This is a genomic window from Hydrogenophaga sp. 2FB (genome assembly GCF_005503365.1).
Taxonomy (GTDB): Bacteria; Pseudomonadota; Gammaproteobacteria; order Burkholderiales; family Burkholderiaceae_C; genus Hydrogenophaga.
Map to the genome: position 1 here is coordinate 111,483 of NZ_SCML01000004.1, position 57,671 is coordinate 169,153.

The following is a 57,671-nucleotide window of genomic DNA, read 5'->3' on the forward strand; positions in this document are numbered from 1 at the left end:
CCTCCTTCAACCTGTGAGCTTTCTTCCTCATGGCCATGGCCATCGCTGTCGCCATGGCTCTCTCCGCCTCGCAGGATGAGGGCTCCTCCAGCTGCGCCCAACACCAGGATGATGGCGATGATGATGAGCTGCTTTTTGTCAGGTCTAGCATTCATAGATGATTTGGTCGTGGCCATGGCGGGTTCAATTTTGAGGAACGTTGTTTCCGAGGAGCCGAACGACATCTGCTGCCGCTCGATGAGATTCGCCCAAAGAGCGCAGGTACTGGGATCGCGCTTGTAGCAATGTCCGTTGAGCATCGAGAACGTCGAGGTATTCGAACTTTCCAAGCTCAAACCCTTGCGCGGCGGCATTGAAGGCGAGCTGCGCACTGGGAAGGATTTCCGCACTGACGGCGGCCACTTCTTGTGAGGCGATTTCCATTCGCTGTCTTGCAATTGCGAGATCGGCTCGCAAACGCAACTCAAGGGCTCGGGCATCGTCTTCCGACTTATCTCTCCGTCGTAGCGACTCGATGATGTTTCCGCGATTGGTGTCAAACACGGGCAGTGGAATCGAAACCCCGACGATGGCCATCGAGCGACCGTCCTGCTGAGAACGCCGCATGCCGAGGTTTACGGCAATGTCTGGCTTCCGCTTTGCCTGTTCCAGATCCGAGAGCGCTGACAGTCGGCTCGTCTCAAGTCGCGCTTGTCGCATCGTCGGTGAGTTCTCCACGCGAGCCTGCAGGACGTCGATTGGAGGGAGGGTTGGAAGAAGTAGAGCATTTCCATCCAAAGTGTCGAAGGGCACCCCGCCAGCCAGAAGCGCACGCAACTCTTGAAGCTGCGCTGCCAGCTCACCTTGCGCCTGGACAAGTTCGAGACGTACGTTAGCCTCTGCGACCTTCGAGCGTGTCTCCTCCAGGGGAGACACTTTCCCAGCCTGCACTCGCTTGGACGCAGCTTGGCTGCCGGAGCGAGCGATGTTCAGAGACTCTTGCGCCAACCTCACACGCTCCTGGGCTAAAAGCGCAGAGAAGAACGCAGATGTAACGTCGGCCTTCAATTGAGCTTCAGTCGCCTCGCTCTTGACGCGAATAGCTTCTAGTGAGCGCTCCGCCGCGGCAACGCTCGCTGAGCGTTTCCCGCCAAGCTCCAGAGGCTGGCTCCAGGTGACTGTTGTGCTACGCATACCCGATCGGAGGTCCTCCACCTCTAGATCAAGCGAGGGGTTTTGATAGACCCCTGCCTGCATGAGCGCGCCTTGAGCAGCTTCTATCTCGCGTCTGGCAGCGGACGACGTGGGGCTGTTGTCGAGGGCAGCCTGCAGTGCGGCACCCAACGTCAGTGGCTGCACCGATTGCTTTGAGGACGCCACTCCCACTGGTGGAGCGCTATTGGGAGCGACTTGCTGTGCGTTCGCTCCAACTCCGACGAGCATCGCAAGCCCTAAGGCGAGCGACATGGGTTTCCTGGTCATTTGGTTTCTCCCGTTGACCTACATATCAATGAACGCATCGAGGCTGCACGGCAAGGCTTTGTTTGGAGCACCAGCGGATGATGCAAAGTCGCGGCCGCCATCAGATAGCATGTATGTCTACGTGCTCAACTGGCTCAGAGCTTGTCAAGCAGTGAGGTGCTGCCTCTTGGGAGCAAGATCTTTTCGACGGATCAGCCTCTACGGAGGTCCGAGCACGTCGCTTGGACAAGAAGACCTGCTACCGGCGATAAAGCTGGTTTCTGGCCACGTAAACGCGGTAGTCGTTGGCAACGAAACCCGAAGGCGCAAACTGCTTCAAGTTCCAAGACCGACCATCAAGACCGTTGAAAGTCCAAGCAAACGTCTTTCCGCCTGCATCCTGAAACAAGATGGTTTCGCCATATGTGACGCTGGCGGACTTCGTGGACGTCACATCCACAACACGTACGTTCTTCGCTTCCACTGCAAGTTGCCCGTAAGGAGACTCGCCGCTACGAAGCGTGTCGGCCGAAGCAGCAGTTGTCAGAAGAAGGGAAGATGCAAGGGTGATCGCAGCAAGAGCGACTTGGAGTGTTTTCATCGGAGCCTTAGATTCAGTCAGAAAGGAAGCCAAATTTCTCTTTTTGGCACTGACGGAACTGTAGAACTGCCATCTCCACAGTTCGAAAACCGGTAAATGACAAATCAGTCATATTGGGTGCAATGGCTCAGGGCAGCATGAACAACTGATGGCATCAAAAGGGGTAAACCGTGGCGACAGACGGGCTCGTAGAACTCTTCAGGAAGCGCTGGGGGATTACTGTCCTGCGGTCTCGTCGAAGTGGAATTCCGCAGTGGCGCCTGTGAGCGGACCTTAGACCTTCCCATGACCAAGTTGCTAGCTGCTACTTGTTTGCTGGGTCTCCATGGTGCACCCCGTTAAGCGCATCGCTTCTGCACCCAGAATTGATACATCCCAACAAAGGTGTTGGGGTTTTCTGTTTCGAACTTGTGCCATAGATGTAGGTCATGGACCGAGTCATCTTCAGCAAAGCGCGTCCGGAATCTACGAAGCACGTCTGGCTCAACATGCAAGCCTACGAAGTCGAGCGACAGTCCATCCAACAGCGCAGCAATCGCCGGCAAAGTTGTGCGGTGCTCCTGCACGTGGAACAGCAGGTCGCGGCACGCACTCAAGCCGTAGAAGTCGCCGAACGCAGCGAGCTGGCCAAGTGCTTCCGGACAATCGGCCCCCATGATTACGGCGCGACACTCTCGGATACCTTGCGGGGTGGCGGGAAAGCCCTGATGGACGATGAATTGGCGCGCGGCAACCACCGGCGAGCGAGCGATCTCACTGTACAGCCCGACTAGCATGAATCCACCTGGACGCAGCAGTTGCAGCAAAGAGCGCCAACCCGCTTCGGGGTCTTCCAGGTGGTGCAGAACCCCTACGGACTCGATAAGGTCAAAGCGCCGGTTAAGGATGGACAGCCGCAGTATGTCGGCTTGGGCGTACTCAACATTCCGTAGTCCAATTTCATGAGACTTGCGCATCGCATAGGCAAGGCTGCTTGCACTCAAATCAATCGCGAGCACTCGCGCATTGCTGTATAGGCTTGCACTCTCAGTAGGATGACGCCCGCTTCCGCATCCGGCAATGAGAACGTCGACCGAACCGCTTGTTCTCATTGGCCGGAAGCGCGCGTGTGGAATTTGCGTGCGCAGCCGGTCTTCCAACGCGAGGGGAGCGGGGACCAGAGAGGGCTTTACCCAGCGGGGGTAGGGATTCTCTTCGTACTGTTGCTGGACCTTGCAAGACGTGTCCTGATCTACCTCCGTAAGCCTTGGCAAGGCAGCCCGCCAATCCACCTCCTGCCGCACTTCATCAATCTGCTGGCGTATCACACACCGGAATGAGTCAGGCCAAGCCATATCCCTTATGGCATCGGCAAATGGCATTGAAGTGGGCTTCCCCCAGTTTCCCGGACGGTTTGCTTAGCCCATTAAGCCTTGCTCAAAGTCGACTGGGCTGAGGAAGTCTAGCTTTGAGTGTTTGCGCACCGGGTTGTAGAAGCGCTCGATGTAATCGAACACGTCGGACCTGGCTTCTTCCCTTGTCCGGTAGATCTTGCGACTGAGCCGTTCGGTCTTCATGGACGAGAAGAAGCTCTCCATCGCGGCGTTGTCCCAGCATTCACCTCGACGACTCATGCTGCAGGTGATGCCTTGTGCCTTGAGCAACTGCTGGAAGTCGTCGCTGGTGTACTGGGTGGATTCAACTGGTCGTTGCAACACCTTCAACCAGGAGGTGTTTATGGGACGACCCGCAGGATGGATGACGCAGTTGACGGGGAGGGACGCAATGCGCTCTCCTGGTGCGCCGTCGCTTCGGCGTGAGACTGAGCGGCAGTTCTGGAAGCAGATCGCGACCGGAATCACGAGCGAGAAGGCGGCAGAAGCCGTGGGCGTGTCGCAGCCGGTGGGCACTCGCTGGTTCCGTCATCGTGGCGGCATGCCATTGTTTCTGTCCAAGCCCGTGTCTACGAGGTATCTGTCATTCTCGGAGCGAGAGGAGATCGCACTCTTGCGAGCTCAAGACGTTGGCGTGAGGGAGATCGCTCGTCGTCTGGGACGTAGTCCATCGACCGTCTCACGGGAGCTGACGCGCAACGCTGCCACGCGAGGCGGGAAGCTCGATTACCGGGCATCAGTCGCGCAGTGGAAGTCCGAGTTGGCGGCCAGACGGAACAAGCCGGCCAAGCTCGTGAAGAACCCGCGTCTGCGCCAATACGTCCAAGAACGGCTGGAAGGCAAGATCCACGATGCCAAGGGAAGAGAGATTGAAGGGCCTCGGCAGGCTGCGTTCATCGGGCGCAACAAGCCCCATCGCGGGGACCGCAAGTGGGTCAATGGCTGGTCGCCAGAGCAGATTTCAAACCGGCTGCTGCTCGACTTCCCGGATGATCTGTCTATGCGCATCTCGCACGAAGCCATCTACCAGGCCCTGTACATCCAGGGCCGAGGCGCCCTGAAGCGCGAGCTGGTGAGCTACCTGCGCACAGGGCGCGCTTTGCGCGTGCCCCGGGCCAGAGCCCAGGCCAAAGCGTGGGCACATGTCAGTGAGGAGGTCATGATCTCCAGCCGTCCTGCAGAGGTAGAAGACCGTGCAGTCCCTGGACACTGGGAGGGAGACTTGATCATCGGCTTGGACAGGTCGGCCATTGGTACGCTGGTGGAACGGGCGAGCCGCTTCACGATGCTCGTGCACCTGCCGCGTGAGTCGGGATATGGACTGAAGCCCCGCACGAAGAACGGTCCCGCGTTGGCAGGTTACGGTGCCATCACCATGGCCAATGCCCTCAAGAGAACGGTGACGAAGCTGCCTACCCAGCTCTGGCAATCATTGACCTGGGATCGCGGCAAAGAGCTGTCCGACCATGCACGGCTGACCATCGAGTCAGGGGTGAAGGTCTTCTTTGCCGACCCGCGCAGTCCATGGCAGCGCGGCACCAACGAGAACACGAACGGCCTGCTGCGCCAGTACTTCCCCAAGGGCACCGACCTGTCTCGGTGGAGCGAGCAAGAGATTGAAGCCGTGGCATTGACACTGAACAACAGGCCACGCAAGACGTTGGACTGGAAGACACCAGCGGAAGCACTGAATGACTACCTAAAATCCGTCGCTTAACCCGGTGTTGCGACGACCGGTTGAATCCACCCTGACTGCCCTGGTCCGAGTGATGCATCAGCGAGCTGGGTTTGCCGCGCCGCCAAAGAGCCATCAACAAAGCGTCGCTCACCATCTTGGCCTGCATGGTGTCGCTCATCGACCACCCCACGATGCGGCGTGAGTACAGGTCCATCACCGCTGCCGCATACAGCCATCCCTCGGCCGTCCAGATGTAGGTGAAGTCGGCAACCCACTTCTGGTTCGGACCACTGGCCTCGAAGTCGCGTTGCAGATGGTTGGGCGCGATGTGGTTCTCAAGCCTGCTGCCTGTATCGCCAGGTAGCCTGCGTCGCTTGTGGCGGGCTTGCAGCTTGGCCAGGTGCATCAGCCGGATGACCCGGTTCATCCCGCAACTCTCGCCCAGCGCTCGAAGGTCGTGCCAGACGCGGGACTGCCGTAGGTGCGGTCGCTGAGCTCGAAGCTCTCTCGGATGAGGCGGGTGAGCCTGGCGTCGTCCTGGCTGCGCTGGCTCGGCGCTCTGTCCATCCATTCGTAGAAGCCGCTGTGAGAGACCGCCAGAACCCGGCACATGGTGCGGGTGGGCCAGACACTACGATGCCGCGCGATGAAGCCGTACTTCACTGCGGGTCCTTTGCAAAGTAGCCGAGCGCTTTTTTTAGGATGTCGCGCTCCGTGGTCACGCGACGCAATTCGCGTTGCAACCGCTCCACCTCCGTGGCGGCCTCACTGCGCAGCGGCCGGTTCGGCCTGAGGTCCAACACCCCACCACGCTCCTGGGTGACCCAACGCCTGAGCACGCTGGTCTGAATACCCAGGTCCCGTGCAATGTGCGTAGCGGTGGCTCCAGGCTGCTTGCACAGCTTCACTGCCTCACGTTTGAATTCGTCCGTGAAGCTCCTTCGGGTTCTTGTCATGCCTATCTCCTGAACACATCATGTCATTGGATGTGTCCGGGAAACTGGGGGAAGCCCAAAGACAATGGCTTATAGCTAGCGAGCGCCAACAAAACTTGGGGCGCCGGTGCGTTACCAGAGTCGATGGCCAGGCTCGCGTGCTCTACAAGTCTGTTGACCTTCTCTGCCTCTTCTACGCTCAGGATCCAAGCGTACTCGTTGATAAAGCATTGTTGTGCCAACGCGGAACGTAAACTCAGCAACGCATCATCTATCGCTTCGAAATTGAGAGCGTCATCCAGAAGCGTCTCACGAACCATCGTCAGCCAACGCTCAAAGATGCGATCGCAAATTGTCGCACTCTCGAGTAACGTGAGAAAAAGCCTGTCTTCGTTCCAGTCGGCAAGGGATTGCACAACGCTGGCCGCTTTCGATACTTCTTCTCGTACACCTGGCTCGCACAGTAGAAACTCGATGGCGGCAGGGGCGAGTTCCTCAGGCCGGCGCCAGGCCTCCGCAATTGCACGCGTCAGCAGCGGGCGTAAGTGAGTTAGGCCTGGCGTGACGCGCAGGCGCTGCATGCATTCGGCAAGGCCAATCTTCACTTCTGTTGCCTCTCGAATGGCTAGCGCCTCTTGGTAGCTAGTCAGGGCCTGCAGTGGCTGCCCCAAGCGGTTAAGCACTAAGCCCAGGTTGCAATGGGCCTCGAGAAATCCTGGCGCAGACGAGATGGCTTGGCGGTAGTGAGAGGCGGCTTGTTCAAACTGGGCGTGCCGCATGTGAACGAGCCCCAGGTAATAGTGGGCTTCCGGGAACTGCGGGCGCGCCAGCGCGGCCCTCTTGAAGAGTTCCAGAGAATAGCGAACATCTCCGTTTTCACAAGCCAAGACGCCCAACAGATACAGCGCATCCGGCTGCGCCGCATCGAACCGAAGGATCGTTCGACACAGGCTCGCAGCTGCAGGCGCCTGTCCTGACTCGACAAAGCTCCATGCCTGATTCAATGCATCGACCGGGCTGGGCGCTTGTTCTGCGTCAATGGGAACGCAGTCAGCCAACATGCAGCAATGCTTGTACTTTTTCCCGCTGTAGCACGGACACGGCTCGTTACGCCCAGCTGCGCTCATGTTTCCCCTCTACATAGGACGACATGCTCCACGATTTCAGTCGTCCTCAGCCAATAGCGGAAAGACAACCTCACCCTTGAACCAACGCTCCTCGCAGGATGGGTCTGTCAGTGCGATGAGAAGTGCCTCACCGAGCTCGTGGATGGAAAGGGAGCTCTTGGCCTTCGCATACGCTTCTCGAACACCACTGATGAGCGCCAATGACTTAAGCGCCAACTCGCCATCTTCCAGCGCACTGATTCCTGGTCTCTTGCACTCCTCGACATCCAGGGATAAGTACTTCCTGCACGTTGACGGTCTGTCTTCGTAGACGGAGCAACGGTCGTCATTTAGCAAGGGGCAGTTCATCCAGTGCTCTGCCCTACGGACACCTTGTGACCTTTGAACATGAAGACGAAGTCGCTCAGTCACTAGGCTTAGCTGTTCGTCTGGTAGCGCCCGCAGCCTTCGAGCCAGAACAAAAACCTCAGGCGGGAAGACTTCAATACGGAAGTTGCAGCAGTACGAGCACCCGGGTTTGCAGTCGAAGCGCACATCTGGTCTCGCTTGAACTCTTGTTACCAGCTCGTCTATCTGCCCATGAAGCGTGTGAATCGCATGGATGGCGAAAGTCTTGTTCTTGTTTGCCGAAAGCATCTGGCGATAAGTCTTCTGCTGCCTTTCGGCGATGGCTCTGACTTCGGCTTGACGCTCCTGGGAAAGAAACTCCACGGATAGTTGTCCTGGGATTGAAGGCACGGTGTCAAACCGCACCCGAGAACAAAGCCATCGGCCCTGAGATCACAGTGGACGTGGACCGAGTGAACGTTTACAAACTTGGCGGTCCATCGGATCGCTTCACGGTTGCCAGCGGCAACTGTCATCTGTTGGACTTAATTTAGAGAACGCACCGGCACAAACCGACATCCGAACGATGACAAATGCGTCACCTTCTGCTTATGTGTCAGAAGAGCCAAGTCGCTTTCAACCTCGCTCTGACCGGTGGAAGCGGTCCGTGCCAGCAGTGGGCACCTAGGTCGAACGGAGAAACGGCCGAACATGCAATGGGGAGTTGCACGAGGGGAGTTGCTTTCAAGTTGTTGAATCGAGCTATTACCGACAAAGACGCTAGCGTTTTATCAAATTCAATGAAGTTTTCTCTTGGTGAAACGGTATGCCATAGGAAGCTGTCTACGTCGAGTCCCGTGCCCTAGTTGCTTGCAATCAAGGGTGGGGGTCAAAAGCTCCGACTCGGCTTTTATCTGTTCATCACCACTTGAAAGCTCACTCATGAAAACAATCATCTCCCCCAAGACTCTGGCCGTCCTTACCTTGGCTGCGCTCCCCATGCTCGCCAGCGCACAACTGAGCGCGAACGTCAGTCTCGTCACCAACTACAAGACACGCGGTCAAGACCAAGACGTGCGGGAAGGCAAGCTGCGGCCTGCGTTGCAAGGCGGCTTTGACTACGCCCACGCAAGTGGTTTCTATGCCGGAAACTGGAACTCGACCGTCAACTTCCAGACGAGTGCCACGGGCCCGACTGCGAACCTGGAAAGCGATCTCTACGCCGGCTACAAGTTTGCAACCGGCGGGCTCGGCTGGGACGCCGGTGTTCTGCGCTATCACTACACGGGCGCCAGCGCTGCGAACACCACTGAGGTGTACCTGGGCGTGGGTTGGGGCCCTCTGAGCGCCAAGTACTACCACACCGTTTCTGACGACTATTTCAATGCTGCGGGTGCCGCGCTCGGGTCGGGCTTGAAGGGCAAAGGCACTGGCTATCTGAACGTTGCTTACGCTCAAGAAATCGCGCCAAATTGGACCTTGAAAGCGTCGCTGGGCTACACCTCATACAGCAGCGACATCGCGCTGCCCAACTACGTTGACTACAGCGTTGGCGCCGCCTACGACCTGGGCGATGGCTTCTCCGTTTCGGGCGCCATGGTCGGCGCGACAAAGAAGAACTCGTTCCTCGGCAAGGTGGATGGCAAATCTGTGAACGCGAACACGATGGTCGTTATGTTTACCAAGTCCATGTGACCCTCTAGGGTGGACTTAGGTCGAAAGAAAGGCTGACACTGCCGCCCGAAAACGCACGATAAAAAAGGGCTCAAGAACCGTAAGGTTCTTGAGCCAATTCCACGGGGAGCATCTTATGCGCCGCAGTACAGACCCCACATCTGACACTGCGACTGTTTTTATCAGAACGAGTGACGAACGCCGACGGAGTAGCCGGTTGCAGTGTCACCAGCAGCGATGAGCGGCGATGCCAGGGAAGACGAGGAGACTGCGAAGCCGCGATTGGCGTTGCTGTCGTTGCTCACACGAGCGAGCAGACCGTAGAAAACAGTGCGCTTGGACAGCTTGTGGATGTAGCCAAGACCCAGTTTCGAGGAGTCGGCGTCGACTTGGTTGCGGGTGTTGAAGCGCGTGTAGCCGATACGGAACTCACCCGACTGGCCCACCGGGGCCGACGCACCCAAGGTGTATGCATTGACACCCCGCCCCGCGCCACGCTCGGTGGCAACCAACAGCATGGGCTTCACGAAGCCGAGGTCGTACGACGCGCCGAGGTTGAGCGCTTTGTAAGTCACCTCCTGGATAGCAGTGCCTCCCTTCAGCTGTGCATAACCCAATGCGATGTCGAGCGGGTTTGATTGATAGCCCACGCGAGCGGAGACAAAGTTGCCACGGCTGTTGTTCGGCTCGCTGCTGGCTCGTTCGCCCAATCCGTATTGCACCTGGCCGTGGAAGCCGCCCATCTTGGGAGTCAGGTAAGAAACGATATTGCTTGCGCGCTTGGAGTGACTACCCTCTTGCGTGCCAGCAGCTACCGTTGCGTTGCCGAGCATGTTGTTGGCACCGCTCCCAGCCACTCCGATGTCGCCGAACGGGTCGAAGGTCTCGACGTTCAGATAGGACGCGAGCTTATCCCGGCCAAGTCGAACCTCGCCAAAGTCGCCCATCAAGCCAATAGTGGAGCGTCGATCAAAGCGAAATGTTGTACCGCCGTTGTCAACGGCAACGCTGCCTTCAAGCCAAAAGCTAGCCTTGAGACCTCCGCCCAGGTCTTCCACACCTCGAAAGCCGAGCCGGCTGCTAGATTGTTCACCGCTGGAAAGCCCCGTGACGCTCGCAGTGTCGCTGGACAGTCGCGTCACGGATGCGTCGACAACACCGAAGAGCGTGGTGCTGCTTTGCGCAAACGCCCCTGCAGAGGTTGCGAGAATCGAAAGGGCGATGAGAGAGTGTTTCATTTCGTCTATTGCTGTGCAGTTGAGTTGGACCGTGTTCCGATGCGAACTACATCGCAAGGACTCGGTGGAACGACAACCCAAGTCGGGCTGACACAACTGATTAGACCGACGCAATGTGACAAAACGGGGACGAAAACACTCCTGGCGAGCTTTGCACCATGGATAAAAATCATATAACTTGAATGTGACGTGAACATGACTTTTGCGATATGTTTTCGGTGCACGTGTCCGCCGTTCAAGAATCAAGCATTCACGAAGTTCTTCGCATCCGCCATGCGATCAAAGTTCTGCTCTGTTCTCTTCAACTCAGTCGTATAGAGCGACCATCACGTTATGTCTGAAAAGCTTCGCCTCGACCTCCCTGTTCTTCTGCCGAGCATTCCTGGTGAAGCAGATGCCTGCGTTCAGCGGCTGCAACAGCTGCTGCGCAATCGGCCTGGCGTCGACGATGTACATGTCCGACTTGGCGTCGAAGAGAAACCGCCGCAGCTATGCATCCACTATGACCCGGACCAGCTGTCGTTAACGCGCATTCGGGAACTCGCGAAAGCCGCTGGCGCAGAAATCTCTAGCCGCTTTGGCCACCTGCAGTGGCAACTTGACGGGATGAACCATCAAAGAAAGGCCGGGTTCGTCGTCGACCGTCTGCAGAAGATGGAAGGCGTTCTTGAAGCTAACGCAAACGCCTCAGGGCTCCTGCACATCGAGTTTGATCGCGAAAAGACCTCGGAAGATGTGATGCGTGCCGAACTCTCAAGCCTTGGCGCGAGCCCGCGTGAGGGAGAGGAAGACCACAGCGCTCATAGCCACGACCACGGGGACCACAAACACGCATCCGGCGGCCACGAAGGGCACCAGCATGGCGGCGTGTTTGGCGCGAACAGCGAAATGATCTTCGCACTGATTTGTGGCGCGCTGCTTGGTGTGGGAGCGGTCACGGAAAAGCTAGTCACCGGCGCACCATCCTGGCTTCCTCTAGCCTGTTACGTCGCTGCGTACTTCTTCGGTGGTTTCTACACTTTGCGAGAAGCCATCGACAACTTGCGACGCAAGCGATTCGAGATTGACACCCTGATGCTGGTCGCAGCTGCCGGCGCAGCCGCTCTCGGCTCATGGGCTGAGGGCGCTCTTCTTCTGTTTCTGTTCAGTCTGGGCCACGCACTTGAAAGCTATGCCATGGGTCGGGCAAAGCGTGCCATTGAAGCATTGGCAGAACTGGCGCCTGACACGGCAACCGTTCGCCGCGATGGGCAGGTATCCGAAATTGCGGTGGAAGAACTCGTGGTCGGTGACGTCGTCCTGGTGCGACCCAACGAGCGCCTTCCCGCTGATGGATTTCTTCTGGTCGGTACAACGAGCATCAATCAGGCGCCCGTCACTGGCGAGAGCATGCCCGTTGACAAGCGACCGGTGGATGATGCTGCCGTCGCTCGCGCTAGGCCCGACTCCATCGAATCAGTCTCCCGCGTGTTCTCGGGCACCATCAACGGTGCGCATGCCATCGAAATTGAGGTGACTAGGCGCTCCACAGATTCGACACTGGCCCGAGTGGTCAAGATGGTCAGCGAAGCGGAGACGCGCAAGTCTCCGACACAGCGATTCACGGACCAGTTCGAACGCATCTTTGTACTTGCTGTTCTGTTGTTGGCGTTCCTACTGCTGTTTGCCTGGGTGGTCGTAGACGAGCCATTCCGCGATAGTTTTTATCGCGCCATGGCGGTTCTTGTGGCTGCGAGTCCATGTGCGTTGGCAATTGCGACGCCTAGCGCGGTGCTGTCAGGCATCGCCCGCGCAGCGCGAGGCGGCGTTCTGATAAAGGGGGGCGCTCCTCTTGAAGAGCTCGGCTCCCTCAATGCAATGGCATTTGACAAGACCGGCACACTGACGGAAGGCCGCCCGCGAATCACTGATGTGGTGACAGCTGAAGGTGTCACCGAGGCGGAACTGCTCGCTGTGGCGGTTGCAGTCGAGTCCCTGAGCGACCATCCGCTTGCTGCCGCGATAGCGAAAGATGGTCGTGAGCGCTTGGGGCAGCAACCCATCCCAACCGCCAGCAATCTCGAAAACTTGATTGGACGCGGGGTGACTGCCACCGTGGGCGGGCAGACAGTCTGGATTGGCAAGGCAGAACTCTTTGGAAGCGATGGCATCGCCCCCTTGGGTGCTTCGGCCGCATCCGCCATTGAACGTCTGCGTGAAGCAGGTCGCACATCCATGGTTGTGCGCAAGGGTGAGCGTGATCTCGGCGCCATAGGACTGCTTGATACCCCACGCGAAGGCGCACGTGATGCACTGAAGCAGCTTCGAGAGCTCGGCATCACCCGCATGATCATGATCTCCGGGGACCACAAGAAGGTGGCAGAAGCGGTCGCCCGCGAGGTAGGACTCGACGAGGCCTGGGGCGACCTAATGCCCGAGGACAAGGTGGAAGCGATTCGCAAGCTTCGCGAAGAAACCAAGGTGGCAATGGTTGGCGATGGCGTCAATGACGCGCCCGCTATGGCCAACGCGACCGTGGGCATCGCTATGGGAGCTGCGGGCTCAGATGTGGCACTTGAAACCGCCGACGTGGCTCTCATGGCCGACGACTTGAGGAACCTTCCTTTCGCCGTAGGCTTGAGCCGCCACACGCGTTCGGTAATTCGTCAGAACGTCTTTGTGAGTCTTGGCATCGTTGCGGTTCTAGTGCCTGCGACCATCATGGGTCTCGGCATTGGAGCAGCCGTTGCCGTTCATGAGGGTTCAACACTTCTGGTCGTTTTCAACGCACTGCGCCTTCTGGCCTACAAGGGCCGCGACAAGAAGTAGAACGGGCACACACCATCCGTGTGCAGACCGTCTACTCCAAGCGGCTGTCGTGGCATACCGTCCCGACAGCTTGGATTTGCTCATTTTGAGCGATGAACGCTCAACTGCGATACAGCGGATTGCGGCTCACAAAGACGCGGAACTCCTTGTCGGAGAAGCCAGCCGGGGCAATCTTGGCAAGGTCCCAGGAACGGCCGCCAACACCATTGAAGGTCCACGTGAACTGGTTGCCTCCATTGCCGCGAAAGACGACGGTCTCACCGTAGGAAACATTGGCGTAGCTGGACGTACTCAGGTCGATAACACGTGCCGATGTCGTAGCAGGAGCGGGTTGGCCAATCAGCGCCTGCTCCTTGCTAGAAAGGCCTGCAGCGGAGGCGCTGGCCAGCGTGGCTGCAATTGAGACTGCGAAGGCGGCTTGACGGAAGGAATGGAGTTTGGACATGCAGGACCTCATAAGTGATTTGGAACGCCTCTCGTGTGAGGCAACAGCTGCCGTTTCGGCACTGAGAAGCACTGTATGAGTTGGTCCGCAACAACATGAAGTCATCAAAATGACAAATCAGTCATATTTGAAAACCATGCTGAACAGTTAGCGCACAGCCGATAGGCTGAGCGACATAGGCCGCCCGTTGAACTGTCTTCACTAATGAGGCCGAGCGGTTGTCGACCTACTTGGCGAACCGCTTCAGAAGGATACCCACGCTGGTGATGCCATTGCTCGATGCAGCCATGGTTGCGCCACCATGCATACGCGCAATAGCCGCAACAATCGAGAGGCCGAGACCGTGGTTTTTGCTAGCGCCGCTGCGTGATACATCGGCTCGGAAGAATCGGTCAAACATCCTGGAGAGGGTCTGCTGGTCAATCGGAGCCCCACTATTTTCGACGAGAACTGTCACCTGCTCGAAAGCATCGGGCTCAATCCTCACCACTAGGCTTGAGCCCTTTGTGGCATAGCGGGTGGCATTGCTGACCAAGTTGGAGAACGCGCGCTGTAACAGCTGTAGGTCGAACTCTCCATCGACGTCCCCCTTCACCTCAAGGGTTAGTCCAGCATCATCGAGGGTAGCTTCGTGATACTCAGCAACACGTCGCACGACTGCCGCGAGGCTGGGGGTTGATGTGCGACGCGCAACTGCCCCCCTGTCCGCTTGCGAGAGAAACAGCATGTCGTGCACTATCCCAGCGATGCGCTGCAAATCCTCCAGATTCGAACCGAGCAACTCACGTATCTCGTCCGGACTCTTGGATGAATGCATCGCCAGTTCAGCACCGCTCATCAACGTCGTCAGTGGTGTCAACAACTCGTGGGCCACGTCAGCGTTGAAGCCCTCCATTTGTTCGTAAGACTGGTCGAGACGGGCCAACAAATCGTTGAATTGCGCAATCAGCGGAGCGAGCTCGTCAGGCTGTCGTGAACCATCCAGTCGGTGGTGCAGCGTTCCTGCCGTGAGCACTTGTACCTGGGCCGAAAGTTCACGCAAAGGCCGCAGACCTATCCATACCAGGAAAGAACCGCCGAAGGAAATCAGCAGTACGCCTCCCACCGCCGCCCCAAAGAGAATCAATGCGATGCGCCGCAACACCAGAGCGTCGCCACCTACATCCAGCGATAACTCTGTGCGAAGCATTTGCTGGCCAGGCTTCGGGGAGTCGAGGTTAAACTGAATCACTCGTCGCTCACGCCTCGATGAAGGCAGCAGTTTTTCGTGGAAGATTGCCCCATCTGCCTGCACCACAGAAAGCCCGAGCTGGGGATGGCCAACCACGAAATCGTCGAGCTCGTGCTTGAGCTTGACATCATTGCCAGTGCGGGCGGCCTCGGTGGCAAGATACGTGAGAAGGGCCTGCTTCTGACCCAACTCCTCCAGCTGGCGCGCCTTAAACGCGTAGTGTGTGGCCCCGTACACCGTCGCGCATACGATTAACAGCCCTCCCAAGCTCTGCCACGCAAGCCAGACCGACAGCCGCCGTCCTAGCGAATTTGCGCCCTTCTGATTCATTCTTGTCGGGGTTCCAGTATGTAGCCGACGCCGCGAACCGTGTGAATCAACGGGCTGTCAAATGGTACATCCACTTTGCTACGCAAGCGTCGGACTGCAGCGTCCACCACATTTGTGTTGCTGTCAAAGTTCATGTCCCACACTTGCGAGGCTATTTCGGTTCTCGAAAGTACTTGACCTTGCCGTCGAAGGAGCAAAGAAAGAAGGCTGAACTCTTGAGATGTCAGGAGAATCTTCTGCCCTCGGCGACACACCTTGCGACCGACTAGGTCAACTTCAAGGTCAGCCACGCTAAGTGACGTGAGTTGCTCCGCCCCTGGTCCCGTCTGCTCTCGTCTCAACAACGCCTGAACCCGGGCAACAAGTTCAGAAAATGCAAAAGGCTTGACCATATAGTCGTCTGCACCAGTGTTCAGACCGCGCACTCGGTCTTCCACTTTTACTCTGGCAGTCAGCATTAGCACCCGCGTGCGCTTACTCTGGCGCAATGCGGCCAACAAGCCAAGCCCGTCGATGCCGGGAAGCATCCCATCCAGAACGATGAGGTCGTAGTCGGACTCCATCGCGAGATGCAGGCCATCAATGCCGTTATGCGCAAGATCCACCACGAAGCCCGCCTCCTCGAGCCCTTTTCGAAGGTACTCCGCTAGCTTGACTTCATCCTCAATCACCAACAGTTTCATGTGCATCAAACCCCAAAAAATGGTCAACCCAGGTGGCGCACAGAGATGTGCTTAGCACGCCGCCTCTCAGGTGCGATGATTGGACACCTTTTTTCAATTGGCGTTCCCGCCAGGAGATGGCCAGACCACTCGCCGCCCAAGATGCTGCTGAACCACGAATCGCCGGTAGGTCTTTGCGTTCGGAAGCAAACCCGCCTTGCTTGTACAGGGGGTGGCCACCTTCCCATATGGAGCTCGTGGAAGTGTACGTATCGCAAAACCCTTGTCAGCGGTACGGCCAAGAGTGGCAAAGCGCAATCTTCCAGGAAAGCAGGACCATTCACTTTTGATACCGACGCGACAAGAGAAGGCTTTAGCCTGAAAGGCAAAAGGCCTCGCATCCCTGGAAGGAACTTGAGGCCTTTCTATTCCGCAGTTGACTCTCGGCCCGTCGGGCTGCCGAGAGTGAGCGAAGCTTAGAAGTTGTGGCGGATACCCACGGCAACCGAGCTGAAATCGGCACCGGCGACACCAGTCATGTATGTAGCGTTGCTGTTGTTGTTTACACGTGTGTAGTACCCGTAAACCTTCGTGCGCTTGCTCAGGTTGTAGTTGTAGCCCAGCGTGTATTGGGTAGCATCGCTGTCTACGATGTTCTCGTATTCGCCTGCGCGGCCCACGTTCACATGAAACTCCGAGGCGCCAACGCTGTAGGCAGCCGCCAAGCGAAGGTTGTTGCGCGTTCCAGCTCCGGTAGGCCGAATCTGATTTGCGTCATCGTTGCGCTGGTAGTAGCCACCAAGCGTAAATTGGCCAACGGAATACAGCGCGCGCAAAGAGAGCTGCTTGTTGCTGTCAATGACGCTGTACCCTGCGCCAAGGTCCAGCGCACCCATGGCGTAATTGGCAGCGAAGTCGTAGCCGTTCTTGCCACCGGTACCGGGCGCTTGCTCATGCAGAACGACCGAACCTTCTGCAGTGAAGCCACCGATGTTGGGGGTGCGGTAGGCAATCGTGTTGCCAGTGCCGGGGCCACCGAACCACACCGGGTCGTAGTACAGGGCGTCAGACGAGGAGCCCGTATCGTGGTTGTGCAGGCTGACGTAGTCGGCAGAAGCGTAGTACGAGGCGGGGAAGAAGTTGCCCAGGCGAACGGTACCAAATCCGCCCGACAGGTTCACTTCGCTGTGGCGACCGAAGAGCGCACCACTGCCAACACCGGTGTCCGACTGGAAACCGCTTTCCAGCTGGAAGCCAGCAGTCAGACCGCCACCGAGATCCTCAACGCCCTTGAAGCCAAAGCGCGAGCTGTTGTTGGCCACAACCGTGGTCTTCACACCACCCACATCTTGGCGTTCCACCGTGGTATTCACACGGCCGTACAGCGTCACGCTGCTTTGGGCAAAGGCGGCGGTGGTCCCGAGGAGGGCGAGCACGACCAGTGCCGAACGATTCGTCTTGTTCATGAGATTTCCTTTACGCTGATAGCTCTATTCAGAGACTAGTTGGGGGGATGAATCGCACCTCGTATGTTGGCCAAAAATGTCACCGAAGACGAACAACCAAAATTGATGGCTGTCTGACCAAGCGCATGACGACGGTGCGTACCCGTGACTATGTTCACGTCTACGCATGAACGCTCCCCCCGCGCCTAGTTGAGGAAAATTCGCTAGCGATTTGCCCGGAAACAAGCGCAATTCGTTGCCCCCTTCGCACGCACCAACCCACACCGCCCTTCCGACGTTGTGTTTTTCCGTCACAACATACGAGAAGCTCCAATCGTGAAAATAACAATTTGGTGACGATATCGTCATCAGAGCGAAAGCTCGTGGAAACCAGCATCTCGATAGATTCCTCGACAGGTTTCTATGGGAGTTCTGAAGAACATGCGACGTCAAGACGTTCAACTGCTGGCCCTTGCGAGACAAGGGGACTTGGATGCGCTATGCGAGGTTGGGCAACGCTACTTGCAAGGTATGCAGGGCTTTCCCCAATACACGGACCTAGGCCTTAAATACCTATCTCACCCAGCACTTTCTACTTCGGAGCGCTCCGCCAGGATAATTGCGGAAGGACTTTCGCTTGGCGACATCGTCCGGCGCGACCTGGCCCTCGTACTGGCCGCCGCAGCAAGCGCTGGTTCAGCAGCTGCTTGCCTCAAGCTGGGTGTATGGCGTGGGTTGACGCAGTGGGACGAGGAGCCTGCTCTTGAGCTATGGGAGCGAGCCCAATCCTTAGGGAGTGAGACGGCCTCGAGGGCTCTAAACGCGTACAAGAACTCCGATGACAACCGTCTCCTATCGGCACTGACAACGTTTGTTGAGGAGCCCGAAATTGCGACAGAAAGCACCGTCGCACACGCACTCTGTGAGGCCACCCGTGCAGTTGACTCTGCGCTCGTCATTCAACGTCTAAATTTCGCTATCGCGCTGCCGTTGGAGCGGGGCCCTGAGTTGTGCGATGCAATTTGTGATTCCCTGGTCTTCCTGCAACGCAACCAGGTGTCTCTACCCGAACTTGACAGTGCGACGCTTCATGCCGTCCTGGAGGACTGTGTGGCCCGAAGAAACGCCGAAGCGGCTTTGCTTTTGGGGCGCGCGTCTTGCGGCATAGACACTGCATTTGCGTTGTCCGAGAGTCTTGTGCCCAGACGGAATCTTCGAGGGGGTACCGCGCTACTACTTCGTGCAGCGGACGCCGGTTTGAGTGAGGCCTGGCTGCTCCTCCACAGAGTTCACTCGGACGGCCAAGGCTCCGTGGCCAACCCTCAGGCAGCTCTCTTTTTTCTTGAGAAAGCAGCAGCCAGTGGAAACGCCAATGCGCAACGCCAGCTTGGCGCCATGATTCTCAAATCAGCTACTGGAATCGCAGAGCAGGAGCTTGGGCTCCACTGGATGTCGCAAGCTGCAGGCCAAGACGACGCAATTGCGAAAAGTCTGCTGCAGTCGTTCGTTCTTCCCGTGCAAGGAACTGACGACGACGCTCTACATGTCATTGAGGAACTACAAAAGATCGACCCCTGGGTCGCGCATCGCTTGCGCGTCTCGAGGCATTTTGGGTTGACCAAAGCTGAAGCAACGTGTGTAGACGTGGTGTCCGGCGTCAGGTCTTGGGGTCTCGTTGTTTCAAGCGGAGCAGCAGACCGCAATCAGAGAACCAGATTTGGCCGAGCTATACCGGCGCTAAAGGGTCAATTTATCGACAGCTTACGAGAGTCCGCCGAGTTCTTCCGACTCGCAGGCGAGGGCCCAGTGCTGTCCAACGCCGAACAGCGACAGCGGTCGCAGAAGCTTCGATACCGACTTGACCGCAGCGGCGTCGACGAGTCCATGTTTTTCGCACAAGTCCCGACATCGACTCTCACTTCACTTCGACACGGATCCAGCTGGGCGCAGGGGGTACGACAAACCTTGCGAACCGCGATTGCCCATTGAACGCCCCTGTCCTGACAAAAAAGTAATGCTCAGGCAGCGCTTTCGTCACGGCTATCTGGGTAGCTTAGGGGGGTACGCATGTACTCCGAAGCAACCGTGCTGTTCGGAAAATCAAAGAAGGAACAGATATGAAAACGAAACTTGCCATCGTGGCTTTTGGCCTCGCCTCCACCTCCGTCTTCGCTGGGCACGCCGCCGTCGAAGCCGCCAAGGAAATCATCCCACTCAAGGACGGAGGCAGTCTCTACATCTTCCCTGATGGAAAGATGGGCAAGGAGAGCCGGGTAGGTACCGCCGTGTATCTGAAGAAGGGCAAAATTCTGGAGACCACAGATGGTCGATCAATCCCTGTCACGAGCAACGAAGTGGCCCGCATGGACTATCTTCTGAACAAAGACCACAGCAACAACTGAAGCAAGTTCACCTAGTGCGATGGGGACATCACCTTCTCAAATTCGAGAACAAAGGTGTTGACCCCAGCTAAGGACGTCAGTTTGACTTGACCGTGGTGGGCTCTCATGATGGCTTTGGTGATAGCAAGGCCTAGGCCCAGACCCCCGGCATCTTTCACCTTCGGCGACGAGAGTCGTACGAAGCGGTCAAAGAGCGACGCTTGAGAGGCAACGGGAATCTCTTCTCCCCTGTTGGCAATCGCCAGACTGGCCTTGCCTTCAGCTGTGCTGATGCTGATATCGATGGTGGATGCGGGCTGCGCATATTTGACTGCATTTGACAGCAGATTGCTGATTGCGCGACGAATCATCAGACGGTCACCTTGCACGCGCGCGGAGCCCTTGACTGCAAAGCTCAGCGCCTTTTCGCTTGCCGTAACGTCATAGAAATCAACCAACGATTGAGACTCCACATCGAGCTCGATTAGTTGGACAGATGGCAGAGCGTGCATGTTCTCCGTTCGTGCCAGGAAGAGCATGTCTGAGATAGTGCGAGCTTGGTCTTGCAGTTCTTCCGATATCGTCTCAATCGTGCTTCGGTACTCGTCACTGGTTCGTGATTGAGCCAGTGTGACTTGCGCGACAGTCAGAAGGTTGCTGACTGGCGTTCGCATCTCATGTGCCAGATTCGCCGAAAAGGCGCTCAGGCGGGCAAAGTCGCTTTGGAGGCGATCCAGCAAGCCGTTCAATGAGTTAGCAAGATCGCGCATCTCCTTTGGCCAACTCTGTGCCGAGATCCGCTCCGACAGCCTATTTGCATTTATTTGCTCGGCTCTTGCTCTCATCGTAGTAAGGGGCTTGAGGCCGCCTCGGCTTGCTAGCCAGCCGAGCATCGTGCCCACCATCACCGCGAAGCACACATACCCCAACGTCTTCATGGACAACACGTCCAGGAAGTCCGTGTGCTGGCGTGTGTCTACTGCGGCTATCACTGAGAGCTTCTTTGAGCCCTCTCCACCGAGGCTGACTTCGAAGCGTTTGGCATGAAAGCTGTGGGCTGTCCTTCGCCAGTCTTTGACCTCCCCAGCGTTGGCGAACTCTTCTGCTAGGCCCGCTGGCAACTGCAAATCTCGATGTTCAAATAGGTCACCAGTGTCGCTGAGCACTTTGATGTAGAGCCCAGCATGCCCGGGCATGCTTGTGGCAAGCCACCCCCTCAGCTCATCCTCTGTCCGGCTATTTCGCGCCGCCTCAGCGACGAGCTGGACCTTACCCTGCAGCAACAGCTCGTCCAGCTCGTGAAACCGGCTGCTTGTTTCCCGAAAGACCAGCCACGAGAATCCGGCTAAGACTACCGCCAGCACGCAGGCGAATAGAATCGTCAATCGAACGGTCAACGACATAGTTCTCAAACACTTTCAGGGCTCGGGTTCGTCAAGCACGTAGCCCATGCCACGCACCGTTCTAAGCAGCTTGGCGTCGAACGCGTCATCGATTTTTGATCGGAGCCGCCCCACTGCGACAACAATCACATTGCTCTCACTGTCAAAGTTGATGTCCCACATCAGCGAGGCTATCAAGGTGCGCGGGAGGACCTCTCCTCGGCGCCGCATGAAGAGCTCAAGTAGCCCGAACTCCTTCGCTGTCAGGTCCAAGCGGCGGCCCGCCCTGCTAGCCCGTCTACGCACGAGGTCCAACTGCAAGTCGGCCACTTGGAGCGTTGTGGCTTCCTGGGACTGGGTACCTCTGCGCAACACCGTCTTTATGCGTGCGAGAAGCTCGGAGAACGAAAACGGCTTGATCAGATAGTCGTCTGCTCCCAACTCAAGACCTTTGACGCGGTCTTCAATGCTGTCTCTCGCGGTGAGGTACAGAACCGGCAGATGAGGCTTCTTTCTCCGCAACGAGCGCAACACCGACCATCCGTCAATTCCAGGCAAATTCACATCCAACAGCACTAGGTCGTAGTCACCCTCCGTAGCCTCGTGCAAGCCGTCAACTCCATCCCGCATCAACTCGGTGTAGTACCCCGCTTCTCTCAGACCTTGCTTGAGGTATTCGCCCGTATGGGCTTCGTCCTCCACGATAAGAATTTTCATATGGCGACCGTCTCCAAGGCTCGGCAGTTTGGCACGTGAAGTTCTTCAATCCGGAATGTGACGAACATGTAATTCGGCTGACAGAGCGCTGTTGCACTGCAATCCCCAACAACGTCCTGGCCGAGGGAAGCCAGACCCCTGCGGTGCTATGGCAGTCGGCAATGGAGTTGCTTATCGGTAGGCCTTGCCTCCAGAGTGGAGGAAGTCGTGCAAAACCGGGGCTGGTCATCCTGCGATTGCCTAGTGGCTGGAGTACGCCCCTAGCGAGGGTCAGGCACAGCTTGCCTTCGACCCGCACATCTGCTCTCGCCTGCAGCCTGCGAGCGTCTTTTCGAACTATTCAAAGAACCGCTGGCAGCGAACAGATGGATCCGGTCGACGGGCGAGCTATTTAGCCGTGCAGGCGGAAGCTCAACGGCGATACAACTGATTTTTGGTCACGTAGACCCGATAGTCCTTGCTCGTGAAGCCGGCAGGCGCGAACTGGGCAAGATCCCAAGACCGACCATCCAGACCATTGAAGGTCCACGAAAACTTCTTGCCACCCGCGCCTACAAAAGAGACTGTTTCCCCGTACTTCACGTTGGCGAACTTGGTTGCTTCAACGTCCACGATTCTTGATCCAGCGTCTGCGCTGGCCGACTGGCCTTGGACAGACTGACCATTGCGGAACGTTTCAGCGGCAGACACTGCCCCCAAGGTGCTGGTAAATGCGACTGCGAATGCTGCGCTACGGAGTGTTGAAAGTGCTTTCATTTGGAACCTCATTGGTGAATGGAACGGACCCTTGAGCTAGGCAGGGCTGCCCTCAAGAACCGACGCCAACTTTAAAAAACAGGCACCTACAGCATCAAGATCGAAGAATGACAAATCCGTCATGTTGCTTGGGAGGAAGGCGAGTTCATCTCTGCGCGCATGCGAAAGGGCACGCAGACGTTGCAGACCAACCAATCCGCGTGCGATGAACCGCCCCGGGACTGAGCTGACCCCCAGAAGTTGGACAAACTTCAAGGGGGTTCATGAAGAAGTGACGTGCCCCCGAAAAATCTGCACAGGTCAAAACTAGAGGTACGGTTGCTTCCCAAGGCCTCGAGAGGGGCAAGGGGAGGTGATGAAGAAGTCCCGATTCAGCGAAGAGCAGATCGCATATGCGCTGCGAATATCCGACGGCGGTACGCCAGTGGTAGACGTGTGCCGCCAGATCGGCATCTCAGAGGCCACGTTCTACACCTGGAAGAAGAAGTACGAGGAACTGGCGTGAGCGAGCTGCGCAAGCTCAGACAGCTTGAGGACGAGAACGCGCGCTTGCGGCGCATCGCTGCCGATCTAACGCAGGACAAACAGATCCTGCAGGAGGTCGTCAAAAAAAAGCTCTGAGGGCTGCCAAGCGCCGCGAGCTGGCAGCCTGGATGCAGGAACGTTTCAAGGTTAGCATGCACCGCTCTTGCCGACTGGCGCTGCTGCAGCGTTCGAGCTGGTACGCCAAGAGCGCGGCGCGCGATCAGATCGTCCTGCGTCAGCGTATTCGAGACCTAGCGATGAGCAGGCCCCGGTTTGGTTATCGGCGTGTCCTGGTGATGCTCACACTCCGCTACATCCCATCGCCCTCCCATCACTCGCCTCGGCTTCGACGGGAACAACGTGTTGAGAAACTACAGCTAGCGCGGTCACGGCAATGTGGGCATGTCGACGGTGCCCCAACGCGATCAGCCACTTTTGCAGCGGATCGTTGGGATGTTTGTCTTTCCATACCCAGACTGCGCGTGCGCCCTGAATGAAGAGGCGCCGCAGGTAACTGTTCCCTCGCTTGCTGATGCCCACGAGACGGGTGGTGCCACCTGTCGAGAGTTGCCGGGGTACGAGTCCGGCCCACGACGGAAGGTCACGGGCCCGTTTGAACTCACTGCCATTGTCCACCGCAGCCACAATCGCCGTGGCCAGCAGCGGTCCCACGCCAGGGATCGATTGCAGGCGCCGACACAACTCACTCCCACGCGCCAATTCGCCGATCTTGTCGTTGAGCGACTCGATGGCCTGCTCTGTTTGATTCCAGGCCAAGAGCAAGATTCTGAGCAACTCACGCATCATGGGCGTCAGGTCAGTCGACTCATCCGCCACCAACCTGGGCAGGATCGTGCGCAGCGCATAAAAGCCCTGCGCAATCTCGATGCCGCGGTTCAGTAGCGGGCCTCTGATCTGGTTGATCATCGCCAGGCGTTGACGCACCAAACGCTCGCGCACACGGTGGAGTGCCTGCACGTCCATCTGCTCTTCGCTGCGCACCGGCACGAATCGCATGGTCGGCATGATGCTCGCCTCGGCAATGGCCAAAGCGTCATTGAAGTCATTCTTCTGCGACTTCACAAATGGCTTCACATACTGGGCCGGCAACAACTTGACCGTATGCCCGAACGTCATGAACTTGCGCGCGAAGTACTGGGAACCGCAGCAGGTTTCCATACCAATCAGACAGGCGGGGTGGTGGGACACGAACTGGATCAGCTGCGCACGGTTGAACTTCTGGCGGTGGGTGATGTGGCCAGACTCATCTTTACCAAGCACGTGGAACCAGCGCTTGCCCAGATCGATGCCGAGAACGGTGGTACTCACTGCAATCTCCTGTGGATGTTGAGGGCGTCACGATAGAAGAAAGGGGCGGACTATTCCATTAGTGGCCGATGCGCTGTTCGATGGCCGCAAGCTGCGCATGCTCACGGTGGTCGATCTATTCACACGCGAGTGCCTGGCCATCGATGTCGGGCAAAGCCTCAAGGGAGAGGACGTCGTGCGCGTGCTCACGGCCATCACCCAGGAGCGAGGGCTGCCGCGCACGATCAAGTCGGACAACGGCAGCGAGTTCACCTCCAAGGTGATGGACAAGTGGGCCTATGAGCGACACGTCGAGCTCGACTTCAGCCGTCCGGGCAAGCCAACCGACAACGCCAATGTGGAGAGCTTCAACGGAAGGCTGCGTCAGGAGTGTCTCAATGCCACCTGGTTCATGTCGATCGACGACGCTCGGGGCAAGATCGAGGCATGGCGGCAGTACTACAACGAGAGTCGTCCCCACTCCGCGCTAGACTGGTCGACACCCGCCGAATTCGCCCGTCGTCGCAGGCAATTGCCTGCAACGACGATCTCAGAGGAGCCGGAAATCCCTACTTCCGTGCGGTACTGAATCGGGTACAAGGTCACTGCCGCAGGCCCCCTGCCGCCGAGCACCTCAGCCCAACGGAAGCACCAGGCTCACTGGCTGATTCGCATCGCTCCAGCGCCGGTCGTAGGCGGTGGTTGTTGTAATGCAGGCGTGCCCCAGGAAGTGCCGTACTTCGTTGAGGTCAGCACGCTCACGCAAAGCGAGCGTGGCGGCCGTGACCCGCAGCGCATGCGCAGAAAACCGCTCCCCCACCACTCCGATCTGCGCCAGGTAGGGCTGCACGATGCGCTGGGCCACAGCACCGGCAGTGAGTCCAGCAGACTTGACTGCCGTGTCGAGCCTCCTCTGCCGCCGCGACTGCTGTGAAGCGTTGGTCTGCAGATTTTGAAGACTCTCCGAGCCGCGCTCGAACGCCGCGGTGTGCGGCTCGATGTTTGGGGGCGTGCTGGCACGTCGCCCGGTGCCCTCTCTGTCATTCACTAGCCCACCCTCCTCCTCGATATGTCGACCTTGAGGATTGAAATCGCACCCGACACCGGAATGACGGCGGACTGCCTTCATACGCACGAACAGCCGCTCGTCGCTTTGAGGCTCCGCGCCCCTCATCGCCAGGTAGTGCTGCACCCTGTCGCGCATGAGGGGTGCGGCGGCAATGAACCGTGTCTTACCACCTTTGCCCAACACTCGCACGTGCGGCACACCCGCGCGCTGACAATCAAAATCTCGCACGCGAAGGGTCACGACCTCCTCGCGGCGCAAACCGCCCAACAGCATGACGGCCAGGATCGCACGGTCTCGCACGCCCTTGAGCGTGTGCGCATCAGGCGCCTCCAGCAAAGCCTGGGCTTGCGCCAAAGATAGAGCTGGCGTCTTTCCCTCGTGGCTCTCCAGGCGCGGCCTGCGCACGCCGCGTGCCGGGTTCGTGGAGATGAGCTGCTCATCGACCAGATGCTCCAGCAGCGAGGACAGGGCTGCGAGCTTTCGACGTTGGGTGCTCGGCGACAGGCCCTGGGCCTGCAGGTGGTGGCGCCAGGCCAGCACATGGGATCGCGCGACCTGAAGCAACTCGGACTGGGTTTGCAGCCCTGAGAACATGGCGAAGTCCCGCACGTCGGCCGCGTAGGCGCGCCGGGTGCAGACGCTGGAAAAGTTGGCGAGCCACTGATTCTCGATGGCCATGAGGCCCAGTTGTGCGAAGCGGCTGGCTGTGCTGTCGCGCTCGGGGTCGATCACAGGGTCGCGCACGGGATCGCAGTGGAGGCCGTGGACGCGGGAGGGGATCCGAGAGGGATTGGGGTCGAAGAGTTGTTCGCGAGGGTACATCGATGGTGGGTGTCTCCCCTCCCCTGCAATGCGCAGAAAATTGTGGGGTCCCTGTATCGATAACATGTGTTTTCAATACGTCAAGGGCAGGAGCCGACGCTTCACTGCAGATCTCAACTTCATCGCTGTAGGGCACCCGACTGCAGTTTGAATTCGCTGCACGCATGTCCCAGATCTTGCACCTGCGCTGGGAGTGGATCGACCTCCCGAACCGGCGAATCGTCTGGCCGGACAGCAAGACCGGGGACATATCCAAGCCGATCAGTGAAGAGGCGCTCCGTCTGCTGACCAATGCGCCGCGTATTGCTAATTCACCGTTCGTGTGCCCGGCCCCCAGGTGGCGTCCCAGGTGCCCTCCCAAAATGTGCGGTTCTGCAGCATCAAGAGGCCCCGCAACTGATCGCAGTGCGCCTGCGCATATGCAGGGAGCGCTGGTCCGCCGTGGCGCCACCTCAAACTGTAAACGGCCCGCTTCTCAAACTCTCGGCATCAAAATACGCCAACTCCGCCATCAGGCTCCGACCTCTCGGGCTTCGGGGCCAGTGTAAATTTCGTGCCTGTCGGATCGAAAGTCACCAACCTGTAGCCATGCTCGCAGGCCAGTTCATTCATCGAATCATCCGGCCCCACCAGCAGGTGACAAACCTTGCCGCCGAAGCCGCGAGGCTCGCAGGCGCGGTAGAGGTTCAGCTGACGCAGCAGGTTGCCTGCCGTGGGCCAAGTGCTTTTGACTTCGATCAGCGCTGCGTGGCGAGGGTTGTCCCTCGTCCATGAGTGCAGCTTGTCGTTTATTTCGATGAAAGGGGGGCGGACTCTTTCATAGGCGATACCGATGTCGATGAAACCCAGCAGGCGGTGCGTCCGGCCTTCGTTGGAGAAGTCATCGAGCAGGACTTCCAGCCGCTTCGCCCGGATCCGGAGGGGCGACAGGCTTTTCCAGGATGGCCGGATACCCGTGAGGCGTTCGGCCTCCAGGATGTCGACCACCCGATTCTTTTCATACGGAGTGTTCGAGCGCAACGAGAACGTGGCGTTCTGATCGAACGGTTTCAACAAAGGCCAGCCGTGAAGGCCAACCAGAATCTCTTCCAGCGTCCGCTCATCCGCGAACAGTGCTGTCATGATCTGGTCGTGTTCAGGCCGATCCACTTCGGCATCGAACATCTGAAGCGTTTGGCGATCTATCTTCTGTCGGGCGGCACCTGCCATACAAGAACTCCAGTACTTGGTTGATGTGGCGCACTTCACTGGTCCTCATGCATGGCGCATGCGTTCGTGGGTAGGGCCTTCCTTACTAAATCGAACGGCCGAAGCGCCTGCGCATGATCGCCCATGGATAGTCCGCGTGGCCGTGGCGAACCGCTGCGCCCTGCGGAATCAATCAACCCGAAGCCGCCGCTCCCGCAGCTCCCGCAGCTCAATAGTTCAGTAGGAAAACCGTTCTCTGAGACAGCATCCCAACTACGGGGCTGATCCGTCAGCATCCGGTACTTCGTAATAGGGTACCAGTGGCGGATCTTCGCGACTGCCCGGCGCCATATGCCGAGATCGAATGGTGATATTGGTTTCTTCAGGCACAGCGAAAAGCTCCTTGTCGATGAGGATGAACTGCGTATCCTTCAGTTCATCGGCGGCTAACTCATAGACCATGCTGTAGAAGGCTTGGAAGAGTTCCCTGTTCTCTCTCTCGCTGACGTTTTTCATCGCGGAATCGAGCATCAACAGCGTTGGCAAAGCCGCCCCCGTCTTTGTCGCGAGGCGATGAATGGCCAAGGCATAGCAGGCCTTGAAGATGCTCTTCATGCCTCCGCTTCCCATATTGGCGAACGATGTCACCGCAAAATCCGCAGCATCCGTAGGCGCGACCTCCGGCACTAACGTCTTCGGGTCAATGGTCACCTTGTAGGATGCATTCAGACCAGGGAAGGATGACCGAACCAGGCAGTCGAGGAACAGCCTTTCCAGATCTTCCAGATTCGATCGGTCCTTGAAAGCCTTCTCGCGTTCGCGCACAAGCTTTGCCCTGAGTTCACTTTCTTGTCCTTGAAGGGCATCTGCAGTCTCCAAAAATTCAGCGAGTCTTTCCGGCAACTTCCGATACGAAATCAGCGAGCCCACCTGCTGCTCCAGAACGGTTGCCTGCCTTTCGAACTCGATGGCTTGAGACAAGAAGGCAGAGTCGTAGTCACGCATGCGCTCGTTCAGGCTCTGATCTACAAGCGCCTTCTCGATCTTGGTTCTCTCCAACTGCCGAGCGATGCGCTTCTCTTGCTGCTTGAGTCCCTGCAATGTTTCCTGCAACTCTGACAGTCGAACCTTCAGATCGGCTTCAACCACTTCATTGCTCATGTGGTTGTGCGGATGCTCGCTCTCTGCCTGACCACATACCGGGCAATGCCCTTCAGCCCGTACTGGTAGTGTCAGCGTACAACGCGGACATTCGCTGAAATCCACGGCAGCAAGCAGGCTGCGGGCTGACTTCGTTCGGCTGAAGCGAACAGAAAGCATTCGTAGCTCATTCAAGTGTCTCTCGGTGTCCTCGCCGCGCTGTTGCACGGCTTGCAGCATGTCTTCCAGACCTTGGGCATCGTTGCTGAGCGAACGCCCGCTCTCCCTCAACGCGTCGACAGCATGACCTCCACCGCCACGCTGCTGCCGAGCGGTGGCGGCAGACTCGCGAACCCTGTCTCTCTGCGCACTCAGCATCTCAATGCGCGCATCTATTTCCGCGGGATTCGAGAATCCCGATTCCTCCAGAACCTTTTTCAAGGCTTCCGCCGCAGCACGAGCCCCCATTTTCTGCTCGTGAATTGCCTGCAGATCCCCCTCCAGGGCAGCCACTTGATCTTGGTGATATCCCAGGATGAAACGCATCGCATCGACGCTCTTTGCGCGTCGCACCCAGTCCCCCTCCATGTCCAGGCGGAAGAAATCGCTGTCAATTTCGTCCTGATCGATGTAGCAGAACCTGAGCAGGTCGCGCAGGCTCAGCCTGACCATGCTCGGCTCAGCAGTGCGGCGTCCCTTGCGAACCATCGGCGCTGGCAGGTCTGCGAGGTGAAAGACCAGATCGGAAAGCACCTCGATCATGGTTCCTGGCACCGCGATACCTTCCGCCTTCCGCGCAGGAATAAGCACTTCGAGCGATTCCTCACCTTCTTTCCAGGTCGCGACGACGTTGCTGGACCCTCTTTCGCGATAGATCGTCAGGCGACGACCTTCGACTTCGAGACTGAGCACTGCTTGAACAAACTCCAGCTGCAGAGCCGGCGTGAGATTGATGTCTGCACCAAGACAATAGTCAATTAGACGAGCAATGCTCGACTTTCCCGCGCCGATCTTCCCCCAGAAGAAATTGACGTGGTCAAACTCGATACGTTCGACAGATTTTCGAAAGTGCAGTTCAAGAAATTTGAGGTTGACTCTCATATCGTGATGGGGTCGCCCCACCTCATGTTCGTGATTTCAGGGAAGGTGGCGTAGACGAAATCCTTGAGGCCACTGCCACTCATCGACCCGAACGTTCGCGCCACAAGACCGGCGCGCACCGACAAATCCTCAAGGTCTGTCGATGTTCCGAGAGCTTTGGCTACATCGTGTCCGGCATCGGTGAGCCACAGTTTGACCGTCCGCCCTTCCACGCCCGCGCGCAGCAGGCCCTTTCCAACCAGTAGAGCAATCCAGCGCCGATACCTGTGGTCCCATGGCCCGTAGCGAAAGCGCACCATCTTCGATTCAATGGTCGTTCTCTCGAACTCTTGGATGTGTGCCGGTTCGGTCGACTTATCTTTGGCGATGAGTGCTCGTTCCAGACAATTCGGATACCGCAGCAGGAAGTCCAGTTTCGCAAGCTTTGTCACACCCTCAACAGGCTTGTTAGACCGTCCAGAATGGGCCTCGAAAAGCATAAGCAAGCGCGCCATGTGCAGGTGGTCATCCAGCTCTGTTTTCGCCAAGGCCTGTACGAGTTCAAGTGCCATCGTCATCTCCTTCAACGATCGGCACACCCCACGTAAATTTGCAGCTGCCGGAAAGCAGACCCGCGACACCACGGAGCGTCTCGGCCCGTTCGTTCTCCACACTCGCTCGATCGTGGCGAGCCAACTCTTCCGTTCGTTGAAGAATGCGTTGGTAGATGAGAAGGCCCTTGCGTCGCTCGTCGGTTTCAAGGGCGGCCAAGGCCTCGGCGTTCTGGCATTCAACGAGCACCACGCTCTCAAGCTGCCTTGTGGTACGAAGTGTTGCCTCGGGGTCAATGAGCGCACGCTCCAACAATCGTTGCTCGGCTGCCATCGCTTGCAGCCAGACTGAATCGAAGTACGCGCCCACGTAGCCAGCGTTCATCTTCTGCCTCAGGACCTCCATCTGCCCCGATGCCTTCCCGAGCTGCAAAAGGCCCCCGACATCGGCGTATCGGAAACCACCTGCCGGATCTTGCTTAAGAATCCCCTCAAAGTCCTCAACGGAAACGCGCTTACCTCGGATCGCCGCAGTCGGCCTTCCGTCTGATTGAAGTATGGACGCGTAGAAGTCGAGGGACGGGACCGAGAGAGCGCTGGCTTTTCCGATAAGAAAAAATATCTCATCGCGGATCTTGCAGAGCCTCTCCATCGTGAACTGCGTGCATGCGGGAATCCCCGCCACCACCGTAGCCAAGTGATCTCTAAAGCCCTCCAAAGGTGGACCCTTCTGAAATTCAAGTTTGCGCAAGACTTTGAGTATGAGTTCAGGTGCGATGCCTGTCGCAGCTACGAGAACGTCAAAGGAGGCCTTGTAGGGAGATGGAATGCCGTTGGCATCAACGGCAAGCCGACACTGATCTCGAACCCTGACTGGGCTGCTTGCCAGCGTGCTTGGTGTCACTGCCGTTTTGGCAGGGATGTATGGCCTTGCATTGGAGAAGAAGACGTACTGCTCAACCTGAGACGCGTACTGTGATTCGTGCTCAGCAAACTTTCGGACTGCATCTATGAAGCCAGAGTCGCCGCACTTCCAAGTCGCACCCTGGGCCGAGTTTGTCTTGACCTGAATCGCATGAAAGGCTCCTGACGGGAGTTCAGCCAAGAGGTCATCATGATGCTCACACCAGACCGCCAGATAGTCATTCAGCGATGCGAGTGCGCCGGCAAGCGCCACGACGCCGGCCGCCCACTGGTACATGAAAAGCGCTTGAGTCTCATCGCCCCGATCACTTTGGAGGGTCGCCAGTCCGTCGGACTGACCAGGAACACCCAAAGCAGATGCTGAATTCTTCCCTCGTGCCATAGCCTCGTGTGTCCTCAGATCATTTTGTCTTGCCCACTCATTTCGTCGAATCGCGTTTCAACCCTGCGAATGGGTGGCGGGCTCCGATCATTATGCGTCTTGTTACAACTTGATTTTGCGCGATCCGGCAGACGAGTACCTCTGGCGGGTAGGTGCATCCCCGGCAATGCAGGGCCGCACTCTCCGTGCTCCGCATTGAGCCCCTTCAGGTCTAGACCTATCGGCTTCCATCGCCGATGCCTTCGCGGCGTGGCCGCTGCGCGCTGCGCTTGCCAATGCAGGTTGGTATGGGGGAGCTTGCTATTCCCCTCATGGTGTCACCCCGTTCTCGCGTTAAAGGCCTGCGCGCACGTTGAGCGCTGGCGTCCTGCCAGCCGTCTTCGAGCCTTGAGCGCTGCGCTGCGGCGTGCCGGTTCCGGTCTCGGGCAATCCTGCCCGATCACTGGAGTTCGCCAAGGCCCGGGACTTCATCAATCAGCGCGTGCGCAGGAGCGGCGAGATCGACGAGGTCCAGCGCTCGAAGAACCACAACAAGTCCAAGGTCCGCGCGCGGGTCGAACATGTCTTCGCTGTGGTCAAGCGGCTGTGGGACTTTGCCAAGGTGCGTTATCGAGGTCTTGCCAAGAACGCCACGCGCTCGTTCGTGGTCCTGGATTTGGCCTACATCTACATGGCGCGAACGCGCCTCATGGCATGAGTGCGCCCGCAGCGCACGTCAAGTGCGCATCTCGGGGCGCAAAGGTAGCGGTTTGCTGCGAATCTTCCCGACTTTCCTGCCTCGGTCACGACCGGTCAGGTGCATCGCTCAATTCGATGGTTTTTTCAGTCCAGCCTTAAGTACCCGGCTTAACGAAGTAGCGCCGTCGCTTTGCCTTATAGCTGTCTGGATGGAAGTGCGTGGGCAGCCAGTCGTCGGTCCGCACCTTTAGGTAGCCGGCCTCGGGGTCGGACTTGCCCGCCTCGGTCAGCACGCGCGAGACGTAGCGCGCGTAGTGGTGGTCGAAGACGCGCATGAACTCGCCGAAGTAGATGTCGGCCACGCGCGTGTCGCCGCGGATGACCAGCATGTTCTCGTCGTTGATACGCTGCGAGGGCTTGCTGAAGTTGGCCGAGCCGGAGATCACCAGGGGGTCCTTGCCCAGCGGATCGATCAGCATGAACTTGTTATGGATGTAGCGGTTGCGATTGAGGGGATTCGAGCGTTCACGCAGGAAGTTCGCCAGCGCGCCGCTTCCGAGGTAGGAACCCGCCGCGAAGATCAGGTCTCTGTCCCGCCCGATGGTCTCGGTCTCGCCTAGCGGGTCGTCCTTGACGACGTAGCGCAGCACGTCGTTGTCCACGTTGAGCACCTGGGCAAATAGTGGATCGATGCTGAAGGCGAAGGTCATGCAGGCGATTTCCTTCGCTTCGGCCAGGCGGTCGGCATACCACTGCAGAGTCTCGTTGCTGTCCTTGTCGTCGCGCGGCGAGAACACTGGTGTCACCGAGTTCTTCGGCGTCTTCTTCTGCGGCAGCGGCGTCACCGCCGTCAGCGGACCGCGCAGCTTGGTCGGCGTCGTTTTCTTCTGCGCCAGCAGGTCCCAATAGTCGAGGTACTTCCGCGCCACGACGCGGTCCCACACGACGTGGCCTACGTTGGAATGGCCGAAAATGCCACCGTCGGAGATGTTGGTCGATCCAGTCCACACCGCGACCGGCCCCTGCTCGTCCACCAGTACGATGAACTTGTTGTGGCGAATGCCTTCGCTGACCGTGCGGGGGATCGTTGCGCCGAGTTCTGCTAGGCCGGCATTGCCGATGGTTTCTTCGTTGCTGACCTTGTAGGTGCTTTCGCCGTCATAGACGATCTTCACATCGGCGCCACCTTCGATCGCCTTCACGAAGGCGTTGGCCACAGGTGCGTAGTGAAATTCATACAGCGCTGCGCGCAGTGCCATGCCGTCCTTCGCTAGGCCGATGAAATCGATCAGGGCCTCGAACAGTCCGCGAGACAGCCAACGCATCTCCTCGGTACGCGGGTTGTTGGCCTCGGGAGCGCGGTTGCCAAACTCGCGCGCATAGGCCTGCGAGCCGATGACGCCGCGGTTGAAATGGACGTCATGGCGAGGGGCATCCGAGCCGGCGCTGGCCGGTTCGATGGTCTCCTCCGCGGTCACGTCGAGCGTGACCGCGGCCGCGTTGTCGAGTTTGGTGTTTTTGACCATGCCGAAAACCGGGACGATACGGTATAGGTAGCGGCACCCCGCCTTCGCGGTGTAATCGGCCCACTGGAAGGACTGCACCGGATGCTCTGCGGTGGGTACCGGCGTCCCCGGCGGTAGGCCCTTGTCCTTGTATTTGAAGCGCTTGATGCCGCGCATCCAGTAGCGCTCGATCTCGTCGCCGTGTTTATCCAGTTCGGTGCGCTCGATTGCATAGCCCAGCAGGTCCGTGCGGGTCGGCTTCTTGCCGTCCAGCGTGTCCCAGGCCAGCACCACGACGTAGGTGCCAGCATAGGCGGACGCCCTCAGGGCTGAACTCTTGGCAGTTGATCGCATTCGATTCTCCCTTCGTTGATCGAGAACGGGCGTACACGTCCCAACGCTAGAACTTGATCGAGAAGTCCGGGTTCGAAACCTGCTCCTTGATGTAGCTGACCCCGTCAACCCGCAAGCCCTGCTCGTTGACGACGGTAATTAGCCCACCTTAGTTCGCTGCGTAGTTTGGCAGCTCTTCAAGACGTTCACCAGTCTACTTGGGCTTTTCGAAGTTGATCCGGTCGTGCTTGACGATCCGTGTGGCCGCAGTAGCAGCTTTACGGCACTGTGCTCAAAACCTGCTCCGGGTCGGCAGCGGCAGTTCGCTAAATCATCCAGCGGACGCTCGAGCCGCCTCAAGCCGCAACGCTACAAACAACGTCAGCATTGCCGCCGTGACCGGTCATCGGGCCAGTGACAAAGCTGGCGCCTGGATGATCGCGATGTAACCATGAGCGTGAACAGCGAGCGCGGCCCCCAACGGCCGGAGACGCTGGAGGCTGTGTGAAAACCCTCTCCCAGCCTGCATATGAACTCGGTAGAGTTCACAGACATATTGGACACGGGGGTCAATATGTCGAGATACATCGAAGGTCAGGACAGGCAGCAGGTCACGTTGTTGCCGGAGTGCCTGGATGACTTCATTGCAGAAGACAACACGGTTCGGATCGTGGACGTCTTCATCAATGAGTTGGACCTGGTCGGTTTGGGTTTCGGTGGCGCAAAGCCGACTGCAACGGGCCGGCCTTCTTATCACCCCTCAGTGCTGTTGAAGCTCTACCTGTACGGTTACCTCAACCGCATCCAATCCAGCCGCAGGCTGGAGCGCGAGTGTCAGCGCAACGTGGAGCTGATGTGGCTGACGGGTCGGCTCGCACCTGACTTCAAGACCATCGCGGACTTCCGCCGCGACAACGGCAAAGGCATTCGCAACGTCTGCCGCCGGTTCGTGATGCTGTGCCGCGAATTGAAGCTGTTCACCGACGCCGTCGTGGCCATCGACGGCAGCAAGTTCAAGGCCGTCAACAACCGCGAGCGCAACTTCACGCCAGGCAAGATCGAGCGCCGCGAACGTGAGTTGGAGGAGAGCATCCAGCGCTACCTTGATGCCTTGGAGACTGCAGATCGAACCCAGCCAGTTGAGATGCAGGCAAAGACCGAGCGCCTGCAGGGCAAGATTCAAAAGATGCGCCAGCGACTGCATGACCTTCAAGTCGTCAAGGCGCAACTGGAGACGGTGCCTGATCGGCAGATCTCCCAGACCGATCCTGACGCACGAGCCATGACCACCCACAGCGCCAAAGGCACGGCCATGGTGGGCTACAACGTGCAGACAGCGGTGGACACGAAGAATCATCTGATCGTCGCCCACGAGGTCACCAACAACGGCAGTGACCGTTCACAACTCAGTGCGATCGCTTTGGCCGCGCGCGATGCGATGGGCAAGCGCAGATTGATGGCCATCGCTGACCGCGGCTACTACAACAGCATGCAGCTCAAGGCTTGTGACGACAGCGGGATTGCAGCGCTTGTGCCCAAGCCCATGACATCCAATGCGCGGGCCGAAGGCCGGTTCGACAAGACAGATTTCATCTACATCGCTCGCGACGACGAGTACCAATGCCCTGCGGGCCAGCGGGCGATTCGCCGCTTCAGCCGCGAAGAGGCTGGACTGCAGATCAGCATCTATTGGTCCAGTGCCTGCCCTGGCTGTGCCATGAAGTCGCAATGCACAACGGGCGACTACCGACGCATCAGGCGATGGGAGCATGAGGAAGTCATGGACAAGGCCCAGCAACGGCTGGACCAGATGCCCAACGCCATGACGGTGCGCAAGAGCACCGTAGAACATGTGTTCGGAACGCTCAAGCACTGGATGGGCTGGACGCACTTCTTGACCCGTGGCATCAAGAACGTGGCAACCGAGATGAGCCTGGCCGTGTTGGCGTACAACTTCAAACGCGTCCTCAGCATCCTAGGCTTCGAGGGGACCAAGAAAGCGATGCGGTTGTTGGGTGCATAGGCGCCCTTTGCGCTCGCTTCATGCCCCATTTACGGCCCCGAGATGGCTCCAGCATCGCCTTGGCGCCACTCAGCCGACGTCAATTCGCAGAAACAGACAAATCTGCAACCGACGCGTGACTCGCTCGGGCTGCCAGAGAGTTATCACACGGCCTCGCTGCACAACAGCCCCTCAGCGATGAAGTTGTGAACGAGAGCGGCAGGCCGAAATCGCCCGAGTACCCAATCTCGGCTTTACCTGCTTGGTTTCGATAATCGGTGTTTTTGATACCTACGACCGCACCACCTGCGATGGTTCGCCCCGTCTGCTTACGACCACGGCAGTGATCGGTACAGCCCCTGCACCCGGGCCATGGCCTCTTTAAAGTCCGGGAGATCGCCCGCGACATCGTCCTTGAGCCCCTCGTAACCTTGCCTTGCCATGCGCACGACCGCCTCGTCGTCCATCGACAGCGGACCCGGCTCGATCCCCTTGGAGCGACACGAGTCCACCAGCATGTGGTGAATGCTCGCCAACTCCTGCTCTCCCAATGCATCGACCAGGTCCGACGAGTCCAGCAGCAGACACACGTCGTAAACATCCTGGCGACGGTTGCGCCTTCGCACGGGCTGCTGTAGCAAGGAGCGCAGCTTCTCGGCGACGATGTTGTGCAAGCTGTAGCTCTGGATGGTGGTGCCGCCATCGAGCTGCAGCACCTCCACCCCGAAGACGACCTCGTTGTAGCTGTAGGCGATTTCCACCACCTGAGCGGAGTTGCGAGCGAGAAGGCGTTTCATCGCACTCTCGCTGCCCATGTCGGCGTAGCCGATCTTCAGCGCCAGCGTCTGGTGGGTCTTGTTCTCTCCCTTGGGCTCGACCTTGCTGGACTGCACGCGGCACGCTGTTGCATAGGGCAAGCGGTCTGCGGCAGCGGCCAAGTGCCGCTCCAGGTCGTCGACCAGCTCTTGCGCCTCTACGGCGACATAGGGCGCGGTGGTGGAGAAGTCGATGTCGCGGGTGTAGCGCGAACTGTCGTAGCGAATGGCCATCAACAGCCCGCCCTTCATCACCATCCTGGCCTGCAGATGCTTGGAACGACCGATGCTCTCCAGGATGATGTGCACCGCCTCCCGAAAACCTCTCTGGGGTTTGTCGGGGGCCTGCTGCACCCAGGCCTCCATGTCCACCTCGTTCAACGTCCTCAAGAGCCCTCCCCGGCCAGGTCTTCTCCAGCCTGCCCTTCCCCGTCGCGGCCATCAGTCAACAACGAAGGCACATTGATCGACAGTTTCCAGGTCTCAGAGAACGTCGGGGCGTATTCGCCCTGGGGATCCAGCATGCGCGAGCCGCCACGCTGTGCGAAGTCCTTCCAGCCGTCGATGCGTGGATGTTGGATCCTGCAAACCGCCTCCAGCAGGTAGCCAGCTCGCACCTTCTCGATGGGCTTACCGTGACGATCGATCTCATCCAGGATGAGGGATAGGTACTGTGAGCCGTACTCGCGGTACGCATCCACCACGTGCTGCATGCCCCCGCAGTTGTCGGGCTCGCGCACCATGTCCAGAAACACCCTGCCGACCATGGCGACCCTGATCGCGGGAGACTTGATGGTCTTGAATCCTCCGCGGCTGGAGCGCCGCATCAGCTCGACACGCACACCCTCAACCCGCTCGAAGCCCAAGTACTGCAACATCGGCAACCTGGCTGCGCGGTAAACCGCCAGGCGTTGGCCGAGATCCCTGGCCATCCTCTCTTCAGCGTGCTCTCTCCACTCCTTGTCTGGAGGGGTCGTCAGGTAAAGGATTTTGGAGAAGCGATCCGTGAGCCCGTGAAACTCCATCGCACTGAGGTGGGTCACACAGGCAAACGGATCCACCGCACACGCGACCTCCATGGCCGAGGGCTTGGGGCGGCCAAACAACTGGAAGACGGCACCGGGCTTAAAGTCCTTGGCCGGCGAGATCAGGTGAAAGGAGCTCAACCGGTCCACGATGGCCTTGTACAAGTCCGGCTCGATGACGTCATCTGTGTCGGGCTGCGTTGCACACAGCAGAACGCCCAGATCATAGGCGGTGACGACCGGCCGCTCCCACGTCGCCAATCGGTCTGCAATGCCCTCTGCAGGACCGATGGCGGCGGCTAAGAATTTTGGTTTTGTAGGCAAGCGCTGTAAAATTAACGTCCTTAGGACGTTAATTTTACAGCGCTTGATCTTCGAACGCAATATTACCCGTTTGCAATTTTTACGTGGTCGGCCTAAAATCTGTCCTCAGGACAGATTTTAGGCCGACCACACTACCTATTTCTGGCCAGCCCGGTCATTGCGCCGTCTTTGGCAGACGACGTGTACTGCCTTGCCATTCGAAGCTGTCGCCTTTGGGCACACGTATGAACCCTTGGTTCTTGAGCTTTAGACCAGTTACCTCGTAACCGTCGGTCTTGAGAAACGGCTTGTCAACTCCGTTGAACGAGGCGTTGACTGTGTAGCTGCATTTGACGGCACCTTTGATCGCCTCTTCAGCCTTTGAACCCATGAAGGCAGCGGCACGGGTCAGTTGCTCCATCTCCTTCCTGGACGGGGTTGTGCAGTCGAGGTCCGTGATCTCAACGGTCTGCAGCTTGAAATAGCCATTACTGGCCGTCTTGGTATGCCACGCCTTGACGTCTTCTGCGGAGGGGTAACCGTTCGATCCAGCGCCACATGCGCTCAGCACAGCTGCGACGCCCAATGTGCTCAGGCTCGAGCGGCAGGAGGAAATGACTTTCATGGGTCAATTACTTTGGTTGGTTTATGAACAGAGGCGCATTCGGCTTCCTCTCTTCAGAATCTCAAACAAAGCACCGGAGTCAAGAGACCCAGGACAGATTTTCTTTTCGGTGATCGCTGGCCAAACCACTCGCTACAGCAGTGAGCCATAGACGGCAGGGCCAACACCCTGCCACCCCAAATCGGCTGAGAAGGCCGGGTCATCGAGATGAGCACCGGCCTCACGAGAACTGTGACGTCGTTCTCTGCAACTCCGAGGATATACGGCTGAGGTGAACTGAGAACCACCCAAATCCGATCCTCTCCTGCTCCAATCTCAACTTGGGTTGGATGCGATCGAAGCGCAGTTCGTCATAAACTGCAGCCTCCTCCACCGTCAGGCTCGACAGCTCGTGGCGTGCAGGCTCAGTCTCCTCGCCCCATTGCAAACGATGTGCGAGCAGCGTCTCACTGTCCATCAGGAAAGACGATGCGTGGGGAAAGTAGCCACGCAACTGATGAAGGATGGCAAAGCCATGGGTGTCGATGTCACCCCAGTAGTACAAGTGGCTTCGGTGCAGCCATGCAGCCCGCGCCAACGGTTCCCAGCCGTAGCCCGCACCAAACACAACGATGGCTCTCGCCACCGGCGGGAAGGCAAGAAAATTGGTCTCGTTTTCCGTGATGAATACGTGATCAACGGGCAGCGCGAGCGCAGCGAAGCTCGAAGCGTCCAGCGTGATATCCGGCAACCCCTGGCAACCCGACAAGCTGGGCAGGGTTGGATCGAGCAATCGGAACCGAATCCGCACCGGCTTGTCCAGGAAGCCGAAACGGCGGGAGAACTGTGATGTCCCGCTCGCACTGTTGTCAATCATCTCGGGCGGCAGCGCCAGGTCCAACAGCTCGGTCAACACCCCCCGGTGGACCTCGATGAATTTGCTATCCACACCTGGCGCGTCCACCTGCCGCAGGTAGACGCCGGGACTTGGATGAGCCTGCAGCCAATGAACAACCTCCAAGAGGCGATCCCACCGATCGATCAGATCCAGGGCCTGCAGCGGACGCCGGGACATCCAATCCAGCAGCCTGGGTTGCGCGACCGCAGTCCGTTGCCACATCGCCTCGAAGCGTTGTGCCTGGTTGACTTTTCCGACCAACGCCAAAGCCGCTTGAAGTGTGTCGACCCAAACCGCAGATGGCAGACGCTGGGTACCCTGTACCCGATGGTTCCAATTTCGCCACTCAATGCGCACATAAGGGGTGGCGGCGAAGGCGCTCAACCAGTCCCGCACGGCCTCGAAGCGATCAGAGAGATCGCCAGCGCTGGGCACCTTCAGCGACAGACGTACGGGCCAAATCGGAGAACTCGAAACCGACGATCGCAGCAAGTCCCCACGATCCCACAAGCGTTGAACTTGGGCACGAAGGTCTGCCGTCGTCGTCCAGTTCATGTCGCCGCGCCTCCAGCAGTTCTGGTCGCGACACTTCCTGCCATCTGGCTTTCTGCCTGAATTTCCGCCTTCTGCGCGCGATATTCTTCGATCGACAGGCAGCGCAACTTGGAATCCCGCCCTCCTTCGTTGTGGACGAAACCAACGCTGGCCACGAAAGGTTCGATGATGTGGATCTTTTGCAGCGGTGTAACGATCAGCAGTTGCAGATTGAGTTGCTGGAACAAGCGAAGCCCGTACTGCGCCGACTCGTCCGAGCCGCGCCCAAACGCCTCGTCAATGACGACGAAGCGAAATGACCGCGAACGCACGGCGCCCCACTCCAGCCCGAACTGGTAGGCCAGGCTTGCGGCCAGCACTGTGTAAGCGAGCTTCTCCTTCTGCCCACCGGACTTTCCACCCGAGTCGGAATAGTGTTCGTGCTCCACACCGTCAGCACGCCAACGCTCACTCGCAGAAAACAAGAATCCGTTGCGCACGTCGGTCACCTTGGCGGTCCAGCGCCGGTCGGCATCCGACAGCCCCTCTCGCCCACGAAATCGGTCAATGATGCCTTTGACCTGCAAGAACTTGGCCTCCGAATACTGTTCATCAGATGAACCCGTGAGCGCACCCTCGGTGCAAGCGCGCAGATCCTGCTGGAAGTCACGGATCTCCGCATCAGGACTGGGCTGCGCCACCAGAACGATGTAGCGGCCGAGGTTGTAGTCGATCACCTGAAGCGATCGATTAATCAGGTCGACGCGCTCCTTGATAGTCTCCCGCTCGCGGGCGAGCTGGGCGTTGAAGTTGGCGATTTCATTGATGGTGTTGACATTGAGGAGCTCCTTGAAGCGGGCTTCAAACCGCGGCAGGTCATCGCTCTTCAATCCATCGAGCATCCGTTCGTACTCGAGCAGCGCTGCCAGGCTCACATCCATCTCGACCGTTTCTGCCTTGAACTCTTCCTTGAATCCGCGCATGGCGTTCACGATGCGCTCAGTCAGTCGGGCCAGGCGCTTGTCCTCCGCGTCGATGCGCTCCTGCAGCCATCGACGCATGTCTTGCTCACGGTTGTCGCAGGACTCCACCGAGAGCTGATGTTCGCCGAGTGCCTGAACGCGCCAGTCGTTCAATCGATCAACCTGGGGGCTATCGAGCGGCATGGCATCACAGACTGCACTGGCCAGCGTCTGCAAATCTTCTGCCGCCGTGTGCTTGGCTCTCACCTCGCCGCGCTTGCCCAACGCATCGCCATGCTTGGTCTCGGTTTCGCTCAGTCTGACCTGCACCTCCTTTAACTGGCGTCCCAGCTCCTGCAGGGTGTCCGACGCAGCTTCAAGTCGCGCGCGCTCCTCTGCGAGAGACGCGATCTGGCGCGCCAGGCTCATCCAATCGATGTCTGCGAATCGCGAGAACTCCTCCAGGCGGGCCAGCGTCTCCAGTCGGCCATTCAGCTCCGAGCGTGCATCGCCAATCTCACCAATGCGCTGGCCCAGTGTGGCCAACTTGTCTTGCAGGCGCTCGCGTTGGTCACGCAAGGCCCGCAACTTGTCAGCGTTGCTCCAGCCCAGCACGTAGCGGCTGCGGTCGTCGATGCGGCTGCGATCGTCCTTCTCATGGCGGCCCGACGGATCCTTGATCTGCCCCGACCGCGTGATGGCGCGGGTCTCACGGCGAAACTGCTCTCCCGAATCGCAACAGGCAACGTCAAAACGATTGCGAAGCTCATGCTCCAGCCACTCGTAGTGTGGCGAATCGGGCTTGACGACGAGCTTTCTCACAAGCGACTGCGGATGAAGGCCGGCCCCCTGTCCAGGCTTCTTCGGTCGCACATGGAAATACACCAAGCGCGCGCCCAGGTGCTGCCTGTCTACCCATTCCGCGACGGCCTTGTAGTGCGCGTCCGGAACCAGCAACGCGACGCCGAAGCCACGCAGCAGCCGCTCTGCGGCACCCTCCCATTCGCGCTCATCCTCGCGCACCTGGAGGAGCTCACCCGCGAAAGGCAGGTCGCCTTCGTCAATCGAAAGCGCGGCGCACAGCGCATCACGGATACGAACCTGGGCAGCATCGATGTTGCTCCTGCGCCGCTGAAGACTGTCGATCTCCTCGGACAAGGCCGTGTGCTCTTCACGTCCCTTGCGAAACGCAAAATCCTCCTCGCGCTCTCGGTTGTCCAAGTCTGATATTCGTTCGCGCAAGCCTTCCGCGCGAGAAGCAATGGCTTGTTGCTGGGCGAGGAATATCACCTCATCGGGTGGAGATGTCTCGTCAATGCGGGCAAGCAAGGTGCTGTGGCGATCGGCCTTCTGCTGGCGTTGGGCTTTTTCGTGCCCCAGGCGGCGAATATCCGCGGCCAGTTCCTCCAGCCGGTTGCCGCCGTTCTCGCGCAAGTTGCGCTCCAGCTTCGCGATCTCCGTTCGCTCGGCTTCGCGCTGGGCGCCCCAACGTTCGAGTTGCGCATCAAACCTGGAGGCGTCCTCTGCAAGCAGCTTCAGCCGCCGGTCCAACAGCTCAACCTTGAGTCCTGCGAAATACGGGTGCAGCGCTTCTCGCCCATCGCGCCAGCCCTGGATTTCCGCGACCAGTGCATTGTGGCGACGCCCGTCCTCGACCAATGGTGCGAGCAGCTCAACCTGGCGTTTGGTCTTGAGCACCGCTTGATGGGCGCGGTTCAGGTCGTCAAAGTGGCGGATCAAGGCCTCGATGCGGCTGCCCACATCAAACGGCTCCAGCATGTGGTTTCTCACGAAGTCGGTGAGGTTGCCCACCGATTTCATCGAAACCGTCTGGTGAAACAACTCCAATGCCTGCTCGTGCTCAATACCGAAACGACGACGGAACCAGGCGCAGTATGGCGGGAAGCTGTCGAACAACTCACAGCCCGAAGCGCGCAGTTTCTTGCGCAAGGCGGCGATGTCGCTGCCGAAGTGGGCGAAATCCTCAGCAATGCACATCGGGCGCTCGGTCGCCACGAACAAGCGAGCGGGTTGGCCTTGAGGGTCCTTCAACCAGAACACTTGGGCCAGGGTCACCGCCTGGTCATAGCCCTCGTTGCGGAAGACGCCCAGGATGACCGAATAGCTCGACGCATCACGCAGCGCCACGGGGCGGGCACTACCGGTGACCTCGTTTCGCTCGCTCTTGTAGTGGCCAAGCACGTACGAGCGCAGGCTGCGCTCGCGGGCATCCGCTCCAGCGGCCTTGTTGTAGGCCACGCGGTGCGCGGGCACCAACAACGTGGTGATGGCATCGACCAAGGTCGACTTGCCCGAACCAATATCGCCAGTGAGCAGGCCGTTGCGACCTTCGAGGTTGTATCGCCATACCCGCTTGTCGAAGGTGCCCCAGTTGAGCACCTCCAGTTGGCGCAAGCGAAACCCTACCCGGGTGTTGTCGTCCACAAAATCCAGTGACAGCGAAGGCGACTCAAGCATCGGCCGCCCTTTCGGTCTGGGGCTTGCCGGAGACAGCGCCGGCCAACGCCGTGCGGTAGACCTCCAACCGCGCGTCGAAGTCGGCCAGCCACTGCGCGTCGACAAAGGCTTTCAGAATGCGCCGCACTTCGTAGTTCCCCTTGTCCAGCCCGCTGCCGGCTGCGGGTTTGAGCCGACGCAGAAAGCCCAGATCGACCACCTTGGTGATTGTCGCGTCCACTTGATCGATGAGCCGAGCTTCGTTCGTCCCATCAGGCAAGAACACCCGAATCAGCTCGGACATCTCTTCGCGCGATAGAACCAAGCGGGTGTCACCCCCGCCAGCGTCGAACTCTGCCATGCGCTTTCGCAGCAACGCCAGCATCAAGCTCACGGGGTAGGACAGGGGGCGCCGCGCGACGAGCCGGGGTAACCGAGGTGCGCCCTCAGACTCGTCTGGGTCGGGGCGGCTCTTGAGGAACGCGTAGCCCTCGGCTTCATCCAGGACCAGGTCGAGCAGCAGCACCGCCGCTTGTTCCCGCACCCGCGCCTGCAAACGAAAGAGGCTCGCCCACAAACGCTCATCATCTTCGCGATAGAGCACGCCCTTGAGCAGGTGCACCATCAGTTGCGTCAACTCGGGCACAGCCGGCAAGGCGGCCAGCGCAGCACCCGACAACGGGCTCTCGTGTAGCGCTTCAGTCATGTTCTTCTCCCTTCCAAGCCACGACGACGAGCGTCATCGCGTGAAGATCACACGGGGCAGACGCGCCTCGCGCGTCACCGGTTCACCCATTGGATTGCTCGCCATCCACTGGATGGGCTCTTCAACACTTTCGTCGACAACAGCGCGCAAGCCGTCCACTGATGCTGCGCCACCGCCAACGACATCACCATCGTGGGCCAACTCCAGATAGGCCACCAATTCGGCCAGCCCTTGGTGCAGTGGTTCGTCGTTGATCAACTCACGCAACGTGATCTGCGGCCGCGCGCGAAGCGCCTGCTGGACCGTTGCACGCAGGCGCACCTTGTCAACAACGATCTGGTCGAACAATCGAGCGGTGTTGATGTCGTCTTCTGCTTGGTCCGCCTCCAGCGCGAGATCAACGAGACGCGGTTTCACACTCAGTGTGAACATGGGTCGCTCCAGTGGCAGCTCGACGTCTGCCCCCATAGCGTCGATCGTCAACAAGCCACCGGTGGGCGCAGCAGTCCGCAGGGCCAGCGCCTTGCTCTCAATGCCGTGCAGCAAGTCGAGGATGCGCCGATTCTCCAGAAAGGCCCGGTCGTCCAGAAACCGGCGCAGCTGTTGCGATAACTGAGCCACGGTGCGCTGCGTGTGTTCCCCGGCTTCTAGCCAGTCGTGGTGCACGCGGCGGGTGCGCGGCTCGGGTTTCAACGCAGCCACGACCGGCAGCGCCAGTATCTGATCCAACCTCGCGGAGAGTTCCTCCTGACGGCTGCTGGACATGAGAAAGTCCCAGAAGGCGCGGAAACTGCGGCCCTGGTCCGAGTCGCCAATCGCATCGCGCTCGCCCATGATCTCGTCGAGCAACGCTCCTTTGGAGCCTTCCCACAGGGCAATCTTCTCGCGCACCTTGCGATCGAGCAGGCGAAAGTTGTGCTCCACCTCGCGGAAGTCGGACAGCAGTTCTCGGGCGAGCTGTTGAAACTGCTGGAAGCGGTCCTTGACCGCTGTGTCGTCCAACACAGGCGTATCGCCGGCCAGAACGCGGGCAATCTCCACATCAAGCTCATCACGCTTCTTGCGCAGGTTGTCGACTCGTTTGATTGGATCAATCTCAGTGCCAGCGCTGATCTGCTCCAGCAGGGCGAACAGCGTCAGCAGGCGTGACTCGGTTCCCACGAACGCCCGTTCGGTGAGCGACGCTAACCATGCAATGGCTTTCTCGGTAGCCGGTGTCAGGTCGAACTGCGCCTCGTCGGTACCAGGTTTGTAGAACTTTCGAAGCCAGCCCTTGTCGGCAGCTGCCCAGTCGTTGAGGTATTCCACAGCCCCTTTGGGGTAGGCCTCGGATCCGAGTTGCTCGCGCAAGACAAAAAGTTCGTCCTCCAGCGCCTCGGCCAGGTCGGCCTCGCTGATGACGCGCTCGTTCGGCGCCACGAAGACCCGGTGCAGGAAGTTGGCAACCAGCGGCGCATGCGGCGAGGCCAGCAACCTCCAGGCGGGGTGGCGGTCCCGGAGCGTGACGAGAGTAGCGTGGTTCACAGCGGTCCACTCACGGGCTCAATCCTTCCACAGGTGTCCTTGGCGCGGTTTCAGTTGGGTCCAAACTTAGGCCGCAAATTTTGCCAAAGTATCCCATTGCCCGATCAGACACTAGCTTGCGGCCATTGCGCAAGCAACACCGTGAACATCATCCCAATCGTGGGCGACAGAACTTTGGTCGGAGGCTCTCTGGTAGCGGCTCTCGGATGCGCCCGCGGTGCTGATCCAAGGCGCCCAATAGAAGGGGTATCGAAAACACCCATTATCAATACCAACTGGCCAGCCAGAAAAAAGCTCTAGCTTTCATACAAGTATGGGATGCGGCGCAGGCTCTGTCGTACGATGCGGGCATGACTACCTTTGCCGAAACCCTCAAAAAAGAGATCGCCCGCGTGGCCCGCAAGGAACTGCGCGAGGAAATCACGGTGCTGCGCAAGCTCGGCGTGACCCAACGTTCCGACATCTCGACGTTGAAGAAGGAGGTCAAGTCGCTTCAGTCGAGTTTGAAAAAACTGGAGAAGTTGCTCGCGGCGCCCTCTTCCTCTGGCTCCTTGGCAAAACCTTCGCCGACGGCCAAACCCACTCCCGATACACCCCGGGGAAAGCCAGGCCGTAAAGTAACGTTCACTGCGGAGCGGCTGAAAGCCCAACGCGCCCGACTCGGCCTCACACAGGAACAAATGGGCCAACTGCTAGGGGCCTCTTCCTTGTCGATCTGGAAGTGGGAGTCTGGCGGCGCTGTTCCGAGGACTTCACGTGTTCCCGACATCTTGAAGAAGATTGCAATGGGCAAGCGCGAAGCCCTGACGTTCATTGAACAGCGGGTGGCCTGACGACCCAGCCTGCTGGGAAAATCGGCTGGGTCCGGGCAACCTGGCCTCGCGTATGTGCATTTGGGGCAGGTCTGCACCCACCCGTCTTCCTCAGCAGAGGAAAACCTCTACGCCGTCATCCGGTTGCACGCCACCGAGCAGGGGAGTGACCATCACGCGGCCAGGAAGCAACTTTTGAAGCAGCGCGTGGACACCATGGAGCACATCCCACTTGACGCCCTCCTCAAGGCCCACGGTAAGAACGAAGCGCTCGTTGTGTGGCATTTCAATCCCCAATGCGGCACGTCCCGTCAACCACGCACGCTTCACACCCAGTTCCAACAACCCTGGGGCGATGCCGGGCGTGTTCTGAACCATCTCGATCAGCTTCTCGATGCGCTGTTGTTGCAACTTGCTCATCATCGACACCGAGCTGAGATACGCCGTGGAAATGTCCTTGCGCCAGTGGCCCAGAGCTTCTGACACATTCTTGTAGGCATGGTTGACCAGTTCACGGTTCTGTTTGAACCACGCTGGCGACTGCTCACCCTCAGCCGGCGGACGGTGGCCAGTGATGTCCTCGAACATGTCGGCGGCAAACTGGTGACGCAGACCGTGACTCGCAACACCCATGGCTTTCTTGTTGATACCGTACTTGCGCAGCACGTGGTAATACTTGGTCCGCGCCTCTTCCATCGTCAGGCGCGGGTAGCCCATCTCACCCTTGTTGTTGTGCTCGTCAGCCCAGGCGCGCGCGCGCTCAAGAACATCGCGCTGTTTGGCCTGCTTCACAGGATCCTTCATGAAGGGCACAAAGCGACCCAAACCACCCTTCGTGCCCAGTTTGATCGCAATGCCTTCACGGCGCTCGGCCTCACGTGGGCGAAAGCTCAGCGCCTCTTTGACACGCAAGCCGAAGTGCAGCTCGAGCTCGAACAGGAGTGCCTCCTGAGGATTTTCGACCGCGACGACTTCAATGATCGCGTGGGCATCCACCCCGGCAGCCTTCCAGCTCTTGCTGCCGTGGGTCACTTGCGCACGCGTCACGGCGGATTTTTCGACACCTTTCGCCTCCAGTGCCTGGTAGAGCTTTTCGCGCTTCGGGATCGCACCCTTCTTGCCGATGAGTTCGCAGAACTTGCGGATCACCGTCAACTTGTTTTGAATCGTCGAGCTACTGTGACCCAGTTCATTGGCCCAGTACGCAGCCAACGCCACAGCGTGACGCCACCCAATCTCGTCGATGCGCTGAATATGCATGTTCAGCTTCTTCAGATCGTTGACGACGTTTTTTAGTGTGCTTCCGAACGCCGTGCGCGTCTTCTCAGCGACGACTCGCTTGCGACCGATGAACGACTGAAGGTCCAGATCGTGCAGGAAAAACACCATCTGTCGCAACGGGTCGTTGGGATGTGCCTTGATCGCGTCGAGTGAGCGTGGCTTTTCACTTCCCGGCCCTCCCCTGGTAAGTGTTTCCGCACGCGACTTCAATCGGTGTGCGCGACGTTTGCCGCGACCATTGCCTGATGCTTTCGCCATTTCTCTTTCTCCTGTTGTGACTTTCGTCGTGATGATGGTTAACACCTGCGGGCGCCCAACGCACCCGCATGCCTAAACCTTCAGGCACGCCCAAACCGCCAGATCGCTCTGGCTTTTCATTCGTCTTTTTGCTACTGGTCGCCCGGTACAAGGCCCCTGGGCAAAGCACGTCAGTCTTCGGTGATTTCCGTTTTTCGTTAGCAAGCTGTCCTGTCGGCACAGGTGGAATCCCCGTGTGACCCCCATCCTTTTTTGATGGGCACCCCGACGCATGGACATCCTCGGGGGGGTACTGTCTTGTTCAGACAGAGCCTTGTGGGTGGGCTAGACCAGAGCAGCTATTCACTACCCAGGTGAACTCACTTCACCGCCAGACTGATTTGGCGGCGTTGTCCCTTGCTGCTTGTCCAACCTGCCCCTTCTTAGGCCCTGTGGGCTCCCGGCAAACGCGCCAGGCGGGAGGTACTTGTGACGAACCACCCGCAGGTAGTCGTCAGAGCAAAGTCAAAACGTGAGTTGATCGATACGCTTGCGCGTCCACACTCGCTCCGTAGCTCAGAGCGTTGGCTGGCGGCTTCCATATGAAGGCCTTATTAGCTTGCTGTGGGCAGTCCCCATTCGGGGTCGCCACTTCTGAACCGCGTCGCGGGCTCAGCAGCTGGTCTTTATGCGACCTGTTTTGCGACGCTCCATACAGAGCGCCGTCTTGGTGTGCGACTTCCAACGTGGGAAGTCGGCTTGTTGCCTTAGGACACTCATGGTGAAGCGTCGGCTAGCGGTTTTCCCTGTGTAGGGAGTGGGACATCACTGGGATGTCTAAGTACCAGAGGTACAGGTGAGCGAATAGTAGATGCTGTTTGCAGTCTTGTCTTGTGATGCGGACCAGTTGGGGATAGGTACCGCTCAACGTAGTCTGCCCGAGCCCTTGTCCACAGATGGCAAAAAATTCTCCCGCAGCGTGTCATTCATGCCAAACGGCAAAAAAGTCCTTTCAGATCAGAAGTCTTCATATCACTCTGGTTGCCACCACTCCTGCAGACACCCAAAGTGGGTTGTTTGAAAGTGCCCTGTTGATCTCTCGCCGTCAACACGATACTTGAACGCGTAAAACGATCCGTCGATTGAGGCAACAAGAAATGGCAGCCCTGCCCCTAGCTCCCTACATAAATGGAGCCACCTGATTGCGCGTTTCGACAGGATGGTTCACGCCGCAGTGAGGCGCGATTCTTTGGCTGACCCACACGTTGTGACCGTCCATGGCCACCCGTGGCCTCACCTTCGAAGAAACCAGCTTCAGCCCCGCGTGCGCACTGTGCGTCGAAGCCGCACTGGCCTGCCATGGCCTCCTGCGGCCCCTACTGTGACGTTGTTGTCGGGACTCGCCTCCCACGAGAACACTTTGTGGTCGCCAGTGGCCTCGGGTGGCCCACCCTGGCCAATACAACAGCGTGGACAAGGGTCGCCTCGCAAGAGTTACGGTTTATGGCCTGCACTGGCCCGACTTGGCCTCCCGTGGCCAACAACTGGTCCGCATCGCTTGCAGAGGTGCGAAGGCCCCAACAGAATTCCCAGCAGCACAATTTTGTGCAAGTAAGAAACCTGGAGAGACCTATGAAACGCGACGCACATCTGATCACTGTTCCCGCACGAGCCATCGACGTGGGCTACGTCAATACCAAGTTCACCTGTGGCCACAAGGTGGCACGAGGTGTCCCGATCATCCATGCGGACCTGTTTCCGTCGATCACCGCCACCTTGCGGGCGGGCGCCACTTTCCGACATTCACCCGGCACCCTTGGGGCCGACGGATGCATCAGCGAAATCGATGGGGTGCCGCACTTTGCCGGTCGTGGGGTCGAGATGCACCTCAAGGGGCTCCAGCCACGCCACGTCATGAAGGACTACTGCACCTCTCCCTCCTACCTCGCGCTCATGCAGGGGGCTATGCACTACATGCTGGTCGATGAAGGCAATCCGAAAGAGATGACGATTCAGCACCTGACCGTAGGACTCCCCCTCAACACCTTTGACGAATACGAGAACCACCTGCGCGAGCTGGTCATCGGTCGGCACGCCGTGATCAGCCCAGATATTGAAGTGGGTGCAAGGCACGTAACGGTGCTGGACGCCTCCGTGATGGTGCAACCCCTCGGAGCCCTTTACTACTACGGCCTCACGCACAAGGACTTCGAGATGAGCGGGTGGAATCTCGTGGTCGACGTGGGCGGCGGAACGATTGACTTTCTGGCGGCCTACGACAAGGTCCCCAACTACGAACGCTCGGGTGCTCATCCAGAGTCGATGCTGGCGTGTGCGTACGAGGTGGCCAAAGCGATCCATCCGGACCTGAAGAACCAGTACGGTGTCATTCAGGCGATTGACATGGCCATCCGCGACAACCGTGAAACCGTTCGTATTGGTGGCGAGGACTACGAAATGGCCCGCTACAAGGGTGCCATCAACGAGGTCCTTCGACGTGGATATGAGGCGATGCTCAACACGGCAGGCGCCTTGAACGACTTCGACAACATCTTGGTATGTGGCGGCGGTGGCGCGGTGTTCTTTGAGTTTCTCCGCGCACATGCGCCTGAGCTGCGCCGTCGCCTGAGGATGGATGGTGGCTCAACCTTCTCCAACGTGCGCGGTTTCCAAGTAGTGGCCGACTACTCTGCGAACGAAGCCTCCGCAAACCGTTGATCGAGGGAGCACGTCATGGTGCAACGAAAACGATCAGAGAAACCAGGTGAAGCTCTGAGGGTCAGGGTCACCATTCCCCCGGATGGGGTTGGGGTTCTGGACTATCTCAAGGGGATCAGCCCTGCAGGTCTCAACATGGAGATCCTTCAGTTGGTCCACTTGGGCTACCAGTTCCGAATTGCCATGGGCCGCTGGAGCTTGCCGCCCTCCGGCCACCTGCCTCACGCGCCAGCTGCAGTTGAAGCCTCAGCGGCACCCCTGCATATATCGGTACCTACTTGCGCATCACAGAGTATCCAAGTAAGTGCTGCCGAACACATGGAGGAAGGAGCATCGGTTGCCAGCCCGCTCGATTCGAAATTCAAGAGCATGTTTGGGCCAGCGTACGAACGAACGAGGAACAGAAAGGCGGCAGCCTGAATCGGGCCAAGAGTGGGATGAAGGGGTGACGACGTCCCTCCATGAACGCAGTCACAACAGTTCGTGGTGATGTGAATACTTCAGAGGGACTCTTCACCGCAACCCATGCGAACACGCTCGCGCCGATTCTCCTCAGCAAGCTCTGCGGTCGCTCTGTTCAGCCAACGGATTCCACATATGGCCACCAAGATCCCCACAGCCATAAATATCTTTAGCAGATCTGGCGCCGTCATTTGAACTCCTGGTTGAACGCAATCATTCCAAAATATTTTAGGCGCCCATGCTCAGAAAGCAAGCTGAGCGCTGCGGAAGAGCGTGCATCTGCGAAGGGCATCACAACTTGGTTTGGTGAGGACTGACAGGGGCACTCACAAGGTGGTTCATTCATCGGATGTACTCAGCTTGCCATCGGCCTGCTAGGCGAGCTGCAGTCGACAAAAAATGACCGCCCCGCCTTGACATCAGGTCCTCTTGTGCGAACTTGGTCTGATCAATCACACGCAAGAGGAACGAATGACTCTCACACACCAAGAAGCGATTCGGGCCACGGCCTGGCGCCAAACCCTGAGACAGCACTTCGACGTTGCCGCGCTGAATCGATCTATCACCGGGGCGCCCCACTGGCTCTTGAAGTCGGTGTGCGGACGCAACCTGCTCATGCAGAAGCTGCGTCAATTGCGGCCCGGCCTGGGATTCTCGCTCTGGGCGACCCGCAGTGCATTGGATCCCCTGCTCGAGGCAATGGTCGACGAGCTTGGGCTGCGCACGATGCCGGAACCTAGCAACCTGCAAGAGCAGATTTGCTATCTGCGTTGGGCCGCTGCACGAATCATCTCGAGGGAGCCACTGCGCTTGCTTGGCCGAGGTTCCCTCCTCACAGGAGCTCGGGCATGAACTCCACTACCTGGCTGGTGCTCGGATTCTTGATTTTTGTTGGCGCAATCGCGTTTCAAGGTAACAGCAGCGCGAGAGGCCGATCATCACACTCTGATGACGACGATGACGACTCCTACAAGCAGATTCAAGATCAGATGGAGGAGGACCACCTGTACCGCCTCTGGCAGGACAGCGACTACTGATTCCGCCATGAAAAAGCCCGCAACGATAAGCCAAAGCCAAAAGGGGTGCGACTGGATTCGTGCGAAACAGGCCACCCTTCGGGCTGGAGAGATGCCATGAACGAAAAACCACAACCACCATTTGTGTGGTGTTTGAGCGAGATGGAACAAGGACGGCAAACCAGAGCTAATGGGAGCACGTCCCTTCACACAGGCGAGAACGCGATGGATCCCGGCGTACAAACCGCAGAGGATCTGGACCAACTTGCCGTCACGGCGACCCGGCTGGCCTACCGGCACCGCCAAAAAGTCACTTTCAATGAACTCTTGGCGATTCCCGCAGTGTTCAGCGAGATGGAGCATGTGGACGAAAAAAACAGCCCAGCTGTGCCGCCGCGCTCGACACATTGGGACATGGTTCAGGATGCCCTGCAAAATTGGGCACCCGAAGGCGTACGCACAAATGTCCTGCGCCGACTACCGTGGGTAAGCGAGCTTGAGCACTGGGAGCCTGAGACCACCCGCTTCTTGCTGGAACACGCGCTACCCGGAGGTGCGACGTTTCAGCATGAGCTGGCACTACCAGCACATCAACCCGCACACAGCCCAGCATCGAGCCTCGGCTTCATCCTGCTGGTGGCAAGCAGTGAACGAGGCTGGCCAACGCGATGGCTCCGCCGTGAGCAGGAGGGCGCGCGTCTCATAGCTGTCCTGAAATTTGTGCTCGAAATCGAAGGGGTATGTGTCGCGAAAGTGGGTGCGGTGTTACCCGCATCGGAAGCACTGACACAGGGTATCTGCGACTGGTTGACGCTGGAGATCGAGCTCTCAGGCCATGACACCTGGGATCTTCATCTCGACAGATGTAATGCAGATCGCAGGTGGATCCAGCTCGCGCGAGTTGGCGAGCCCGCGTCCAAGCTTCGCGTCCCCCTCCGGTCCCATCTGATTGGCTCGACGGGCCTGTCACGAATCGCCTCCCACATGGGCCTACTAGCCCCGCGCCACCCCGAGGTACGGCAGTGAAGCGCAGTCTTGAGATGTATCTGCCTGCGCTTGGCGTCTGTGGACTGACACTTGGCTATGTGGCCTGGCCTGGGACCGCGTGGGGAGGCGCCCTCAGCACCCTGCTGCCTTTCATGTGCGGACTTCAGCCAACGCGTCTGCGAGCTTTGGCAATCTCCGCTGGCTACTACCTTGGCGCGCTCGGCCCGTACGCCATCGGTGGACTCCTGGTCACACAGGACATCGATAGAGGGGAAAGGCTGATGACCACTTGCCTGGTTCTGGCCTTCTCTGCAGCGGCATGGTCGCTCACTGGTGGCCACCACACAACTACATTCCGGCGGTTCATCACATTGGTGGGCGTGTGGTTCGTGACACTCATCACGCCCATGAGCGGATGGGGTTTGGCACATCCGAGCCTGGGTTGGCTATTCATCGGCAAAGGCGGGATGGGCGTGCTGACCTTTGTCGCTACTGGCGTATTGACCTCGTTTTTGGTCACCGCCATCCGCAGAGAACGTGAGAAGCAGGCACCGGTGAGCGTGATCTCCGGGCGATCGCTCGCAGTTGCCATCTGCGCCACTGTGATTCTGGGCGGAACCTTCGATCAGACGGCTGCGCCAAGCCACTTAGGTCCTGTCGCAGCAGTGTCCGCCAATCGAACTCAGGGGGAGCTGTATAGCCCCGACGTGCAGCGTGAAAAAGCCCTGCGGCTTGAGGCGCTGCTCAGCAAGCTCGCCCTGGTTAACCTGCAGCATGAACCGATCCTGCTGGTGTTCACACCCCAAGGGTACTTCGGGGTGAATCTGTCCACAGACCGGCAGGTCGTCCTACAGGAACTTCGTACGGCAGTGACGCGCCACAAGATCGGATTGGTCGTGAACATGGCGACTACGACCTTACGCCCCCCGGCAACGTCTACTTCGGAGTGCACCGCCATGCTGCCGAGCACGATGGCAAACGCAGTCAAGTTCCGGAGCCAAACCTGCAGGGTCGAGGTGATAGCGACGGACCCATCTGCTCCAGCTCCCAGTAGCAGCGCTGGCGGGCGGGCGCCGCCAGTACGACTTGAAGTTGCTTATCAACAGTGGCCCCGGGATGAATTGAAGCCCTTTCTGGAACTCTGGCATGCAAGCGCGGCAGCAACCCATCCAGCGCGGATCGTCGTTTTGAGTATTGCGGACGGCACTCCTCGGAAGACTCACGCCAGCCGTTTCACGGCAAAACACGTCCTGTCGCTTGCCTGGGCCACACGCAATGGCTTTGTCGCCGAAACCATGAGACGCGGGCCAGCGTGAAACGCGATGGGCAGTTGGGGCAGGCGTGCGAGCACTGACAAGGGCCAGCGCGCAGGACTGGTCGTGATCGATTGACCAGGTTCGGTCAGCCCAATACATTTCTAGTCACCGTACGACAGTACGTGAAGGCACATGCCTTCCTTCAACTTGAGTTCACTGATTTTTATGAGTGAGCTCCACCCAGATCAGCGTTGTGACAAGTCTCGAATGAAAAGACTGGTCATGGTCGTCTGATTGATTCTGATTTGACCTAGATACCTGGGTCGGCGCACGCAAGTGCGTGAAGGCGAAATCCTTCAATCATCGCGAGCTAGCGGCCATTCACGCGCCAGCTTCGCACCGGCCGCCTTCTGCGCAGGCCACACGTCCTTTTACTGTCCCGCTCCTCGCAAGGCGGGTTTCTGATTTTTTCCTATTTCATCACTTGGGCAAGTTGTCTGTGCCCAGGCTCGGCTTTGCCTCACTGAGGCGCTTGCGTACTGCCGTGCTCTTGACAAGTTACTGACCTATGCAATCTTGATCAGAGAGAACTACACATGAAAGAAAAACCACGGCCCGACTTCGACGGTGAGTTCCATCGGTACTGCATGAACCGCCAGGGCGCCATTCAAGCACTTTGCGTCAAGCCAAGCTACTTCGACATGCACATCAGGCCGCGCCTGAGAACAGCAAAGAAAGGTACTTCTCTCCTGTTCCTTTGCGAAGAAGTGAAGGCGATCGCATACGAAATGTTCAATGCACCCGGCACTGAGCTCGCTCGCGCCGACGACATGCAGACGCAACCAGAAAAAACGAGTGCAACACCATGGGAAAAAAATCAACCGGCATCTACAAACGGCAAAACGGCAACTGGGTCGTCGATAAATTCGTCGAGCGCGTTCGGCTTTACCAAAGCTTTGAATCGTATGAAGACGCAGAAGCGTGGCTCACCCGGGAACTAGAGGCACTACGGCAGACGCGTGTCCATGGAGCCACCCCCCAGATCACCTTCGACCAAGCTGCTGGGCGCTTCATTGAAGAGAATGTGCATATGGCGTCAGTAGAGTCATCTGGCTATCACCTGAAGGCTGTGATGCCCTACATTGGCGACCTTCTGCTTGAGCAAGTTCACTCCGGAACACTGCAGCCTTTCATCGATGCTCGACGCGAGGCAAAGATCTCACACAAAACGATCAATTTGAGCTTGGGCGCGGTGCGCCGAGTCCTCAATCTGGCAGCGGGGACATGGCGCGATTCCGAGTCGGGCAAGCCCTGGCTGGTCTCTGCCCCCCTGATCACCATGTTGCCTTTGACAGGTCATCAGCGCCCGCCACGGCCGATCACTTGGGACGAGCAGGTGCTTTTACTGAAAGAGTTGCCGAAGCATCTTCGCGACATGGCGCTGTTTACCCTGCACAGCGGCGTGCGAGATGATGTGGTTTGTAATCTCCAATGGGCTTGGGAGATCCCAGTGCCGGAGCTCAACATCTCTGTTTTTGAGACTCCGCCAGAAAACGTCAAGGGGCGCCGCACTTCAAAGCTGGTGGTGTGCAACAGCATTTCTCAGGCCGTGATTGAGGAAGCACGCGGACATCACCCTACCCACGTTTTTGCGATGTCCTGGCGCCACCGTGCACTGGGACCAATCAAGGCCATGAACAACAGCGCGTGGCAAGCAGCGCGCTCAAGGGCTGGTCTGGGCGATCTGCATGTCCACGATCTTCGCCATACTGTGGGCATGCGACTGCGTGAGGCCGGCGTCAGTGAGTCGACCCGGCGGGACGTCCTGTGGCACAGCAATCGCTCCGTCACGGACCACTACTCAATGGCCCAGATTCGAGAGATCCATGAGGCCCTAGAGAAGATCACGCAGCCGACAAATGGCTGGAACAAGAGCCTCCAGGCACTGAAGGCAGAGCATGCGTTGCGAAAAGCCAGCAAGCAGGTGTAGGGCATCGGTTGCAGAGGAGGATTCCGAGTCCCGCAAAAGTCCCGCAGCAAAGAAAAACGGGTTAGCCCTTGTGGAGCTAACCCGTTGTTCTAGAACGTAAATTCTGGTGCGGCTGGCAGGAATTGAACCCACGACCCCTTGGTTCGTAGCCAAGTACTCTATCCAACTGAGCTACAGCCGCGAAGCCTTGCATTGTAGCAGCATTTTTTGGACTCTCCAAAAAGCGCAAAAACAAAAGCAAATCACGTTCGACGAGAACAGGCCAAATGGCCGGTCACATCCGTTCGATAGACTTGTGGACGAGTCTTGGAGCGGCGTTCAAGCCAGTCACATCGATGAACGCGCCTAAGGGAAGGGCTCACCATCCGATCCTCTTTCACGGACTACCCTCTCCAATGCACGCGCTCAAACACCTCGCCTATCTGCTTCTCGCCACGGCGTCCACACTCAGCGTCGCTCAGAGCAGCCCTCCCTCGAAACTGCATCCATGGCAAGCACCGCCGCCGCGTGCGAACTCCGAGGCCTACTTCACCAATCTCAAGGACGGCGACAGCATCGAGACGCCGTACGTGCTCAAGTTCGGTCTCTCGGGTGGTTGGGGTCTGGCGCCGATTGCCATCAAGGGCAGTGAACGCAGTGGTCACCACCACCTGCTGGTCAACCGCGACCTGCCGCTGAACTTCAAGGAAGCCCTGCCGTTCAACGACCAGTACATCCACTTCGGCAAAGGCCAGATGGAAACGGTGCTCACGCTGGCGCCCGGCACGTACACCCTGCGCATGCTGCTGGCCGATCAGAACCACCTGCCGCACTTCGTCTACAGCAAACCCGCCAAGATCACGGTCACGAAAAAGAACGACACCGATCCCAAGACCTTGTCGGTCAAGGGCATTGGCCTGCAAGTGGCGCAGCCAGTGGTGAAGCCGCCGTTCCGCGTCCAGTTTCACGCGTCGTCGTTCAACGTGGCGCAACGCGCGCAGCGGCTGGAAGGCAGCGGGCATTTCCGCCTGACGGTGGCGCCCGCCAG

The 57,671-nt window shown here is 58.6% G+C and carries 42 protein-coding genes, 1 tRNA gene and 6 pseudogenes (2 of these 49 cut by a window edge); 17 read left to right on the forward strand and 32 right to left on the reverse strand.

Features of this window, described 5'->3' with window-relative positions; translation table 11 throughout:
* The 5 genes and pseudogenes from FFS09_RS03800 to FFS09_RS03820 all read right to left on the reverse strand — a co-directional run.
* Positions 1–176, reverse strand: partial view of an efflux RND transporter periplasmic adaptor subunit gene (locus tag FFS09_RS03800; RefSeq protein ID WP_137917526.1) — the beginning only. Its footprint begins 1,135 nt before the window's first position; the window shows 176 of its 1,311 coding nt (coding positions 1–176); it begins with the start codon at positions 174–176; the stop codon falls past the left edge of the window.
* Positions 177–183: 7 nt separating this feature from the next.
* Entirely contained in the window at positions 184–1,461 is a 1,278-nt protein-coding gene (locus FFS09_RS03805) for a TolC family protein (protein WP_137917527.1), read from the reverse strand.
* Between the two features lie 238 nt (positions 1,462–1,699).
* Positions 1,700–2,041 (reverse strand): CzcE family metal-binding protein, encoded by a 342-nt coding sequence (locus FFS09_RS03810; protein WP_137917528.1) that lies wholly within the window; start codon positions 2,039–2,041, stop codon positions 1,700–1,702.
* A 338-nt stretch (positions 2,042–2,379) separates the two neighbouring features.
* Positions 2,380–3,402 carry a class I SAM-dependent methyltransferase gene (locus tag FFS09_RS03815; RefSeq protein WP_137917529.1) on the reverse strand — a complete coding sequence of 341 codons (1,023 nt, stop codon included), beginning with the start codon at positions 3,400–3,402 and terminating at the stop codon, positions 2,380–2,382.
* A 36-nt stretch (positions 3,403–3,438) separates the two neighbouring features.
* Positions 3,439–3,714, reverse strand: a pseudogene (locus FFS09_RS03820) (integrase core domain-containing protein); the annotation flags it as partial.
* A 64-nt stretch (positions 3,715–3,778) separates the two neighbouring features.
* Here FFS09_RS03820 and FFS09_RS03825 point away from each other — a divergent pair.
* Positions 3,779–5,131 (forward strand): IS30 family transposase, encoded by a 1,353-nt coding sequence (locus tag FFS09_RS03825; RefSeq protein ID WP_137917602.1) that lies wholly within the window; start codon positions 3,779–3,781, stop codon positions 5,129–5,131.
* A gap of 31 nt (positions 5,132–5,162) precedes the next feature.
* On the opposite strand, the pseudogene FFS09_RS31670 reads toward FFS09_RS03825, so the two are convergent.
* The 3 genes and pseudogenes from FFS09_RS31670 to FFS09_RS03845 all read right to left on the reverse strand — a co-directional run.
* Positions 5,163–6,048 (reverse strand): annotated as a pseudogene (locus FFS09_RS31670) (IS3 family transposase); the annotation flags it as partial.
* A gap of 23 nt (positions 6,049–6,071) precedes the next feature.
* Entirely contained in the window at positions 6,072–7,154 is a 1,083-nt protein-coding gene (locus tag FFS09_RS30855; RefSeq protein WP_137917530.1) for an SEC-C domain-containing protein, read from the reverse strand.
* Positions 7,155–7,190: 36 nt separating this feature from the next.
* Entirely contained in the window at positions 7,191–7,865 is a 675-nt protein-coding gene (locus tag FFS09_RS03845) for a YkgJ family cysteine cluster protein (protein ID WP_137917531.1), read from the reverse strand.
* Between the two features lie 558 nt (positions 7,866–8,423).
* Here FFS09_RS03845 and FFS09_RS03850 point away from each other — a divergent pair.
* Positions 8,424–9,176, forward strand: coding sequence for a TorF family putative porin (locus tag FFS09_RS03850; protein ID WP_137917532.1), 753 nt, complete (start codon positions 8,424–8,426; stop codon positions 9,174–9,176).
* A 161-nt stretch (positions 9,177–9,337) separates the two neighbouring features.
* Here FFS09_RS03850 and FFS09_RS03855 read toward each other — a convergent pair whose 3' ends face one another.
* Positions 9,338–10,393: a porin gene (locus tag FFS09_RS03855; protein ID WP_137917533.1), complete on the reverse strand. Its 1,056-nt coding sequence runs from the start codon at positions 10,391–10,393 to the stop codon at positions 9,338–9,340.
* 333 nt (positions 10,394–10,726) lie between these two features.
* Between FFS09_RS03855 and FFS09_RS03860 the strand changes: the two genes are divergently transcribed.
* On the forward strand, positions 10,727–13,201 hold the full coding sequence (locus FFS09_RS03860; protein WP_137917534.1) for a heavy metal translocating P-type ATPase: 2,475 nt from the start codon (positions 10,727–10,729) through the stop codon (positions 13,199–13,201).
* Positions 13,202–13,301: 100 nt separating this feature from the next.
* Here FFS09_RS03860 and FFS09_RS03865 read toward each other — a convergent pair whose 3' ends face one another.
* From FFS09_RS03865 to FFS09_RS03880, 4 genes are all read right to left on the reverse strand, one after another.
* Positions 13,302–13,646 (reverse strand): CzcE family metal-binding protein, encoded by a 345-nt coding sequence (locus FFS09_RS03865; RefSeq protein WP_171019855.1) that lies wholly within the window; start codon positions 13,644–13,646, stop codon positions 13,302–13,304.
* A gap of 226 nt (positions 13,647–13,872) precedes the next feature.
* The gene (locus tag FFS09_RS03870; RefSeq protein WP_137917536.1) at positions 13,873–15,207 is read right to left on the reverse strand and encodes a heavy metal sensor histidine kinase; all 1,335 of its coding nucleotides are present in this window, start codon (positions 15,205–15,207) and stop codon (positions 13,873–13,875) included.
* Positions 15,204–15,890: a heavy metal response regulator transcription factor gene (locus tag FFS09_RS03875; RefSeq protein ID WP_137917537.1), complete on the reverse strand. Its 687-nt coding sequence runs from the start codon at positions 15,888–15,890 to the stop codon at positions 15,204–15,206. Before FFS09_RS03875 ends, FFS09_RS03870 begins: the two co-directional genes overlap by 4 nt.
* 455 nt (positions 15,891–16,345) lie before the next feature.
* Positions 16,346–17,335, reverse strand: a complete 990-nt coding sequence (locus tag FFS09_RS03880; RefSeq protein ID WP_137917538.1) for a porin — start codon at positions 17,333–17,335, stop codon at positions 16,346–16,348.
* A 2,096-nt stretch (positions 17,336–19,431) separates the two neighbouring features.
* Here FFS09_RS03880 and FFS09_RS03885 point away from each other — a divergent pair.
* Complete coding sequence (locus FFS09_RS03885) at positions 19,432–19,716, forward strand: CopK family periplasmic copper-binding protein (RefSeq protein WP_137917539.1); 285 nt, start codon at positions 19,432–19,434, stop codon at positions 19,714–19,716.
* 11 nt (positions 19,717–19,727) lie between these two features.
* Here the strand turns inward: FFS09_RS03885 and FFS09_RS03890 are convergent, their stop codons facing one another.
* The 3 genes from FFS09_RS03890 to FFS09_RS03905 all read right to left on the reverse strand — a co-directional run bounded on the left by FFS09_RS03890 (position 19,728) and on the right by FFS09_RS03905 (position 22,550).
* Positions 19,728–21,098, reverse strand: a complete 1,371-nt coding sequence (locus FFS09_RS03890; RefSeq protein ID WP_137917540.1) for a heavy metal sensor histidine kinase — start codon at positions 21,096–21,098, stop codon at positions 19,728–19,730.
* Positions 21,099–21,113: 15 nt separating this feature from the next.
* The gene (locus tag FFS09_RS03895; RefSeq protein ID WP_137917541.1) at positions 21,114–21,794 is read right to left on the reverse strand and encodes a heavy metal response regulator transcription factor; all 681 of its coding nucleotides are present in this window, start codon (positions 21,792–21,794) and stop codon (positions 21,114–21,116) included.
* A gap of 411 nt (positions 21,795–22,205) precedes the next feature.
* Positions 22,206–22,550 carry a CzcE family metal-binding protein gene (locus FFS09_RS03905; RefSeq protein WP_171019856.1) on the reverse strand — a complete coding sequence of 115 codons (345 nt, stop codon included), beginning with the start codon at positions 22,548–22,550 and terminating at the stop codon, positions 22,206–22,208.
* Between the two features lie 355 nt (positions 22,551–22,905).
* On the opposite strand from FFS09_RS03905, the gene FFS09_RS03910 reads away from it, so the two are divergent.
* A complete protein-coding gene (locus FFS09_RS03910) occupies positions 22,906–23,055 on the forward strand; it encodes a transposase (RefSeq protein ID WP_137917543.1) in 150 nt (49 codons plus the stop codon).
* 455 nt (positions 23,056–23,510) lie between these two features.
* On the opposite strand, the pseudogene FFS09_RS03915 reads toward FFS09_RS03910, so the two are convergent.
* A pseudogene (locus tag FFS09_RS03915) lies at positions 23,511–24,404 on the reverse strand (IS110 family RNA-guided transposase); the annotation flags it as partial.
* Between the two features lie 49 nt (positions 24,405–24,453).
* Here FFS09_RS03915 and FFS09_RS03920 point away from each other — a divergent pair.
* Positions 24,454–24,972 (forward strand): annotated as a pseudogene (locus FFS09_RS03920) (integrase core domain-containing protein); the annotation flags it as partial.
* Between the two features lie 45 nt (positions 24,973–25,017).
* Here the strand turns inward: FFS09_RS03920 and FFS09_RS03925 are convergent.
* Positions 25,018–26,196, reverse strand: coding sequence for a tyrosine-type recombinase/integrase (locus FFS09_RS03925; RefSeq protein ID WP_171019857.1), 1,179 nt, complete (start codon positions 26,194–26,196; stop codon positions 25,018–25,020).
* A 215-nt stretch (positions 26,197–26,411) separates the two neighbouring features.
* Here FFS09_RS03925 and FFS09_RS31030 point away from each other — a divergent pair.
* Positions 26,412–26,606, forward strand: a pseudogene (locus FFS09_RS31030) (integrase); the annotation flags it as partial.
* Positions 26,607–26,763: 157 nt separating this feature from the next.
* On the opposite strand, the gene FFS09_RS03935 reads toward FFS09_RS31030, so the two are convergent.
* The 4 genes from FFS09_RS03935 to FFS09_RS03950 all read right to left on the reverse strand — a co-directional run bounded on the left by FFS09_RS03935 (position 26,764) and on the right by FFS09_RS03950 (position 31,539).
* The gene (locus tag FFS09_RS03935; RefSeq protein WP_137917546.1) at positions 26,764–27,483 is read right to left on the reverse strand and encodes a hypothetical protein; all 720 of its coding nucleotides are present in this window, start codon (positions 27,481–27,483) and stop codon (positions 26,764–26,766) included.
* 252 nt (positions 27,484–27,735) lie between these two features.
* Positions 27,736–29,703: a hypothetical protein gene (locus FFS09_RS03940; protein ID WP_137917547.1), complete on the reverse strand. Its 1,968-nt coding sequence runs from the start codon at positions 29,701–29,703 to the stop codon at positions 27,736–27,738.
* Positions 29,700–30,254 carry a hypothetical protein gene (locus FFS09_RS03945; protein ID WP_137917548.1) on the reverse strand — a complete coding sequence of 185 codons (555 nt, stop codon included), beginning with the start codon at positions 30,252–30,254 and terminating at the stop codon, positions 29,700–29,702. The genes FFS09_RS03940 and FFS09_RS03945 overlap by 4 nt, the downstream gene beginning before the upstream one ends.
* Entirely contained in the window at positions 30,244–31,539 is a 1,296-nt protein-coding gene (locus FFS09_RS03950) for a dsDNA nuclease domain-containing protein (RefSeq protein WP_137917549.1), read from the reverse strand. Before FFS09_RS03950 ends, FFS09_RS03945 begins: the two co-directional genes overlap by 11 nt.
* A 454-nt stretch (positions 31,540–31,993) precedes the next feature.
* Here FFS09_RS03950 and FFS09_RS03955 point away from each other — a divergent pair.
* Positions 31,994–32,236: pseudogene (locus tag FFS09_RS03955) on the forward strand (transposase); the annotation flags it as partial.
* Positions 32,237–32,372: 136 nt separating this feature from the next.
* Here FFS09_RS03955 and FFS09_RS03960 read toward each other — a convergent pair.
* Positions 32,373–34,076: a phospholipase D-like domain-containing protein gene (locus FFS09_RS03960; RefSeq protein ID WP_137917550.1), complete on the reverse strand. Its 1,704-nt coding sequence runs from the start codon at positions 34,074–34,076 to the stop codon at positions 32,373–32,375.
* 553 nt (positions 34,077–34,629) lie between these two features.
* Between FFS09_RS03960 and FFS09_RS03965 the strand changes: the two genes are divergently transcribed.
* Positions 34,630–36,078, forward strand: a complete 1,449-nt coding sequence (locus FFS09_RS03965; protein WP_137917603.1) for an IS1182 family transposase — start codon at positions 34,630–34,632, stop codon at positions 36,076–36,078.
* 308 nt (positions 36,079–36,386) lie between these two features.
* On the opposite strand, the gene FFS09_RS03970 is transcribed toward FFS09_RS03965, so the two are convergent.
* The 7 genes from FFS09_RS03970 to FFS09_RS04000 all read right to left on the reverse strand — a co-directional run bounded on the left by FFS09_RS03970 (position 36,387) and on the right by FFS09_RS04000 (position 45,885).
* Positions 36,387–37,262, reverse strand: coding sequence for a nucleotidyl transferase AbiEii/AbiGii toxin family protein (locus tag FFS09_RS03970; RefSeq protein WP_137917551.1), 876 nt, complete (start codon positions 37,260–37,262; stop codon positions 36,387–36,389).
* Complete coding sequence (locus FFS09_RS03975; protein ID WP_252374222.1) at positions 37,259–38,281, reverse strand: type IV toxin-antitoxin system AbiEi family antitoxin domain-containing protein; 1,023 nt, start codon at positions 38,279–38,281, stop codon at positions 37,259–37,261. Before FFS09_RS03975 ends, FFS09_RS03970 begins: the two co-directional genes overlap by 4 nt.
* A 94-nt stretch (positions 38,282–38,375) precedes the next feature.
* Positions 38,376–38,825 (reverse strand): hypothetical protein, encoded by a 450-nt coding sequence (locus tag FFS09_RS03980; protein ID WP_137917552.1) that lies wholly within the window; start codon positions 38,823–38,825, stop codon positions 38,376–38,378.
* Between the two features lie 220 nt (positions 38,826–39,045).
* The gene (locus FFS09_RS03985) at positions 39,046–40,257 is read right to left on the reverse strand and encodes a DUF3322 domain-containing protein (protein WP_137917553.1); all 1,212 of its coding nucleotides are present in this window, start codon (positions 40,255–40,257) and stop codon (positions 39,046–39,048) included.
* On the reverse strand, positions 40,254–43,676 hold the full coding sequence (locus tag FFS09_RS03990; RefSeq protein ID WP_137917554.1) for an ATP-binding protein: 3,423 nt from the start codon (positions 43,674–43,676) through the stop codon (positions 40,254–40,256). The genes FFS09_RS03985 and FFS09_RS03990 overlap by 4 nt, the downstream gene beginning before the upstream one ends.
* A complete protein-coding gene (locus tag FFS09_RS03995; protein ID WP_137917555.1) occupies positions 43,669–44,361 on the reverse strand; it encodes a DUF4194 domain-containing protein in 693 nt (230 codons plus the stop codon). Before FFS09_RS03995 ends, FFS09_RS03990 begins: the two co-directional genes overlap by 8 nt.
* Positions 44,362–44,394: 33 nt before the next feature.
* On the reverse strand, positions 44,395–45,885 hold the full coding sequence (locus tag FFS09_RS04000; RefSeq protein WP_137917556.1) for a DUF3375 domain-containing protein: 1,491 nt from the start codon (positions 45,883–45,885) through the stop codon (positions 44,395–44,397).
* A gap of 350 nt (positions 45,886–46,235) precedes the next feature.
* Between FFS09_RS04000 and FFS09_RS04005 the strand changes: the two genes are divergently transcribed.
* The gene (locus FFS09_RS04005) at positions 46,236–46,718 is read left to right on the forward strand and encodes a helix-turn-helix domain-containing protein (RefSeq protein WP_137917557.1); all 483 of its coding nucleotides are present in this window, start codon (positions 46,236–46,238) and stop codon (positions 46,716–46,718) included.
* 90 nt (positions 46,719–46,808) lie between these two features.
* Here the strand turns inward: FFS09_RS04005 and FFS09_RS04010 are convergent, their stop codons facing one another.
* The gene (locus FFS09_RS04010) at positions 46,809–48,236 is read right to left on the reverse strand and encodes a site-specific integrase (RefSeq protein ID WP_137917558.1); all 1,428 of its coding nucleotides are present in this window, start codon (positions 48,234–48,236) and stop codon (positions 46,809–46,811) included.
* A gap of 1,611 nt (positions 48,237–49,847) precedes the next feature.
* On the opposite strand from FFS09_RS04010, the gene FFS09_RS04015 reads away from it, so the two are divergent.
* The 6 genes from FFS09_RS04015 to FFS09_RS04040 all read left to right on the forward strand — a co-directional run bounded on the left by FFS09_RS04015 (position 49,848) and on the right by FFS09_RS04040 (position 56,644).
* Positions 49,848–50,933 (forward strand): ParM/StbA family protein, encoded by a 1,086-nt coding sequence (locus tag FFS09_RS04015; protein WP_171019859.1) that lies wholly within the window; start codon positions 49,848–49,850, stop codon positions 50,931–50,933.
* 933 nt (positions 50,934–51,866) lie between these two features.
* Positions 51,867–52,247, forward strand: coding sequence for a hypothetical protein (locus tag FFS09_RS04020; protein ID WP_137917560.1), 381 nt, complete (start codon positions 51,867–51,869; stop codon positions 52,245–52,247).
* Positions 52,244–52,432, forward strand: a complete 189-nt coding sequence (locus FFS09_RS04025) for a hypothetical protein (protein WP_137917561.1) — start codon at positions 52,244–52,246, stop codon at positions 52,430–52,432. Before FFS09_RS04020 ends, FFS09_RS04025 begins: the two co-directional genes overlap by 4 nt.
* A 96-nt stretch (positions 52,433–52,528) precedes the next feature.
* Positions 52,529–53,437 (forward strand): hypothetical protein, encoded by a 909-nt coding sequence (locus FFS09_RS04030; RefSeq protein ID WP_137917562.1) that lies wholly within the window; start codon positions 52,529–52,531, stop codon positions 53,435–53,437.
* A 242-nt stretch (positions 53,438–53,679) separates the two neighbouring features.
* On the forward strand, positions 53,680–54,714 hold the full coding sequence (locus tag FFS09_RS04035; protein WP_137917563.1) for a hypothetical protein: 1,035 nt from the start codon (positions 53,680–53,682) through the stop codon (positions 54,712–54,714).
* Positions 54,715–55,519: 805 nt separating this feature from the next.
* Entirely contained in the window at positions 55,520–56,644 is a 1,125-nt protein-coding gene (locus FFS09_RS04040; protein WP_137917564.1) for a tyrosine-type recombinase/integrase, read from the forward strand.
* 104 nt (positions 56,645–56,748) lie between these two features.
* Here the strand turns inward: FFS09_RS04040 and FFS09_RS04045 are convergent.
* Positions 56,749–56,825 (reverse strand) — tRNA-Arg (locus FFS09_RS04045).
* A gap of 214 nt (positions 56,826–57,039) precedes the next feature.
* On the opposite strand from FFS09_RS04045, the gene FFS09_RS04050 reads away from it, so the two are divergent.
* Positions 57,040–57,671: the 5' portion of a DUF4399 domain-containing protein gene (locus tag FFS09_RS04050; protein ID WP_171019860.1), read on the forward strand. The gene runs 157 nt beyond the window's last position; the window shows 632 of its 789 coding nt (coding positions 1–632); it begins with the start codon at positions 57,040–57,042; its stop codon lies off the right edge, out of view.

Bases quoted from the DNA above. Each gene is read 5' to 3' on its own strand.
- FFS09_RS03805 (WP_137917527.1), bottom strand. From the start codon at position 1,461: ATGACCAGGAAACCCATGTCGCTCGCCTTAGGGCTTGCGATGCTCGTC.
- FFS09_RS03810 (WP_137917528.1), bottom strand. From the start codon at position 2,041: ATGAAAACACTCCAAGTCGCTCTTGCTGCGATCACCCTTGCATCTTCC.
- FFS09_RS03815 (WP_137917529.1), bottom strand. From the start codon at position 3,402: ATGCCATTTGCCGATGCCATAAGGGATATGGCTTGGCCTGACTCATTC.
- FFS09_RS03825 (WP_137917602.1), top strand. From the start codon at position 3,779: ATGACGCAGTTGACGGGGAGGGACGCAATGCGCTCTCCTGGTGCGCCG.
- FFS09_RS30855 (WP_137917530.1), bottom strand. From the start codon at position 7,154: ATGAGCGCAGCTGGGCGTAACGAGCCGTGTCCGTGCTACAGCGGGAAA.
- FFS09_RS03850 (WP_137917532.1), top strand. From the start codon at position 8,424: ATGAAAACAATCATCTCCCCCAAGACTCTGGCCGTCCTTACCTTGGCT.
- FFS09_RS03855 (WP_137917533.1), bottom strand. From the start codon at position 10,393: ATGAAACACTCTCTCATCGCCCTTTCGATTCTCGCAACCTCTGCAGGG.
- FFS09_RS03860 (WP_137917534.1), top strand. From the start codon at position 10,727: ATGTCTGAAAAGCTTCGCCTCGACCTCCCTGTTCTTCTGCCGAGCATT.
- FFS09_RS03865 (WP_171019855.1), bottom strand. From the start codon at position 13,646: ATGTCCAAACTCCATTCCTTCCGTCAAGCCGCCTTCGCAGTCTCAATT.
- FFS09_RS03870 (WP_137917536.1), bottom strand. From the start codon at position 15,207: ATGAATCAGAAGGGCGCAAATTCGCTAGGACGGCGGCTGTCGGTCTGG.
- FFS09_RS03875 (WP_137917537.1), bottom strand. From the start codon at position 15,890: ATGAAACTGTTGGTGATTGAGGATGAAGTCAAGCTAGCGGAGTACCTT.
- FFS09_RS03880 (WP_137917538.1), bottom strand. From the start codon at position 17,335: ATGAACAAGACGAATCGTTCGGCACTGGTCGTGCTCGCCCTCCTCGGG.
- FFS09_RS03885 (WP_137917539.1), top strand. From the start codon at position 19,432: ATGAAAACGAAACTTGCCATCGTGGCTTTTGGCCTCGCCTCCACCTCC.
- FFS09_RS03890 (WP_137917540.1), bottom strand. From the start codon at position 21,098: ATGTCGTTGACCGTTCGATTGACGATTCTATTCGCCTGCGTGCTGGCG.
- FFS09_RS03895 (WP_137917541.1), bottom strand. From the start codon at position 21,794: ATGAAAATTCTTATCGTGGAGGACGAAGCCCATACGGGCGAATACCTC.
- FFS09_RS03905 (WP_171019856.1), bottom strand. From the start codon at position 22,550: ATGAAAGCACTTTCAACACTCCGTAGCGCAGCATTCGCAGTCGCATTT.
- FFS09_RS03910 (WP_137917543.1), top strand. From the start codon at position 22,906: ATGAAGAAGTCCCGATTCAGCGAAGAGCAGATCGCATATGCGCTGCGA.
- FFS09_RS03935 (WP_137917546.1), bottom strand. From the start codon at position 27,483: ATGGCAGGTGCCGCCCGACAGAAGATAGATCGCCAAACGCTTCAGATG.
- FFS09_RS03940 (WP_137917547.1), bottom strand. From the start codon at position 29,703: ATGAGAGTCAACCTCAAATTTCTTGAACTGCACTTTCGAAAATCTGTC.
- FFS09_RS03945 (WP_137917548.1), bottom strand. From the start codon at position 30,254: ATGGCACTTGAACTCGTACAGGCCTTGGCGAAAACAGAGCTGGATGAC.
- FFS09_RS03950 (WP_137917549.1), bottom strand. From the start codon at position 31,539: ATGGCACGAGGGAAGAATTCAGCATCTGCTTTGGGTGTTCCTGGTCAG.
- FFS09_RS03960 (WP_137917550.1), bottom strand. From the start codon at position 34,076: ATGCGATCAACTGCCAAGAGTTCAGCCCTGAGGGCGTCCGCCTATGCT.
- FFS09_RS03965 (WP_137917603.1), top strand. From the start codon at position 34,630: ATGTCGAGATACATCGAAGGTCAGGACAGGCAGCAGGTCACGTTGTTG.
- FFS09_RS03980 (WP_137917552.1), bottom strand. From the start codon at position 38,825: ATGAAAGTCATTTCCTCCTGCCGCTCGAGCCTGAGCACATTGGGCGTC.
- FFS09_RS03985 (WP_137917553.1), bottom strand. From the start codon at position 40,257: ATGAACTGGACGACGACGGCAGACCTTCGTGCCCAAGTTCAACGCTTG.
- FFS09_RS03990 (WP_137917554.1), bottom strand. From the start codon at position 43,676: ATGCTTGAGTCGCCTTCGCTGTCACTGGATTTTGTGGACGACAACACC.
- FFS09_RS03995 (WP_137917555.1), bottom strand. From the start codon at position 44,361: ATGACTGAAGCGCTACACGAGAGCCCGTTGTCGGGTGCTGCGCTGGCC.
- FFS09_RS04005 (WP_137917557.1), top strand. From the start codon at position 46,236: ATGACTACCTTTGCCGAAACCCTCAAAAAAGAGATCGCCCGCGTGGCC.
- FFS09_RS04010 (WP_137917558.1), bottom strand. From the start codon at position 48,236: ATGGCGAAAGCATCAGGCAATGGTCGCGGCAAACGTCGCGCACACCGA.
- FFS09_RS04015 (WP_171019859.1), top strand. From the start codon at position 49,848: ATGAAACGCGACGCACATCTGATCACTGTTCCCGCACGAGCCATCGAC.
- FFS09_RS04020 (WP_137917560.1), top strand. From the start codon at position 51,867: ATGACTCTCACACACCAAGAAGCGATTCGGGCCACGGCCTGGCGCCAA.
- FFS09_RS04025 (WP_137917561.1), top strand. From the start codon at position 52,244: ATGAACTCCACTACCTGGCTGGTGCTCGGATTCTTGATTTTTGTTGGC.
- FFS09_RS04030 (WP_137917562.1), top strand. From the start codon at position 52,529: ATGAACGAAAAACCACAACCACCATTTGTGTGGTGTTTGAGCGAGATG.
- FFS09_RS04035 (WP_137917563.1), top strand. From the start codon at position 53,680: ATGACCACTTGCCTGGTTCTGGCCTTCTCTGCAGCGGCATGGTCGCTC.
- FFS09_RS04040 (WP_137917564.1), top strand. From the start codon at position 55,520: ATGGGAAAAAAATCAACCGGCATCTACAAACGGCAAAACGGCAACTGG.